The sequence below is a fragment of the Bernardetia aquimarina genome (assembly GCF_042180575.1).
GTDB lineage: Bacteria > Bacteroidota > Bacteroidia > Cytophagales > Bernardetiaceae > Bernardetia.
Genome location: NZ_CP170094.1, coordinates 2,018,499 through 2,076,169, shown reverse-complemented (window position 1 = coordinate 2,076,169; position 57,671 = coordinate 2,018,499). Strand labels below are relative to the sequence as shown.

Annotated in this window: 55 protein-coding genes and 1 pseudogene (2 of these 56 cut by a window edge); 25 read left to right on the top strand and 31 right to left on the bottom strand. The window is 30.6% G+C overall.

Features of this window, described 5'->3' with window-relative positions:
• On the bottom strand, nucleotides 1–814 hold the 5' portion of the coding sequence (locus ACE193_RS08745) for an AI-2E family transporter (RefSeq protein ID WP_375562616.1). Its footprint begins 287 nt before the window's first position; the window shows 814 of its 1,101 coding nt (coding positions 1–814); it begins with the start codon at nucleotides 812–814; its stop codon lies beyond the left edge, outside the window.
• Between the two features lie 165 nt (nucleotides 815–979).
• On the opposite strand from ACE193_RS08745, the gene ACE193_RS08740 reads away from it, so the two are divergent.
• The 4 genes from ACE193_RS08740 to ACE193_RS08725 all read left to right on the top strand — a co-directional run bounded on the left by ACE193_RS08740 (nucleotide 980) and on the right by ACE193_RS08725 (nucleotide 4,579).
• Nucleotides 980–1,138, top strand: coding sequence for a hypothetical protein (locus ACE193_RS08740; RefSeq protein ID WP_375562615.1), 159 nt, complete (start codon nucleotides 980–982; stop codon nucleotides 1,136–1,138).
• A 188-nt stretch (nucleotides 1,139–1,326) separates the two neighbouring features.
• The gene (locus tag ACE193_RS08735; RefSeq protein ID WP_375562614.1) at nucleotides 1,327–2,091 is read left to right on the top strand and encodes a VWA domain-containing protein; all 765 of its coding nucleotides are present in this window, start codon (nucleotides 1,327–1,329) and stop codon (nucleotides 2,089–2,091) included.
• A 123-nt stretch (nucleotides 2,092–2,214) separates the two neighbouring features.
• Nucleotides 2,215–3,120 (top strand): peptidyl-prolyl cis-trans isomerase, encoded by a 906-nt coding sequence (locus tag ACE193_RS08730; protein WP_375562613.1) that lies wholly within the window; start codon nucleotides 2,215–2,217, stop codon nucleotides 3,118–3,120.
• A gap of 106 nt (nucleotides 3,121–3,226) precedes the next feature.
• Nucleotides 3,227–4,579 (top strand): peptidylprolyl isomerase, encoded by a 1,353-nt coding sequence (locus tag ACE193_RS08725; RefSeq protein WP_375562612.1) that lies wholly within the window; start codon nucleotides 3,227–3,229, stop codon nucleotides 4,577–4,579.
• A gap of 78 nt (nucleotides 4,580–4,657) precedes the next feature.
• Here the strand turns inward: ACE193_RS08725 and ACE193_RS08720 are convergent, their stop codons facing one another.
• The 5 genes and pseudogenes from ACE193_RS08720 to ACE193_RS08700 form a co-directional block, all read right to left on the bottom strand.
• On the bottom strand, nucleotides 4,658–7,480 hold the full coding sequence (locus tag ACE193_RS08720) for a COR domain-containing protein (protein ID WP_375562611.1): 2,823 nt from the start codon (nucleotides 7,478–7,480) through the stop codon (nucleotides 4,658–4,660).
• 2 nt (nucleotides 7,481–7,482) lie between these two features.
• A pseudogene (locus ACE193_RS08715) lies at nucleotides 7,483–8,049 on the bottom strand (IS630 family transposase); the annotation flags it as partial.
• Between the two features lie 31 nt (nucleotides 8,050–8,080).
• The gene (locus ACE193_RS08710) at nucleotides 8,081–8,524 is read right to left on the bottom strand and encodes a helix-turn-helix domain-containing protein (protein ID WP_375558679.1); all 444 of its coding nucleotides are present in this window, start codon (nucleotides 8,522–8,524) and stop codon (nucleotides 8,081–8,083) included.
• A gap of 267 nt (nucleotides 8,525–8,791) precedes the next feature.
• A complete protein-coding gene (locus tag ACE193_RS08705; RefSeq protein ID WP_375558606.1) occupies nucleotides 8,792–9,979 on the bottom strand; it encodes an ISL3 family transposase in 1,188 nt (395 codons plus the stop codon).
• A 7-nt stretch (nucleotides 9,980–9,986) separates the two neighbouring features.
• Nucleotides 9,987–10,697, bottom strand: a complete 711-nt coding sequence (locus ACE193_RS08700; RefSeq protein ID WP_375562610.1) for a leucine-rich repeat domain-containing protein — start codon at nucleotides 10,695–10,697, stop codon at nucleotides 9,987–9,989.
• 234 nt (nucleotides 10,698–10,931) lie between these two features.
• On the opposite strand from ACE193_RS08700, the gene ACE193_RS08695 reads away from it, so the two are divergent.
• Nucleotides 10,932–11,642, top strand: a complete 711-nt coding sequence (locus ACE193_RS08695) for a response regulator transcription factor (RefSeq protein ID WP_375562609.1) — start codon at nucleotides 10,932–10,934, stop codon at nucleotides 11,640–11,642.
• Between the two features lie 89 nt (nucleotides 11,643–11,731).
• Here the strand turns inward: ACE193_RS08695 and ACE193_RS08690 are convergent, their stop codons facing one another.
• Genes ACE193_RS08690 through ACE193_RS08680 form a run of 3 tightly spaced genes read right to left on the bottom strand, consistent with a single transcriptional unit; the run spans nucleotide 11,732 to nucleotide 14,751 of the window.
• Complete coding sequence (locus ACE193_RS08690; RefSeq protein WP_375562608.1) at nucleotides 11,732–12,235, bottom strand: hypothetical protein; 504 nt, start codon at nucleotides 12,233–12,235, stop codon at nucleotides 11,732–11,734.
• Nucleotides 12,236–12,255: 20 nt separating this feature from the next.
• Nucleotides 12,256–13,959, bottom strand: coding sequence for a hypothetical protein (locus ACE193_RS08685; RefSeq protein ID WP_375562607.1), 1,704 nt, complete (start codon nucleotides 13,957–13,959; stop codon nucleotides 12,256–12,258).
• Between the two features lie 15 nt (nucleotides 13,960–13,974).
• Nucleotides 13,975–14,751, bottom strand: coding sequence for an SDR family NAD(P)-dependent oxidoreductase (locus tag ACE193_RS08680; RefSeq protein ID WP_375562606.1), 777 nt, complete (start codon nucleotides 14,749–14,751; stop codon nucleotides 13,975–13,977).
• 256 nt (nucleotides 14,752–15,007) lie between these two features.
• Between ACE193_RS08680 and ACE193_RS08675 the strand changes: the two genes are divergently transcribed.
• From ACE193_RS08675 to ACE193_RS08645, 7 genes are all read left to right on the top strand, one after another.
• On the top strand, nucleotides 15,008–16,405 hold the full coding sequence (locus ACE193_RS08675; protein WP_375562605.1) for a DUF819 domain-containing protein: 1,398 nt from the start codon (nucleotides 15,008–15,010) through the stop codon (nucleotides 16,403–16,405).
• 9 nt (nucleotides 16,406–16,414) lie between these two features.
• Nucleotides 16,415–16,753 carry a hypothetical protein gene (locus tag ACE193_RS08670; RefSeq protein WP_375562604.1) on the top strand — a complete coding sequence of 113 codons (339 nt, stop codon included), beginning with the start codon at nucleotides 16,415–16,417 and terminating at the stop codon, nucleotides 16,751–16,753.
• 4 nt (nucleotides 16,754–16,757) lie between these two features.
• Nucleotides 16,758–17,057: a hypothetical protein gene (locus tag ACE193_RS08665; protein WP_375562603.1), complete on the top strand. Its 300-nt coding sequence runs from the start codon at nucleotides 16,758–16,760 to the stop codon at nucleotides 17,055–17,057.
• A 353-nt stretch (nucleotides 17,058–17,410) separates the two neighbouring features.
• Nucleotides 17,411–17,710 carry a hypothetical protein gene (locus ACE193_RS08660; RefSeq protein ID WP_375562602.1) on the top strand — a complete coding sequence of 100 codons (300 nt, stop codon included), beginning with the start codon at nucleotides 17,411–17,413 and terminating at the stop codon, nucleotides 17,708–17,710.
• 157 nt (nucleotides 17,711–17,867) lie between these two features.
• Entirely contained in the window at nucleotides 17,868–18,308 is a 441-nt protein-coding gene (locus ACE193_RS08655) for a hypothetical protein (RefSeq protein WP_375562601.1), read from the top strand.
• A 129-nt stretch (nucleotides 18,309–18,437) separates the two neighbouring features.
• On the top strand, nucleotides 18,438–19,343 hold the full coding sequence (locus tag ACE193_RS08650; RefSeq protein ID WP_375562600.1) for a pirin family protein: 906 nt from the start codon (nucleotides 18,438–18,440) through the stop codon (nucleotides 19,341–19,343).
• 260 nt (nucleotides 19,344–19,603) lie between these two features.
• Complete coding sequence (locus ACE193_RS08645; RefSeq protein ID WP_375562599.1) at nucleotides 19,604–19,801, top strand: hypothetical protein; 198 nt, start codon at nucleotides 19,604–19,606, stop codon at nucleotides 19,799–19,801.
• Between the two features lie 76 nt (nucleotides 19,802–19,877).
• On the opposite strand, the gene ACE193_RS08640 is transcribed toward ACE193_RS08645, so the two are convergent.
• The 3 genes from ACE193_RS08640 to ACE193_RS08630 form a co-directional block, all read right to left on the bottom strand.
• Nucleotides 19,878–20,225: a Rieske (2Fe-2S) protein gene (locus ACE193_RS08640; RefSeq protein ID WP_375562598.1), complete on the bottom strand. Its 348-nt coding sequence runs from the start codon at nucleotides 20,223–20,225 to the stop codon at nucleotides 19,878–19,880.
• Nucleotides 20,226–20,259: 34 nt separating this feature from the next.
• Complete coding sequence (locus ACE193_RS08635) at nucleotides 20,260–20,796, bottom strand: DUF4920 domain-containing protein (protein ID WP_375562597.1); 537 nt, start codon at nucleotides 20,794–20,796, stop codon at nucleotides 20,260–20,262.
• A 125-nt stretch (nucleotides 20,797–20,921) separates the two neighbouring features.
• The gene (locus ACE193_RS08630) at nucleotides 20,922–22,265 is read right to left on the bottom strand and encodes a hypothetical protein (protein WP_375562596.1); all 1,344 of its coding nucleotides are present in this window, start codon (nucleotides 22,263–22,265) and stop codon (nucleotides 20,922–20,924) included.
• A 112-nt stretch (nucleotides 22,266–22,377) separates the two neighbouring features.
• Between ACE193_RS08630 and ACE193_RS08625 the strand changes: the two genes are divergently transcribed.
• Nucleotides 22,378–23,091 carry a carotenoid biosynthesis protein gene (locus tag ACE193_RS08625; protein WP_375562595.1) on the top strand — a complete coding sequence of 238 codons (714 nt, stop codon included), beginning with the start codon at nucleotides 22,378–22,380 and terminating at the stop codon, nucleotides 23,089–23,091.
• 31 nt (nucleotides 23,092–23,122) lie between these two features.
• On the opposite strand, the gene ACE193_RS08620 is transcribed toward ACE193_RS08625, so the two are convergent.
• Nucleotides 23,123–24,208, bottom strand: a complete 1,086-nt coding sequence (locus ACE193_RS08620) for a hypothetical protein (protein WP_375562594.1) — start codon at nucleotides 24,206–24,208, stop codon at nucleotides 23,123–23,125.
• A gap of 100 nt (nucleotides 24,209–24,308) precedes the next feature.
• Here ACE193_RS08620 and ACE193_RS08615 point away from each other — a divergent pair, with 100 nt between their 5' ends.
• Nucleotides 24,309–25,703 carry a mercuric reductase gene (locus tag ACE193_RS08615; RefSeq protein WP_375562593.1) on the top strand — a complete coding sequence of 465 codons (1,395 nt, stop codon included), beginning with the start codon at nucleotides 24,309–24,311 and terminating at the stop codon, nucleotides 25,701–25,703.
• Between the two features lie 5 nt (nucleotides 25,704–25,708).
• On the opposite strand, the gene ACE193_RS08610 is transcribed toward ACE193_RS08615, so the two are convergent.
• Both ACE193_RS08610 and ACE193_RS08605 read right to left on the bottom strand, forming a co-directional pair.
• Entirely contained in the window at nucleotides 25,709–26,044 is a 336-nt protein-coding gene (locus tag ACE193_RS08610; protein ID WP_375562592.1) for a hypothetical protein, read from the bottom strand.
• Between the two features lie 216 nt (nucleotides 26,045–26,260).
• A complete protein-coding gene (locus ACE193_RS08605) occupies nucleotides 26,261–26,674 on the bottom strand; it encodes a hypothetical protein (protein ID WP_375562591.1) in 414 nt (137 codons plus the stop codon).
• A gap of 203 nt (nucleotides 26,675–26,877) precedes the next feature.
• On the opposite strand from ACE193_RS08605, the gene ACE193_RS08600 reads away from it, so the two are divergent.
• Nucleotides 26,878–27,684 (top strand): nicotinamidase, encoded by an 807-nt coding sequence (locus tag ACE193_RS08600; protein ID WP_375562590.1) that lies wholly within the window; start codon nucleotides 26,878–26,880, stop codon nucleotides 27,682–27,684.
• 67 nt (nucleotides 27,685–27,751) lie between these two features.
• Here the strand turns inward: ACE193_RS08600 and ACE193_RS08595 are convergent, their stop codons facing one another.
• Together ACE193_RS08595 and ACE193_RS08590 are read right to left on the bottom strand one after the other, a co-directional pair.
• A complete protein-coding gene (locus tag ACE193_RS08595; protein WP_375562589.1) occupies nucleotides 27,752–28,570 on the bottom strand; it encodes a hypothetical protein in 819 nt (272 codons plus the stop codon).
• A gap of 52 nt (nucleotides 28,571–28,622) precedes the next feature.
• Entirely contained in the window at nucleotides 28,623–29,492 is an 870-nt protein-coding gene (locus ACE193_RS08590) for a hypothetical protein (RefSeq protein WP_375562588.1), read from the bottom strand.
• 180 nt (nucleotides 29,493–29,672) lie between these two features.
• Between ACE193_RS08590 and ACE193_RS08585 the strand changes: the two genes are divergently transcribed.
• The 6 genes from ACE193_RS08585 (at nucleotide 29,673) to ACE193_RS08560 (ending at nucleotide 36,030) form a co-directional block, all read left to right on the top strand.
• Nucleotides 29,673–32,567: a leucine--tRNA ligase gene (locus tag ACE193_RS08585; RefSeq protein WP_375562587.1), complete on the top strand. Its 2,895-nt coding sequence runs from the start codon at nucleotides 29,673–29,675 to the stop codon at nucleotides 32,565–32,567.
• 60 nt (nucleotides 32,568–32,627) lie between these two features.
• Entirely contained in the window at nucleotides 32,628–33,179 is a 552-nt protein-coding gene (locus ACE193_RS08580) for a hypothetical protein (protein ID WP_375562586.1), read from the top strand.
• 3 nt (nucleotides 33,180–33,182) lie between these two features.
• On the top strand, nucleotides 33,183–33,794 hold the full coding sequence (locus ACE193_RS08575; RefSeq protein ID WP_375562585.1) for a hypothetical protein: 612 nt from the start codon (nucleotides 33,183–33,185) through the stop codon (nucleotides 33,792–33,794).
• Between the two features lie 15 nt (nucleotides 33,795–33,809).
• On the top strand, nucleotides 33,810–34,439 hold the full coding sequence (locus ACE193_RS08570; protein ID WP_375562584.1) for a phosphatase PAP2 family protein: 630 nt from the start codon (nucleotides 33,810–33,812) through the stop codon (nucleotides 34,437–34,439).
• A gap of 66 nt (nucleotides 34,440–34,505) precedes the next feature.
• Nucleotides 34,506–34,973 carry a DUF6438 domain-containing protein gene (locus tag ACE193_RS08565; RefSeq protein WP_375562583.1) on the top strand — a complete coding sequence of 156 codons (468 nt, stop codon included), beginning with the start codon at nucleotides 34,506–34,508 and terminating at the stop codon, nucleotides 34,971–34,973.
• 112 nt (nucleotides 34,974–35,085) lie between these two features.
• Nucleotides 35,086–36,030 carry a DUF3078 domain-containing protein gene (locus tag ACE193_RS08560; RefSeq protein ID WP_375562582.1) on the top strand — a complete coding sequence of 315 codons (945 nt, stop codon included), beginning with the start codon at nucleotides 35,086–35,088 and terminating at the stop codon, nucleotides 36,028–36,030.
• A 114-nt stretch (nucleotides 36,031–36,144) separates the two neighbouring features.
• Here the strand turns inward: ACE193_RS08560 and ACE193_RS08555 are convergent, their stop codons facing one another.
• Nucleotides 36,145–36,567: a hypothetical protein gene (locus tag ACE193_RS08555; RefSeq protein ID WP_375562581.1), complete on the bottom strand. Its 423-nt coding sequence runs from the start codon at nucleotides 36,565–36,567 to the stop codon at nucleotides 36,145–36,147.
• Nucleotides 36,568–36,736: 169 nt separating this feature from the next.
• Between ACE193_RS08555 and ACE193_RS08550 the strand changes: the two genes are divergently transcribed.
• Nucleotides 36,737–39,712, top strand: coding sequence for an AsmA-like C-terminal region-containing protein (locus tag ACE193_RS08550; protein WP_375562580.1), 2,976 nt, complete (start codon nucleotides 36,737–36,739; stop codon nucleotides 39,710–39,712).
• Between the two features lie 118 nt (nucleotides 39,713–39,830).
• On the opposite strand, the gene ACE193_RS08545 is transcribed toward ACE193_RS08550, so the two are convergent.
• From ACE193_RS08545 to ACE193_RS08530, 4 genes are all read right to left on the bottom strand, one after another.
• The gene (locus tag ACE193_RS08545) at nucleotides 39,831–41,849 is read right to left on the bottom strand and encodes a TonB-dependent receptor plug domain-containing protein (protein ID WP_375562579.1); all 2,019 of its coding nucleotides are present in this window, start codon (nucleotides 41,847–41,849) and stop codon (nucleotides 39,831–39,833) included.
• Nucleotides 41,850–41,982: 133 nt separating this feature from the next.
• Nucleotides 41,983–43,326 carry a dihydroorotase gene (locus ACE193_RS08540; RefSeq protein WP_375562578.1) on the bottom strand — a complete coding sequence of 448 codons (1,344 nt, stop codon included), beginning with the start codon at nucleotides 43,324–43,326 and terminating at the stop codon, nucleotides 41,983–41,985.
• A 162-nt stretch (nucleotides 43,327–43,488) separates the two neighbouring features.
• Nucleotides 43,489–44,964 (bottom strand): hypothetical protein, encoded by a 1,476-nt coding sequence (locus ACE193_RS08535; protein ID WP_375562577.1) that lies wholly within the window; start codon nucleotides 44,962–44,964, stop codon nucleotides 43,489–43,491.
• A gap of 192 nt (nucleotides 44,965–45,156) precedes the next feature.
• Nucleotides 45,157–45,720, bottom strand: a complete 564-nt coding sequence (locus ACE193_RS08530; protein ID WP_375562576.1) for a hypothetical protein — start codon at nucleotides 45,718–45,720, stop codon at nucleotides 45,157–45,159.
• Between the two features lie 329 nt (nucleotides 45,721–46,049).
• Here ACE193_RS08530 and ACE193_RS08525 point away from each other — a divergent pair, with 329 nt between their 5' ends.
• From ACE193_RS08525 to ACE193_RS08515, 3 genes are all read left to right on the top strand, one after another.
• Nucleotides 46,050–46,478, top strand: coding sequence for a hypothetical protein (locus ACE193_RS08525; protein WP_375562575.1), 429 nt, complete (start codon nucleotides 46,050–46,052; stop codon nucleotides 46,476–46,478).
• A gap of 204 nt (nucleotides 46,479–46,682) precedes the next feature.
• Nucleotides 46,683–47,285, top strand: a complete 603-nt coding sequence (locus ACE193_RS08520; protein ID WP_375562574.1) for a hypothetical protein — start codon at nucleotides 46,683–46,685, stop codon at nucleotides 47,283–47,285.
• Nucleotides 47,286–47,377: 92 nt separating this feature from the next.
• Complete coding sequence (locus tag ACE193_RS08515; protein WP_375562573.1) at nucleotides 47,378–48,358, top strand: quinone oxidoreductase; 981 nt, start codon at nucleotides 47,378–47,380, stop codon at nucleotides 48,356–48,358.
• Between the two features lie 65 nt (nucleotides 48,359–48,423).
• Here the strand turns inward: ACE193_RS08515 and ACE193_RS08510 are convergent, their stop codons facing one another.
• The 9 genes from ACE193_RS08510 to ACE193_RS08470 all read right to left on the bottom strand — a co-directional run.
• The gene (locus ACE193_RS08510; protein WP_375562572.1) at nucleotides 48,424–48,831 is read right to left on the bottom strand and encodes a hypothetical protein; all 408 of its coding nucleotides are present in this window, start codon (nucleotides 48,829–48,831) and stop codon (nucleotides 48,424–48,426) included.
• Between the two features lie 4 nt (nucleotides 48,832–48,835).
• Entirely contained in the window at nucleotides 48,836–49,588 is a 753-nt protein-coding gene (locus ACE193_RS08505) for a class I SAM-dependent methyltransferase (RefSeq protein ID WP_375562571.1), read from the bottom strand.
• Nucleotides 49,589–49,639: 51 nt separating this feature from the next.
• Nucleotides 49,640–50,410: a DUF2071 domain-containing protein gene (locus ACE193_RS08500; RefSeq protein WP_375562570.1), complete on the bottom strand. Its 771-nt coding sequence runs from the start codon at nucleotides 50,408–50,410 to the stop codon at nucleotides 49,640–49,642.
• 69 nt (nucleotides 50,411–50,479) lie between these two features.
• On the bottom strand, nucleotides 50,480–50,848 hold the full coding sequence (locus tag ACE193_RS08495; protein ID WP_375562569.1) for a DoxX-like family protein: 369 nt from the start codon (nucleotides 50,846–50,848) through the stop codon (nucleotides 50,480–50,482).
• Nucleotides 50,849–50,960: 112 nt separating this feature from the next.
• A complete protein-coding gene (gene purD / locus ACE193_RS08490) occupies nucleotides 50,961–52,238 on the bottom strand; it encodes a phosphoribosylamine--glycine ligase (RefSeq protein WP_375562568.1) in 1,278 nt (425 codons plus the stop codon).
• 87 nt (nucleotides 52,239–52,325) lie between these two features.
• Nucleotides 52,326–54,500: a 7TM diverse intracellular signaling domain-containing protein gene (locus ACE193_RS08485; protein WP_375562567.1), complete on the bottom strand. Its 2,175-nt coding sequence runs from the start codon at nucleotides 54,498–54,500 to the stop codon at nucleotides 52,326–52,328.
• Between the two features lie 89 nt (nucleotides 54,501–54,589).
• Nucleotides 54,590–56,758 (bottom strand): 7TM diverse intracellular signaling domain-containing protein, encoded by a 2,169-nt coding sequence (locus ACE193_RS08480; RefSeq protein ID WP_375562566.1) that lies wholly within the window; start codon nucleotides 56,756–56,758, stop codon nucleotides 54,590–54,592.
• Between the two features lie 147 nt (nucleotides 56,759–56,905).
• Complete coding sequence (locus ACE193_RS08475; RefSeq protein WP_375562565.1) at nucleotides 56,906–57,472, bottom strand: DUF420 domain-containing protein; 567 nt, start codon at nucleotides 57,470–57,472, stop codon at nucleotides 56,906–56,908.
• 83 nt (nucleotides 57,473–57,555) lie between these two features.
• A protein-coding gene (locus tag ACE193_RS08470) for a DUF433 domain-containing protein (protein WP_375562564.1) crosses the window boundary here: on the bottom strand, nucleotides 57,556–57,671 show its 3' portion. 91 nt of this gene lie beyond the right edge of the window; the window shows 116 of its 207 coding nt (coding positions 92–207); its start codon lies off the right edge, out of view — the gene reads right to left on this strand; its stop codon occupies nucleotides 57,556–57,558.

Genomic DNA, 57,671 nt, shown 5'->3' with positions numbered 1-57,671 from the left:
TAGAAAGCGAAACAATTAGACCAAAAGAAGCTCCTAAAATAGGTCCTATATAAGGGATAAGGTTTGCAATGGCTGCAAAAATAGCAATCGTAACAGCGTATTTTACTTCTGAAACCATCAGACCAATCGAAACCAATGTAAAAATAGAAAACATCTGAATCAGAAGTCCAAAAAGATAATTAGAAAGTAGTTTTTCAATTTTATAAATAGCACTTATCGAAACTTCAAAATAGGCATTTGGAATAAGCGCAATAATATTCCTTCTAAAAAGTCCTTTTTCGTAAAGCAAAAAGAAGGAGATAAACATGACTGAAAGTGTCCCTATAAAAATATTACTTGTAGTCGAAAGAATCTCATTGATTACATTTCCAATTTTCATTTCTGCAAAAAAAGAGAAAAAATAATCTTGAATTCCGTCCATCAAAAAACCTTCTTTTTCCTTGACCCATTGTCTTTCTATCAAAAATTTTTCTATATAATCGATAGGAGAAATAATATTCTCAAAAAGTGAATTATAATCTAAGGCTGAAATAAACTCTATTTGTTCGGAAACTAAAGGAATAAAAAGCAAAACAAAAAGAGCAATAATACCAGCAAAAATAGAGAAAGAAAGCATCACTGCAACAGCACGAGGCAACTGAATTCCTGCAATCTGAATCTGACTAATATAATTGGTAGGCGTTTGAAGAATAGCACTAAAAACCATTGCAACTACAAAATAACCCACAATCGTAGAAAAAAACCAACTAAAAGTAGCTAAAATAGCTAAAATTGGAAGAATTATTAAGTAAAAAATAACTAAGCGTCTTATCATTTTCTGATTGCGTTTTTTTTGACAAAAATACAGATTAAATCAGCGTTAATTTACTATTGACAAAAATTTCTTGCAAAAAACTAGATAGAAAAGAGTAATTTTTCTTATTTCTTCGTTTTTTAAGTAATTTGTAGAAAATTATATACGTCTAACATGTTATCTCTGATGAAAAGTAATAAACAAAAATCTTTTATTTTATCTCAAAAAACCATCCGTACTTTAGCCTTGCTTTTTGTGGCTTTATTGGCTGCTGGTGCAATTTTGGTTTTGGGGGGATTTAAGGTAGAATGGAGCGAAGTATGGAAAGGTTTGTTGAAAATGTAAACCGACAAGTAGAAATTTAAGAAAAACTAAGTTTCTACATTATTTATTTAGTATGAATTCGGATTGATTTTTGAACTAGAATTGTAGTATTTTAAGTCAATTTTTTATTTGTAAAGTCCTAAATTTGATGTTAGATTGATAATTTATTTTTCTAACCAATTCCTATTTATCTACTAAAAAACTATTCAATGATTTATCCTAATAAATTTCAAAAATCCATCCAACAACTAGCTATTTTTTCATTATTATTTTTTTCATTATTTCTAATAAACAATTCTTATGCTCAAGATGAAAGTGCAGTAGATAGTATTACGACAGAAGAAGTAAAAGAAGAAATCGTTTTAGAAGAACACATGGACGTAATTTTGGCGATTGATGTTTCTTCTTCTATGAAAGTAGAGGACGTAATGCCTACCCGATTAGAAGCTGTAAAGTCGGCTGCACAACAGCTCATGAGCGTACATCCAACGGCACGTTATGGCATTGTTCTTTTTGCAGGTGAATCTATGGTTTATGCTCCTTTGGGGGATGAATCACAAGATTTATATCAACTTTTAGAGCAAATTACGACAGATTTGGTAGATGGAACAGGAACTGTTATTGGAGAAGCTCTTGATACTTCTATAAAAGAATTCGAACGTTTGGGTTCTACCAATAGAAAAATTATTATTTTTAGTGATGGTGCAACTTCGGAGAGTGATAATATTTTCAAACGTGCTTTACTTTTGACCAGTAAACGTAATGTTGAAGTCTATTCAATTGGTGTAGGACATGGTGGGGAAGCATCTATTACCACACCAGACCAAGAACATATTACTATCAAAAGTCCATATAATGACGATTCTTTGAAGCAAATTAGTATTTTTACGAATGGAAAATATTACCATGCACAGAGTTTTGAAGAAATGAGTAAGATAGCAGAAGAAATTTCGTTTCTTCTTAACAGTAAATAAGAATAGCAAACAAATTAGTAAATCATTTTCTAGTTATTTTTTGTAATTTTGCAATCTTATATATTTAAACCCTAAGGGTCTTCAATAGACCCTTAGGGTTTTGAGTTGTAAAAAAAGCAAATTATGAGTTACGATAAATTTAGAATTACTGATTCTATAAAGACAATAAATATTTTAATTATATTTTTATTTTTGACAATCCTTAATTTTTCTTGTCAAGAAGCTGAAAAAGAAGAAGAAATAGAAGGAACGCCTGTTGCTCAAGTGGGTGATAATTATTTATATAAAGAAGAAATAACAGAACTTTTACCTCCCAATTATAGTCAAGAAGACAGTACAAATATTGTAAAAAGATATATTGATAATTGGATAGAAAGAAAACTTTTACTTAAAGAAGCCGAATCAAAAAGTGGTATTGACCAAAAAGAATTACAAGAGCGATTAGAGGATTATAAATATCAACTTTTAGTTCATGCTTACAAGCAAAATTATGTCAATGAATACTTAGATACGCTTGTTACAGAGCCTCAAATAAGCACATATTACGAAGAAAATAAAGCAAATTTTGAACTCAAGCAGCCGATTGTAAAGGCTTATTTTGTAAAGGTAAAATTAAATACACCTCAATCTCAACTTGACGACCTTCGCAAATGGATGCGTTCTAATTTAGAGCCTAGTTCAGATGAAACTGAAAAATTAAAATCGTATAGTTATGGTTTTGCTGCCAGTTATTTTTTACAAGATGATAAATGGTTGCCTATTTCAGAGTTGGTTGCTAATACACCTTTTGATAGAAACTTATTACTTCAAAAAAATAAATTTGTAGAAAGTGAAGATGCAGACTATTATTATTTTTTGAAAATAAATGAGTTCAAAATTCAAGACCAAGTTTCGCCTTTAGAATATGTCAAAAATCAAATTATTAGTGTAATTCTGAATAAGCGAAAAGTCGAATTACAAAAAGAACTTGAAACAAAAGTAATGGAACGAGCTAAAGAAAATAAAGATTATAAAATTTTTACTGAATAATAAAATTTTAAAATAAAACTCTACTTTGCTACAAAATGAGGTAATTTTACGTACTCTTTTTAAAGTTATCTAATAAATACTAAATATCAATTCACTAATTTCATATATGAACAATTTCAAAATCAAATTTTCTACTTTTTTACTTTTACTTGGTTTTTGTTTGATTTCTACGGCTAGTTTTTCGCAGCAAGTAGCAGACAAAATTATTGTTAAAGTAGATAATTATATCATTCTAAAATCAGAATTAGAACTTTCGTATCAAAACTATCTAGGTCAGCAAGATGGAAATGCAGATCCAAATGCAAAATGTGAAATTTTGCGTCAACTTCTTTTTAATAAAGTAATGTATGCAAAAGCTGAAATAGATTCAGTTATTGTTTTGGACGAACAAGTAGAAAGCGAAGCTGACAACCGTCTTTCTATGATGATCGAACGTGCAGGTGGCGATGAGAAAAAACTAGAAGAATATCTAGGTAAATCGTTGGCTGATATAAAGGAAGAACTTTTAGAACCAATCAAAGAACAGCTAACTATTCAGAAAATGCGTGGTGAAATAACAGCAGATGCAAAAGTAACTCCTTCACAAGTTCGTAAGTTTTATAAAGCAATTCCAAAAGATAGTTTGCCTTTTTTGCCATCAGAATATGAAGTAGCTCAAATGCTTGTCTATGCAAAAGTAAGTAAACAGGAAAAAGATAGAGTTAGAAAACAACTTTTAGACATTCGTACACGCATAAAAGCAGGAGAAGATTTTGCTAAATTAGCAAAAGAATTTTCAGCAGATTTGGGTTCGGCTGCTCAAGGTGGAAATTTGGGATATAGAGAACGTGGCGAGCTTGTACCTGAATACGAAGCTGCATCATTTGCCTTGAAGCCAATGGAAATTTCAGAGCCGATTGAATCAGAATATGGTTTTCATTTGATTCAACTTTTAGAAAGACGTGGAAATCTAATCAATACTCGTCATATTTTGATTCGTCCAAAACCAAGTGCAGAAGATATGGTTTATACCAACCAATTTGTGGATAGCCTTCGTAATTTGATTGTAAAAGATAGTTTGAGTTTTGCAAAAGCAGTTTTTGAGCATTCAGCAGATAGAAGTTCGAAAAATAATGGTGGACGTATTTTGAGCCAACAAACAGGAAGTTCAAAACTGGTAGCCGAAGATTTTGATTATAATACGTATTTGATTTTGGATACAATGAAAGTAAAATCGGTTAGTCAGCCATTGCCATTTAGAAGTCCTGATGGAAAAGAAGCCGTTCGTCTTTTGTATTTTATAGACAAGACAAAACCACATCAAGCCAACTTAAATGATGATTATGAAAAAATCTACCAAGCAGCCCTAAATGATGAGCGTGCAAGAATGTTAGATGATTGGTTTTTTACAGCCATAAAAGAACTCTATATTGATATTGATGAAGATTATAATAAATGTGGTCTTTTGGAAGGAATTTAGGAAATAATTGTAAATTATCAATGGTAAATTTTATAAAAACTGGTTTCAAGTGTTTTGCTTGAAACCAGTTTTTTTGTTTTAATCGTAATAACCTAATTTTTCAAGTTGGCTTTTCAAATGATTTTTCAAACCTTCAATATTCTTATAGGAAGTATAAAAATGTCCTTTATCAGCCAAGTTCTTTTTCATTTTTAGCAAACTCAAAACTTCCTCTGTAATATCATTTGTATTAATAGCATCATTTTTAAAGTAAGTCAGTATTTTAGGTTTTCCCATTTCTTTAAAATGTTGATAGGCTTTTTCTAATTCCTCTTCTGTATATTTTCCTGCTTTTGTAAAGAACAAACCAACTACTAAATCACAATCCTGCAACGCTTTATTGTATTCATCTTGCAAACGAGTATCTGAAATAGTATCTAAAAAATGTTCCCATTGAATAAGTTTAAAATACGTTCCTTTTTCGTGCATTCTGTCATTTTCAATACTAAAAAATTCTCTTAATTCTCGTCTATCTTCTTTTAATTCAGACGAAGAAGCTAGAAATATTTTGATTGTTTGCATAGACATATTTTTTGATTTTGAATTATTAGTGTTTTTTAACTGTTCAACCTCTACACGAAGTTTGTTTAATTCTTCTTTATATTCTAGTAGCATTTTTTGAATAGTATCATGAAGTGATTCTACCTTTTCTTCATTGGGATATTTATCTTGTAATTTCTGTATTTTTTGATAATAAATGCTTAATTCTTCTTCAATCTCTTCAAGTTGCTTTTTTAGAGCAAACTTTTCTTTTGCACTTTCTGCTATTAGTTTTGCTTCCAAAAAAAAGGTCTTCTTCTCTAGAATCAAATCAATCACTTTTTTGATTCCTTCAATTTCTTTGTCTGCTCCGTACATAGTAGTAGTGGTTTTTTGTGATAGTTTGGTTTCATTTTGCCTTATTAGGTCTTCAATTTTTGGAATAGCAGCTATTACTTTATCATCATTGAGAAACATTTTAAATGCTTGTAACTGCATTGGGCGAGGAGGAAACCCTGCCTTCATTTGATATAAAATTTCTTGTTTTAGATTAGAATATTGATGGTATGGCTCTTTCTTAAAGTGAATATCTAAGTAGTCGAATATTTCTTGAAAACTACCTTCTTCAACTTTATTTTTTAATTCTTGGATTTTTTCGGACATAATTGGATGGATAAGTGGTTGTGAATCTTTTTTATGTTTTTGCAGCTTTTCAAAACCTCTTTGCAAAGATTTTTCGCCTAAATGCAATTTGTTTCTATCTAAATTTCTTGATGAATTTTCATCATCTAATTTGTCTAATTCTTCCAAAATGACTTCTACTAAATCATTTTTTGCTGCCGAATTGTGATAAATCAAAATATGATGCTGTTTTTTTTCATAAACAGCTTCTACAATTACTTTTGATTCTTTATATTCCACAAATAAACCTGTTTGCCACATCAATTCTACACTAGAAAAATCTTTTGCTTTTATCATAAAACGCTGAATAACCGAAGTCGGAAGAAAAGAATATTCTTTTGGTTCACTTGGTTTTAATTCGAATAATTCTATATATCCTAAAACTTCCTCTTTACTTTTTGAAGGTAAAAGCTGAGGAATCAAAAAACTGCGTTCTATAAAAGTTGTATCCCATTTTTTATTATCAGTATTCTTAAAACAGAGTTCTGTACTCAACATATAATCTATGAATAACTCTCTTTCTTCGTCAGAATTTTCACTCCACACTTTTTTAATGATTTTGTAATCTAAAATACCTTTTTTCTGTTTGAGTAATCCATAATAACTACTTTGTTTGTCCAAAACTTTATATACAGCTTCTATCGCCCAAGATTGATTGATAATAATTTCGCCTGAAAAGTATTTCGCTTGATAATAAAATACGCCTGTATCGTGAAAAAAGTTAGCTAAAGTATCAGCTTCATTTTCTGCATCTTCTTCTTTACACCATTCTACAAAGTTCTGAAAAGATATTCGTTTCTTTCCATTTGGATTTTGCTGTTCTTGTCTTACTCTATCACGCACAGCAATCCAATGAGCAGGTAAAGGCAAAAGTAATTCTCTTTTTAGCTCTTCATTGTCTTCAAAAACTTCTGCAATACTATTCTCTAAAATCTCAAAGCCATTGCCATTTTTTGCACTTAATTGAAGAAAATCAATAATAGGAAACTGTTTTTTGAGTTCGTTTTGAGCAAGTTCATCGTAAGGAGGTGCAATTTCCCCTCTTTTCTCAAACTCATCTATCTTATTCTGAACTACAAGTATAGGACTGTTTTTAGCAAAATAGGAAATATAGGAAAGCCAATAGTTCAGTTCTTCATTTTTAAATTTTATGTCATTTCCCTTCGAATCTTTTAATATTTTTCCCTCTGAATCTTTTACTACATGAAATTTATTTACTTCATTTTCAATATCCCAAACAAGAAGAAAAACAGCACGAGTTTTCATAAAGAGACGATGAGTAGAATGATAAATATCTTGTCCACCAAAATCCCAAATAGTAAGATTAAGTCCTTCCTCCAAAAACTCACATTCTATATTTTTTTTGAGTAAACTAATAGCATGAGTAGAATCATGTTTCTTATTAAATTCAAACTTCTCTCCTTGTTCTAATCTTGTGGCTACTTGTGTTTTTCCAACACTTCCATTTCCTATGAGTATTATTTTTACTTCGTTATTTATTTGCTTTGCTTTTTCTATTCCTTCTAAATAATCTTTTACTGGTTTAAAGACATCTTCATACTTCTTGTTGAAAATCTCTTTTGGTATATTTTGAATAGGGTTATCATATAGCCATAGCCGATGTAAATTAGGAAATCTATTAATGAGCTTCACTGAAATAGAGAGGATTTGATTGCTTCCTAAAGCTAAGTAGTTAGACATAATTATCGTAACAATTTTCCTTTATATATAGTAAAATCAATTTTATACTTTTTACTATTGTATTTTTTTAGAATATTTTTTACAGCTTGATGTAAGTCTTCTTTACTCGTGAAATCTTGAGGTCTTAACCACTCTATTTTGATTTTTCTCCATAGTGTTTCTATGGGATTCAAATGTGGACTGTAAGAAGGTAAGTAGAAAATAAGTACTCCTTTCTCTTCCCATTCCTCTATTTTCTCTTCTATTTCTTTAGAAATATGCCAAGGTCCATTATCTAACACTAGAACAGTCGTTTTTTCAATTGTTTCTACAAACTGATCTATACAATCAATGATAACTTTAGAATTAATGTTTTGGGTGCTTACAAAACTGCTTAGTTCTCCACGCAAGTTAAGCAATCCAAATACATTTAAATTACCTCCCTTACTACTTTTAATGCCTACTTGTTCTCCTATTCTACACCAACCATAAGGAACATTGGGTTCTAAATTGAAGGAAGACTCATCACAAAAACGCAAATCTATACAGCCTGCTAAAAATAAAAGAATGAGAAATTCTAAACTACGTTTTTTTTCTTCATATACAACAGGGTCAGGTTTCTTAACAGTTACTTTTCTGAAGCGTTTCCAACACCATTTTTTTTTTAAGCAACCTTTTTAAAGTCTTGACTGACATAGATTTACCCAATTCCTCTTCCAATTGAGAAACAACTACTTTCAAACTTTGAGGACTGGCTTCAACTAGAGATTCTACTTTATTCATTTCTTCTTCATTATCTATACGAAGAATAGGGCGACGACCTTGTCCTTTACTCGTCTCTAATCCTGCTATGCCCTCTTTTTCATACCGATTAAACCAACGAATAACTAATTGGCGAGTAACTTGATAAAAATCCATTATCTCACTAACCTTTTTTCCTTGATGGCTTAAAAGAATGTAATGACAACGAGTACGGAAAGTTGATGATTTACCTTCTTTCCAACCTTGCTCTAAGGAAGATACTTCCTCTATACTCAAACTAATAAAACGTTTTTTTCCTCTCATAAAACAAAGATAAAAAAATATTTAATAATTTTGTCTAACTACTTAATCTCTGTAAATTAAACAACCTATTTAAAGAAAAAGTATTTCTAATTTGATTATCACGTAGGTCTAATATAATTAAATTCACTAAACCACTCAAAGGCAAAATATCTGAAACTTTATTGTTAATTAGGTATAATTCACTCAAGTTCAGCAATTTTTTTAAACCAAAAATATTTATAATTTGATTATTACTTAAATTTAAAGGCTCTTCCGACTTTTTAGCGATTATATGAATTTGACTATCATTCTCAATCTAAAATTTTGAAAGTTTCTAAACCCATACCCACTCCTTTTGAGGGTCTTAATTTTATTATTAATTCCCTCTACTATTCCGTTAGAATATCTATCTTTGAAGAAATTAATAATATCATTTTTCCAAGAATTAAACGTATTTATAAATCTATTTAGAGCCTTATGATTTATTTTTTGAGCTTCTTCTATCCATTGGTCTAGTAGTTTTTTAGCTTCTTGTTTACTCAAATCAGTATTAAATATATTTTGTAATTCCACTTTCATAAAATACACCTGTCTAAGCGTTGAGCTAAACCTAAACGCTTTAAGTAAAACTCGTCTTTCTTTATAAGTAAGGTCTTTCCATGCCTTGTATAAAAGCCATTTTATTTGCTTGAAATGAACGTTTTTATCATCTTTTCGTCGTAATTCTTTACGAATGCTATCTAGCACTTTATTACAATGCTGAAAAAAATGAAAGCGATCTATTACTACATCAGCGTTAGGAAATACTTCTTTTGCTGTATTTGAAAATCCCTCCCACATATCACAAGAAAATACTTCTATACTAGTACAAAAAACTTCGCCTTTGGATAAAAAATAGGCTTTTAAATACTCTTTATTACGGTATTCTAAAATATCCCAAACTTGACCTGTATCTAAATCTACTAAAACAACAGCATATTCCTTTTTTCCTTTTTTGTAAGCAAATTCATCAATACCTAAACGTCGAGGAAAATAATCTAGGTGTTTTTTTATCTCACGTTTACTATAGGTTTTAAAAATACCATCTAAAACATCCCAAAGTATGTTTTCTCGGATAGCTACTTCTTTGAAACTGCTATCTTTCAAACATAAATAAAGATATTTTTCCAAACGATGAGTTTGATTTTTTTGCTTAGAAACAAAACTAAAAACTTCTTGAAAGTAACGAGTACAATCTTGACAATGAAATTGACGAGAAGTTAAGTGTAAATAAACCTCTTTGTCTAAAATATTTCGGTCACGAACAATACGTTCTGAAGTAGAAGTCACTTTATTGCACTTTTTCAAGCAATTAGGACAAATAGAATCGGCTAAATTACTTTCTCCATAAATAGTTAAGCGAAGTGGAGAAGATTCTATTTTCGTTACTGAAAAATCTGAAAAACCTAATAAAATTGCTATTGTGTTAGTATCCATAGAAAGGCTAAATTAAGAAATTATCGCTAAATTGTCGGAAGAACCTATTTAAATAAATTAGATGGACTAAATTACTTAAAGGCGAAATATCTGAAATTCGATTATCATTGAAGTTCAAACAGGTTAGTTTTACTAATTTCTTCAAAGAAGAAATATCTGAAACTTGATTATAAAATAAATTTAATTCAGTCAGATTGATTAATTTCTTCAAAGGCGAAATATCTGAAACTTGATTACTACTTAAATTTAATTCAGTTAGATTGACTAATTCTTTCAAAGGTGAAATATCTGAAACTTGATTACTACTTAAATTTAATTCAGTTAGATTGACTAATTTCTTCAAAGGTGAAATATCTAAAACTTGATTTCCTCCTAAATTTAATTCAGTTAGATTGACTAATTGCTTCAAAGGCGAAATATCTGAAACTTGATTATAATATAAACTTAATTTAGTCAGATTAACTAATTGCTTCAAAGGCGAAATATCTGAAATTTGATTGTGAATTAAATTTAATTCAGTCAGATTGACTAATTCTTTCAAAGGCGAAATATCTGAAAGTTTACAACCTAAAAAGTTTAAGCCTACTACTTCTCTTTTTTCAGATAAGAAATAGGTTTTGCTTTTCATCCAACGAAAAATATCTTCTTTGTTCTTAGTTTCTGTAATCTCAAAACCAAGTTCTTTCTCTAAATCCAGTATTTCTTTAGGTTTCTCCATTTTTATCTAAATCAGTAGTTTGTTATTTTCCTTTCCCTAAAAATACTATTTCTTTTTTATTTTTCTAGTTGTTGCTTTGTTTTTTCATAAAAAGTCAAAAATTGGTTATCTTACTTCTATTTATTTACAATTTCTCCTCACTTCTAAGAATTTTTAACAATTAAAATGCAGCGATTTTAACATTTCGCTCGTTTAAATGTTAAATCAATATCATTAAAACCCTGAAATTACATTATGCATAATATTTTGTTAGCCGAAGACGACCACAATTTAGGTCAAATTTTAAGTGAGTATTTAGAAATCAAAGGATTTGGCGTTACGCTTGCCAGAGATGGAAAAGAAGCATTAGACGCATTTTTTAAAGAAGACAATGTTTTTGACATTTGTATCTTAGACGTAATGATGCCAAATATAGATGGATTTACGGCAGCCAAAGAAATCAGAAAAATAGACAAACATACGCCTATTGTATTCTTGACTGCAAAAGGAATGAAAGAAGACCGTATCGAAGGACTTCAAATTGGAGCAGATGATTATATGACAAAACCATTTTCGATGGAAGAATTACTTCTTCGTGTACAGGCGATTTTGCGTCGTACTATCGTAACAGATAGCTCTCCTGCACTTCGTAAATTCAATATTGGTGAACTTCTTTTTGATTATGATGCTCAACTTCTCAAAACAAACAATGGAGAAGAAACAAAACTCACATCAAAAGAAACAGAGCTTTTACGTATGCTTTGTGAAAACAAAAACCAAACTTTGGAACGCTCAAAAGCCTTGAACGAAATTTGGGGTGATGATAATTACTTCAATGCTCGTAGTATGGACGTTTATGTAACAAAATTGCGTAAGTATCTTCGTGCAGACGAACACCTCAAAATTTTGAATGTTCACGGAACAGGTTTCAAATTGGTAGAACTTGATGAGAGTTCTATTTCATAAGTAGAAATTATGTTATTGGTGGAGACACCAACAACAGCAAGAATATTTTCAACCCTAAGGGTCTTCAGAGATCCTTAGGGTTTTTTGTTTTATTGTGCTTTTTTCATTTTTCTCATTTTTTTAAGAGCTTTTCTGTATCTTTTGTAAGTTCTCCAGCGTTCTCTGCCTCTTGAAATCATATAAATTCCTACTCCAAAAGTGATTAATCCCCCTAGCATTACACCAGCGATTGCATAAATATCTCTAAAATAAAATCCTGAACCAATAGAAAAACCGAGTAGAAAAATAAGTAATAAACCTACTCCAAATATAATCCCTAAAAGTGTCAGCAGACTTCCCCAAATCATCATTCCGAGTCCATTTTTTTTTGGTTTTTCAGGTAGAGGTTCTACTTTTGTTTGAATAGAATCTCTTAAATGAATAGTCTTTTTTTTGATTTCATTTTTTGTCTTATCTTCTTCTTCTACCGAAGATGCTTTTGCTTTTTTTGAATGATAAGTAGTTTTTGTAGCAGGACGAGAAGCCACCAAAACAGCCGAAAATCCAGTAAAAAATAAAGAAATAGAAAAAAACAAAGAGAAAAATAATTTCATAATGAAGAGGAAACGTTTGTCTATAATTTTTTTAAAGCCAGTTTAGCTTTTTGTGTAATACTTTCTTCGTACTGATGTCCTTCAAAACTAATGGCTTTTTCAAAATAGATTTTGGCTAATTTTTTATCTATATTTTGATAAATAAATCCGATTTGAAGAGCCGAATTTGCAGCAAAGTAATGAATTTCATTTTGCTTTTTCAAGGTAGAATATTCTATTACTTCTTTATAAAGTTGAATAGCTTGATTTGTTTGAATTGATTTACCTTTTTTATCCAAAAGTTTGTCAAGTTTATCTACAATTCTCGCTTTTCTGTATTTATATTCTAAAATAGTTTCAAAATATTCTTTCTCCTCCCACATTTGAAGTTCTGAATTACTGATTTGATTTATCGTTTCTAAGGCTTTTTGATAATTTCCTCCATCAGTTAAAATTCTAGCTTTATATAATTCTTTGTTTGGTAAATGATTTGATTTTTTTACGGATTCTATAAATTTCTTTGCATTTTTATCTACTGCCGTTTTCGAAACTTCTTTTGTTAAGACAGAATTGAAATAGGTATTTTTTTGTATATTTTGATTTGTAATTTCATTTGAATTATCAATTAAGTTAAGCCATTCTATCAAAAATAATTTGTAATAACTGTCTTTTATAAAATTTCTATTTTGATTTGATTGATTTGAGTTCGTATTTCTTAGAAAATTAAGATAATGAAATTTTGCTTTTTTTGCTTTTTCGGAATAGAAATAGAGTTCTGCCAAAAGATATTCTTGACTAAAATATTCCGTTTTATTAAAAGTTAGGTTATTATTTTGATAATTTCTAGCATAATTCTGCCAAGCTAAAAGGGCTGTTTTATGAGATTCATTTTTCATCAAAACCAAACTAGAAACAACTAAAACTAATCTTTCAGAAGGATAATTTTTTATTAAGTTTTCAGCAATTTGTTTCGATGTTTTTCCATTCTCTATTAAATCTTCTACCAAGTAAGTTTGAAGTAAAGCCTGCCAAAGAAATGTTTCTTTTTGAAAAAAATGAGTTTGAGAAGTGCTTTTTTGAAGGTTTTTGACTCCACTTTTCAAATCTGCATCCATTCCAATCAAATCTAAAGCCCATTGATACTTTTGAGGAACACTTGCTAAAATAATTTGAAGAAGTGCCAATGTTTTTTTTTGTTCTATAAAATTAGGAAATTCTTTATCATTTTCTAAAAGCAGTTTGTACGCCTGCCTAACTCGCCATGCAGAAGCCCATTTTTCATCGAAACTAAGTTTTATGATTGCATGATGCAGTTTTATTTCAGCTTTTGCCCATTTGTATTCTTTGTAATAGTTATTTTTTTTATCACTAAATTTTTCTAATTCTTCAAGTCTTATTTCTTCATTTTTTTCTAACTTCTTATAGTTTTTTTCGTCTTCTGTCAATAGAATAAAAAGCATATCTCTAAAATCTTCTACTACCAAATGCAAAGGTGTTTTTATTTTAGTATTTTGTGTTTTAGAATTATCATAATCAAATTCTAAATCAAAGATTTTATCGTAGAGTTTTTGAGTTTCTGCTAAAGAAATAAATTCATTTAAACTTGTTGACGGTTCAGACCTCAACGACGGTTGGAAACCAAAACTTTCCACACAAAAAAAAAGAGTGATTAGAAAAATCAAAATTACCCCTATTTTATGTATTGTATTCAAATTAATTTTATTACTTCTTAATTCGTACTTCATGTTTCACACTTTATTTTACTCTTGCATTTTTTTAGCTATTGTAGTTATTAAGTTTCTAGGCAAAAATCGTGTAGATTGTGTCATAAGTGAATTAACTACTCCATGAACAGCCACTGTTTTACCTTTCATCATGGCTTCATAACCATATTCAGCAACTTCTTCTGGTGTTGCCATATTTGATTTTGATTTATCTAAAAATTTTGTATTTTCCATATTTGCAGCATCTATAAAACCTGTTCCTGTAAGCCCTGGACAAAGAGCCGTTACAGTTATTCCATGGTCTTTGAGTTCGCTTGCAATTGCTTCAGAAAATGTAAGTACAAATGCTTTGGTAGCACCATAAACAGCCATATAAGGCACAGGTTGAAAAGAAGCTACCGAAGCAACATTCATAATTTTACCAAATTTTGAACTAACCATATTTTTTGCATACAGATTTGTTAGATGTACAAGAGAAACCATATTGAGTTGCATCATCGAATTGAGTTTTTCCCAATCATTTTCTATGAAACTTCCATATTCTCCAAAACCTGCATTGTTTATAAGATAACTTACCTCAATATCATCTTTTTGAGTTTGCTGATAGAGATTTTCAATTTCCTTAGCATTACTCAAATCTGCTTTGTAAGTCTGGACTTTTATTCCATGTGTTTGTATAAGCTCATCGGCAAGCTGATTGAGTTTATTAATGCTACGAGCCACCAAGACCAAATTGTGTTTTTCTTTTGCCATCACATGAGCGAGTTCAAGACCAATTCCACTAGATGCGCCAGTAATAAGTGCTACTTTCATAAATGTTTTTTGATAAAATAAGATTCTAAATTGAGATAACCTTTAATTATAAGACTTGTTTTGAGTATTTTTTACATAAAATTTTGAGAAAGAGTTGTAAACACAAAAAACAGATTCTATATTGTAGATTGTTTTGAAATCCCCTTAGTATTTTTATTAATTTTAATCCTAATCCATTCAGTTTTGAAATTCCTTTTTTAGTAATTACATATTTGTAATTCAACTGGTAACTGATAACTGTTTACTGATAACTGACATGAATTCTCCTCTTTTTACAAACGATGCTGTTGTTTTAGGTATCTTGATGATTGTTTTGGCTTTTATTTTTGCTACTTCTAACAGTGAAAATAAGTTTTGGCAAAAGTTTTATACCTACTGTCCTGCTCTACTTTTATGTTATTTTATTCCTGCATTATTAAATTATCCATTTCATCTTATTTCTTCAGAGTGGTTTGATGAAAAAGTTTTGGATTTTGCGAGTTCAATGAATATTTCTATTCCAGAAGGTTCTAGTTTTCATGATATAAAAGAAATTTTTTCGAATAATGGAATTGAAAAAAGTGAATATAAAGGATTTATAAAAGAATCTCAGCTTTATTTTGTTGCTTCAAGGTATTTATTGCCTGCGTCGTTGGTTTTGCTTTGTTTGAGTATTGACTTAAAAGGTGTTCTAAATTTAGGATGGCGAGCAATTGTTATGTTTTTGGCTGCTACTTTAGGAATTGTTTTGGGAGGAGGAATTGCCCTTTTTATTGTTTCTACAATTAGTCCAGAAACGGTTGCAGGAACGGGACAAAATGCTATTTGGAGAGGATTATCAACTATTGCAGGAAGTTGGATAGGTGGAGGTGCAAATCAAGCAGCAATGAAAGAAATTTATCAACCAAGTGGAAGTTTGTTTGGTGCAATGATAGTTATTGATGTTGTGGTAGCTAATATTTGGATGGGATTTTTGCTTTATGGGGCAAATATGAGCGATAAGATAGATAAAATACTAAAGGCTGATGCTTCTGCTATTACAGCTTTAAAGAAAAAAATGGAGGATTTTCAAGCCAAACATGCACGTATTCCATCTACAACAGATTTATTTTTGATTTTGGCAATCGGATTTGGTGCAACAGCAGCAGCTCACTTCTTCTCTGATATTGTTACTCCAATTATGGAAAGTCATAAAGAATTACTCACAAGTTTAAAACTGACTTCTTTAATGAGTGGTTTCTTTTGGTTGGTTGTTTTTGCTACTACATTTGGTGTTTTACTTTCCTTTACAAAATTTAGAGAGTTAGAAGGTGCAGGTGCATCAAAAGTAGGAAGTGTTTGTATTTATATTTTGGTAGCAACGATTGGAATGCACATGAATTTGGCTGAAATAGGACAGTATTTAGGCTTATTTTTCTTAGGTATAATTTGGATGATTATTCACGTTAGTATTTTGCTTTTTGTGGCATATCTTATCAAAGCACCTTTCTTTTTTGTGGCTGTGGGAAGTCAAGCGAATATTGGTGGTGCTGCTTCTGCTCCTGTGGTGGCTTCTGCTTTTAGTCCTGCACTTGCTCCTGTGGGTGTTTTACTTGCCGTTCTTGGATATGCGCTTGGTACGTATGGAGCAATTGCTTGTGCTTTATTTATGCAAACTGTGTATTCTGGAGGGTAAATAAATAAAATGAAACATTCTAAACAAGAACTAGAAGAGCTTATAAGCAAAACTAAAACGCTAGGAGTTTATATTTTTGATGAAGAAAATCAACGTTTTACTTCTGATGTTGAAATTGGTTTAGTAATAAGAAAAGTTGAAGAAAACCTTTATAAAGCATCAAGTTATTTTTTTGATGGATATGAGGTTTGGGTAGAAGATGAAATAAATCTTTTTTTCGATGGAAATGAAGAAGAGGCAATGCAAAAATCAATAAAAAGTTGGAACGAATACGAACCAGAGTTTTTTATGAATTATCCTATCATTTACACCAATGTAGTGTGTGAAATTTACTATGAACCAAATTAATACAATGAAACACTTCATTTTTATTCTAAAAACAGTAGGGATTTCTCTACTAATCTCATCTTTATTGGGTTATTTGGTTGGACTAATTTGGAGCATGAATTTAGCATCTCATCCTCATCAAGCATTTATACTTCCAAATTGGCTAATCACTCTTGTTGTAGCTGCCTGTACTTCTTTATTATCTGGGGTAGTTATTGGAAGTGTCCTTTCTGCTTTGAATAAAACTAATCTTATTCATGCTACTTTATATACCGTTGGATTTGTTATTGTGGTTTTAGGTTTTTTTATAGTTCCTTTAATGTAGTATTTGCATAAATACAATGTTACTTAACTCAAAAGTCTAGTACCGTGTAACGTAAATTACTTTATATTTTGTTTTTTCCTCAATGACGGTTCAAACGCACTAAAATATGGTCAAAGGCAAGCCTTTAACCTACAAGCACCGTTATTTTTAATATAAAAAAACATTGCAAAACTTATGTTACGCAGTACTAGGAATAAAAACTTGGAATGAATTAACAAAATACATTCAGAAGTTACCTTACGGAAGAAATGCAAATCACAAAAAAATTGAGTTTGATTTTGACAGAACAAAATGAAATTTGGGTCAAATTATCTAAGAGAAGACTTAACTGAGGAAAAAATAAGTTTATAATCATGAATCATTTATTATTTGTACTAAAAACAGCAGGAACTTCTCTTTTTACTTGTTCTATTTGTGGAATTTTGGGAGGAATTGTCTGGGATATAATAAAACCTCCCCACCCTCATGTTCCAATACCAAATTGGCTCATAACTCTGGTTCTTACTGCTTTTACTTCCTTAGTAATCAGTATCTGTGTAGGTGGCGTATTTTCATTTTTAGGAAAAGCAAGTCTGCCTAAAGCAATTATATATACAAATGTAATTGTAGTTATTATTTTAGTTGCTTTTTTGACTTATGTCATAACTGTATAAAGTTCTTTACTTTTCCCATCTTATTTTGTTTAAATCAAAAGATAACCTAACTTTATTTGTAATTTCTTTAGGAATAACCAACTGAAATCAGCTTACAAGATACATTCAAAATCTACCTTACGGAAGAAATACAAATCGCCATGACTTGAGTTTGGTTTTGAGAGAGCAAAAAGGAACATGTAGCTCAAAACATGCTTTTCTCAAAAAAATAGCTGATTTGAACAAGATAGCAAACATAAAACTCTACATTGGTATTTATAAAATGAACAAATCCAATACGCCCAAGATTGGAAATATTTTATCAGAAAATGAATTTGATTATAAACTAGATTATATTCCAGAAGCACATTGCTATCTCAAAATAAATGGAATAGAGCAGGATTTTACCAATAGTTCATCTGATTTTGAGAAACTACGAAATGATATTTTAGAGGAAATAGAAATTGAATCCCACCAAGTCAATGAGTTTAAAGTCAAGTATCATCAAAATTTTCTAATAAAATGGATAGCAAGAGAAAATAAAATACTTGAAAATGTAGTTAATTTTGATGCTGTTTGGAAAGTAAGAGAAAAATGTATTACCAATCTGACCGAATAAAAGACACTTTTTTAGTGATTTTAATTTCAAAACACAACTTTTTTGTAATTTTTACGTAAAAACATTTGTAGATACAATAATTGTATATACAATTAAAAATCAGGGTTAATTTTAATAATTCATACGATAATGAATAGAAAGGATTTTTTAAAGCGAGCTTTAAAGACAACTCTCGGAACAGGTTTTTTGATTTCAACACCTGTTTTAGGAAATGTTCTTGGCAAAGAAAATCAGAACGAAACAGTAAACTCTGATTCTGATACTATTATAGGATTTAATCATTTACCCAATTCTTCAACACAATCTATTATGGCAAATACAGTTTTTCACAAAGCAAACACACGAGGGATGGCTGACCATGGTTGGCTCAAAAGTGCACACAGTTTTAGTTTTGCATCATATTACAACCCAGACCGTATGAATTTTGGTGTTTTGCGTGTCTTGAATGATGATATTATTGCAGGTGGTAGTGGTTTTGGAACACATCCTCACGACAATATGGAAATTATCAGTATTCCATTACAAGGAGGTCTGCAGCACAAAGACAGTATGGGAAATACGACTATTATAAAAGAAGGAGAAGTACAGGTAATGAGTGCAGGAACAGGTGTAAGACATAGCGAAATGAATAATAGCCGAGATACGACAAAATTTCTTCAAATTTGGGTAATCCCCAACAAACGAAATGTAGAACCTCGTTACGACCAAATTACACTCAGTCCAGCAGATAGAAAAAATAAATTACAACAAATTTTGTCGCCTAATGCAGATGATGCAGGGGTTTGGATTCATCAAAATGCATGGTTTCATTTAGGAAGTCTTGAAACAGGAACAAAAGTAGATTATGACTTAAAAGATGCTTCAAAAAATGGTGTTTATGCTTTTGTTTTGAAAGGTAAAGTTACTGTGAAAAATGGTAACGAAACGCAAGAGCTAGACACAAAAGATGGTTTCGGAGTTTGGAACACCAAAAAAATTGAACTTGAAGCCTCACAAGATGCAGAAGTATTGTTGATGGAAGTTCCTATGGGATAGTCCTTATAATTATCGAACAGTTTGCTTTGAGTGAACTGTTCGGTTTTTATTTAACTGTTTTTTTATTAAAAGTATATTTAAAATAATCTTTTCTTGAAAAAATGTAACTTTTTTTATTTGATTGCGTTATTATGTATGGATAGTCATTTTTTCAAGCTATCTAATTTTTTCAACTTATTAGTAGTCTAATATCATTTTATTGTTTTTATCAATAAAATTATATCTAATCTACCATTTTTTAATCTAATTCTCTTATTATTATGGAACGTACAAAACGTATGCTCATTGTGATGCTGACTTCATTTGGTATCTTTGCTCTTCTTACCTTTCTAACTTTTTCTAGCTACGGACAAACTACTAGTACAGATTATACTGTACAAATACAAAATACAAATTTATCCTCTGAAAAAATTACAGATGATTCTGTTTTGACTCTTTATAAAGTAGAAGATGAATAATCAAATCAGAAAAATACAGGTTTGCTTACTTGAAGAAAAACCTGCTTATATTATTATATAGCAGGTTTTTTATTATTTATAAATCAATAAATAGAGCTTTTTGATTTGTATTTTTATCTAGCCTCCATTCTAGGTTATATACTTTTAAAGGAGCAGCATTTCCACGAGTTGTTTGTCCTGTTTTGAGGTCAAAGCAATAACTATGAAGAGGACAAACTATTTCATTCTGTTCATTTATAAAACCTTTATACAAATCTGCCCCTACATGAGAACATTGATTCTGAACAGCAAAGAAACCTGTTTTTGTATGGGAAAGACAGATTTTTTCATCTTCACCATTGTCATCTGAAACTGTTAAGAGTGTGGATGTTCCTAAGGCTATCTTGTTTGTAGCTTCTTCTAAAGAATTAAATAGTTTTGTCATTATTTGAATAAAATTTTTATGAAAATAGAATTTTTTATCCTTTAATAATAACACCTGTTGCCATAAAAGTAATTTTTATTTCATCTTCTGTAATTTGTTCAATTTCCTCTTTCGTCTTTCCTGCATCTTCTGCATAATGACGTAGTTGAGAAACTGGAATGACTTCCTTTTTTACTTGTCCTTCCATCACAATTTCTTTTCCTTCTGAATCCATAGGAACAAAAAATCCATAATCTTTAAAACGTACCAACATATCTTGAGTGTCAGAAATAGGTACTTTCATCCAACATCCTTTTTTCTGACAACACTCTCCTATTTTTCCAATTACCTTTATTTCTGCAGAATCTTGTTTGGCAAGTATGGTAGGTATTTCATTTACAGCAATCGCATTTTCTAATGTGATTTCTGCACCATATTTTTCTTCTTGTGTAGCATTGTCTTCTGAGTTGGAAGAGGTTGTTTCTATTTGGTCTGTTTCGTTACTTTTTTCTTTTTCAGAAGAGTTAGAATTACAAGCTGATAGATATACAAAAGAGAATACAACTAAAGTGAGTTTGAATATTTTTTTCATAGGATACTTAAAATTTAATTGCCAATAAGAGTATGATTTAATAAAAGAAATTAATCTCAATGAAGTTATTTGAGAATGAATAATAGAATCTTTTTTGTTTCAACAAATTTTTCAAAAGTACAAAATTAGACTTTAATATTTCTTAATTTTCTAGGTTTAGGTCGTTTATAACCCAAAATTATCAGAGCAATAGTATAAAAAGGAAGTATAGGAATACGATAACGCACAAGAGCTCCAAAATTACTACTTACAATACCAATAATTCCACTAAAAAACAAAGTAAATATAAGACAAACTATTATCATTTGCTCAGTTTTTAAGCGTTTGATAATAACTCCCCATTTCTGATTTCTAAATACTTGGATAGTAAGATACAACAAAATTAAGTTTTCTAAGCCAGCTAAAGCCATATTAAAATTTTTTATTTCCCAAATAAAAGGACGAAATAAAGTGATAAAAATACCTTTGGGATATAGTTGGAGCATACTTCCAATAGAGCCATCCATTTGATCAAGACCTATATCATAAGCACTACCTTGCTCACTCATTTGATGAATCCAATCTGCTGTAATAAATGCTCTTTCTGCAACTCTATCCAAATCATATTCTGTTCCTTTAATAAGGGTTGAAAAAGAATAAAATACAATTCCACCACCAATAACCAATAAAAAAGGAGCAAATACTAATTTTAAAAAGCGAGATTGTACTTGTTTTGTGTATTGTGCATAAAACCACCACCCACAAGCAGGCATAAAGCAAAGCAATATATAAAGTTTGATGACATACATGGTATAACAACAAAGTAAAAAAACAAAGATATTTATATATACCTTTCTTCTGCGTATAACTCCAAAGTGAAAAGCTGCAAAGGCAAAAGTTAGGGCAGTAAAAGTAACAGAATCCTTTACTACACCTGATGCCCAGAAAAATATGGAGGGAATAAAAAAAATAGCCCAACCTATTTGTTTCTTCAAAACAGGATACATATCAGCCCAAGCACGATACATTTGCCAACTGCCCCAAAAACTAAAAAGAGCAAAAAATAAACAATTAATAGTATAAGTATGAAAAGAAAGGATAGAAAATATAGAGCCAATCTGACAAACAGCAAAGGAGGCTCTATCTCCATAATAAGGCATTCGATAAGCATAAAGGTATGTGTCAGGATTAGAATATTCATCCATGTTTTGAAAAAGTATCTGAAAATATACACCTATATCATTTAGAAAAGCCTTTCGTGCTATTCCTGAACCATCAAAATAATAGAAAGTATCTCCATAACCATATACAAATTGAAATACTAAACCAAAAAAAATAGCTCCTACTATTTTTACTGTATAACCTGTAATAAAAAATTTTCGCATTTCTTTATCTGTAATGCTAGTACGCAGAAAATATAGAATACTATAAATTACTAGAAGATAAACAGGAGTTAGGAAAAGGTCTTGTAGTGTGATATAAATCTTCATAGCTATTTTTTATTCTATTCAGTTTCATTTTTAACAAAATTCTAACAAATTTACACAAAACTGGGTTAGTCTGTTTTTACATTTATCAAAATCAACTCATTTTAACTATTTAATGAAAGCTAAAATTACTTTCTTATTAGAGTCTATTCGCTTTTTTGTGCAAGATAATGTTAATTTTTTTGGAGGGCTGATATTGGTCATGTATTTTGCAGGGCTTTTAGGACTTTGGTTTGAGCCTACTCGTGTGCTTTTTGAACTTGCAACCCCCTTCAATCTCGTTACAAGTATTATACTTCTTTTTTTGGCACAACGCAAATATTCACTTTCTTTTTGGATTTTTGTGAGTGTTACTTTTTTGGTAGGTTTTTTTATTGAAGTAATAGGTGTAAAAACAGAAGCTATTTTTGGAACATATAATTATGGAAAAACACTCGGTTTTAAGGTCTTGAAAGTTCCTCTTTTGATTGGTGTAAATTGGGTAATGATTACTTTTATAGTCAATTATTTTATTTCTACCTATTTCAATTTTTTTGTTTTTACGACTAAAATAACACTATTTTTTAAGGCTGTTTTGAGTGCTGTTTTGATGGTAATGTTAGATTATTTGATAGAACCTGTTGCCATAAAACATGATTTTTGGAGTTGGCAAGAAAATACAATTCCTCTTCAAAATTATATCGGTTGGTTTTGGGTGGCATTGCCTTTGTGTATGCTTTTTCAGTATTCTAGGTTTGAGAAAATAAATAAATTCGCTTATTTCTTATTACTAGCTCAACTGCTTTTTTTTGGTGGATATAATGTATTAATGTATCTCTTCGAACACTAAATTGTATCACAGACTTCCTAGTCTGTGTAATTCAAATAGTTATTTGATAAACAAAGTGAGAGAGAGTTTTTGCTCCAAATTCTTCTTTCCATTTAAAAAGTCCTTCGTTGATTGAAGTTTCATTTCCTTTATTATTTTCTGTATTGTTTCTCAATTCACTTACTCCCAAACTCAAATATTCAAAATTTCCAGTAGGAGATGTTTGATTGATTTTATCAAAATGAATGACATGATTTTCTATAAGATGATTGATTAAAAAATCTAAAGCATTTATTTCTTTTCCCTTTTTTGTAGTTGCCATATATTGCAAATGAATAGTATTTTGATAGGCAAAAGAAACACTACAAGCAACAGCTTCATTTTTTGAATTTTTTACTAGAGAAAAGAGAATGTTAGTAGGAAATTTATCGTGCAATAATTGAATTTCAGCAGCAGAATGAACAGGCGAAAGATTATGACGAAGTTTTAAATTCTCTTCTATTATTTGCCAAAAATCTGTCGAAAGTTCTGTTTTTTCTATTCTCAAATTATATTGATAGGCTTTTTTGAGGTTTCGCTTTTTTCTTGTGGAATAATTTGGGTGTGTTTTTTTTTGATAATCTACTTCACTTTGTGGCAAAATAATAACTGAATTTGCTTCTACTCTCAAAATTTTACTTTCAATCAAATCATCATTCAAAATCCGATGAATACTCTCATCTTTAATAGAATCTTCTTGAAAATAAGAAGGCAATGGTTTTATAATCAGTGAATCAAAATTATTATTTTTTAGAAAGTCAAGACAAGCAAAAACACATTTTCTCTTATCTAAAAAGCTCAAATTATTTTTAAAAATAAATCCTCCAAAGGTTAAGCCTTTATGAGAATGAAGAGTTTTTTTATATAATCTTGCCGTTGTCGGTGTATCCACCGACGACTTACTTTCCAAACAAGCAGGCAAAACACAAATCAATTCATTCTTTTTATCATAAATCAGTAAAGAAAAACCTTCAAAACGCTCTTTATGGTAGAATAAATAATCGGTTTCGAAAAAAAAATGTCCTTCTGAATTAGTTTTTATAAATGAATCCCACTCAGTCGTATTTTTTGTAAAGTCAAATTTTTTGATAGAATACATTTTATAGTTTTTAAATTTAATTTCAACAATAACCATTCTGAAAAGTTAAGTTAAGAAGAAAATCAAAATGAAACCCACTTTTTAAACTCCATTTTTAGATATGAAAAAATACGACGCAATTATTATCGGTACAGGTCAAGCAGGTGTTCCACTCGCTGCAAAATTTGATGCAGAAGGAAAAAAAGTAGCCATTATAGAAAAAAATAAAATTGGTGGAACGTGCGTAAATGACGGTTGTACGCCTACAAAATCATACATAGCTGCTGCAAGAAGAGCTTTTGTAGCCAAAAATAGTGAAGAGTTTGGAGTCAAAACAAGTGAAGTGAAAATAAGCCTAAAGAAAATTAAAGAACGAAAAGATAAGATTGTTTTAGATTCTCACAGCAATATTCAAGGACTTTTTGATAAACTAGAAAATCTTGATTTTTATGAAGGAGAAGGTTCTTTTTTAGATGAAAATACGATTGAAATAAAATCTAAAGATGGAAAAACCCAGCAACTAGAAGGAAAACAGATTTTCATTAATGTAGGTGCAAAGCCAATCATTCCAAAAGAATATCAAAAATTAGATTACTTGACCAATACTAGCATTTTAGAATTAGAAGAAACTCCAAAACATTTAATTGTAATTGGTGCTGGTTATATTGGATTAGAATTTGGTCAAATGTTCGCTCGTTTTGGAAGTAAAGTAACTATTTTAGAGCATAATGAACGTTTTTTGAAAAAAGAAGATAAAGATGTAGCTGATGAGATAAAAAAAGTATTGGAAAAAGAATCGATAACAATTCATACAAATACTCAAAATATACAAATAACTCAAGAAAAAGGAAAAACTAAAATTACGTTTGAAAAAGACGGAAAAAAACAGCGTGTAGAAGGTTCTCATATTTTGGTTTCGGTAGGAAGAAAGCCAAATACCAAAAATCTGAATTTAGAAAAAGCAGAAGTAAAAATAGATAAAAAAGGCTATATCAAAGTCAATCAACATTTTCAAACCAACAAAAAACATATTTTTGCTTTAGGAGATTGTAATGGCGAAGGTGCATTTACACATACAGCTTATAATGATTTTGAAATTGTAAGTGATTTTCTTTTTCGAGAGAAAAAACGAAAATTATCAGACAGAATTCAATGTTATTCTATGTTTATTGACCCACCACTTTCAAGAGTTGGAATAAATGAAGAACAAGCAAAAGAAAAAATGAGAGAAGACAAATCATTGAAAATTGTACAGGCTTTTCGTAAAATGAAAAAAGTAGCTCGTGCCACTGAAAAAGGCGAAACCGATGGAATGATGAAGATTTTGATAGACAAAAAAACTGAAAAAATTCTAGGTGCAACGTTCTTTGGAATTTCGGCAGACGAAACAATTCATGCAATTATTGACATGATGTATGCTCAAAAATCCTACAAAATGATTCGTGATGCCGTTCATATTCATCCAACGGTTAGTGAGCTTATTCCTACAATGCTAGGAGATTTGAGAGAATTTTAGGAGATTTATTTTTTCCCTTTTTTCCAACCATGATTTCTGTGTCTTCCTTGTCCATACTTGGATTCTTTAGGTGTGAAAAGACGTATAAAAAAATTACCTCTTTTTCCCTTATACGGAGAACCTTCATGATAATGCGACATTCTTACTTTACAGCCTTCATCTTTACATTTTTTTGGTTTTTTCTTCTTTTTCCCTGCTTCTTGTTCGCTGGCTTGGTCGGAAGGTTTATTGCCTCTACAGGAGGTTAGCGTTCCACTAAAAAGAAATACGGAAAATATAATTAATAAAAAAGAAATATGTTTTTTAAGAAAATAAGAAAGAGATTTAGATTGGATTTTCATAGAGTTTTATTGTATTTTCTAAACCTATAAGGTTTTCAAAAACCTTATAGGTTTAAGTAATTTTTTTTATAAATTATAACTCAAAAATCATACAAGCAAACTAAAAAATACAATTTATTGACAATTTTTGACAAAAAACAAACCTTAGCTTATGCTTTAGGTCATCCTAAATAAAACTAAGGTTTGTTTTGTGAATATGAATAAAATATTATTTTTTTATTCTGCAAGCCATGCTTCTGCTTTTTCTTTGTTACTAAATAAACGCATTTGAAAGTCTCCTTCCAATTTTTTGCTATTATCTTCCATAAATTCAGCAGATAATTGATCAAATAGATCGTCTGAAATAATATGAGCAAATTTTCTCACTCCTATTTCTATTGCTTTGGGCATCCATTCATTTGCAATCCACTCGTTTGCATCATCCCAAGCCCCTGTAATTTTCCTGTTATCATTCAAGATCAAAGATGTGTTATTCTTTTTTAGTTGTTCTAACATTATCATAGCTCCATCTTGTATTTGATTTACTGTTATTCCATCAGCTATCCAAGTTGTTTGAATAATATTTTTATCACTCAAATGTTCAATTTGAAAAAAAACATTCTGAAATTCATCTTTTAATTCTTGTTTCATTTTATAGTAAAAGGTATAAGAGGTTATAGAGAATTATTTATCTTCTTTGTTCTTGACAAAAATCATACAAGCAAACTAAAAAAGATAATTTATTGACAATTTTTGACAAAAAACAAACCTTAGTGTGTTTTGTACGTTATCCTAAATAAAAATCTTTACTCGCCGTTGTTTGTGTCCTACAAACAACATCAACTTTCCAAAAAATGAAAAACGAAAATACCCTTTTAATAATCGATGCTCAATATGATTTCTGTAATCCTGCTGGTGCTTTGTATGTACAAAATGCAGAAAATGACATCAAACGACTTTCTGATTTTATCACAAAAAATGCAAAGCAATTAGACCATATTTGTGTAACACTTGATAATCATCCAGTAAATGATATTTCGCATCCTTCTTTTTGGAAAGATAAAAACGGAAAAGAACCTAATCCTTTTACTCAAATTACGCTAAAAGAACTAGAAGACGGAAAATGGATTCCTAATTTTTACCTAAAAGAAACCAAAGAATATTTAAAGAACTTGGAAGCACAAGGCGAGTTTCCTCACTTTATTTGGACACACCATTGTTTGATTGGCTCAAAAGGAGCTGCTCTTGATGAAACACTTTCAAAAGCCTTAGAAAATTGGATAAAAATCAATAAAGAAAATAATCAGTACAAACAATATCAAGCCGTAACGAAAGGAACATATCCACTTACCGAACATTTTGGTATTTTTCAAGCTCAAATTCCTGTCAAAGACCGACCAGAAACGCAGCTCAATCAATCACTTTTGGATTCTTTAAATGAGTATAAAAATCTATATTTAGCAGGACAAGCAAAGTCGCATTGTGTCGCTACAAGTTTGAAACAGATTATGGATTATGCACCAGAATTAGCCAAAAAAGTAATCGTTTTAGAAGATTGTATGTCTGATATTCCAAATATGGGGCATTTGGGAGAGCCTATTTATCGAAGAGCAAAAGAAATAGGAATTCGTTTTGTAAAAAGTAGTGAAATTGAATTATAAATTACAAATGCTAAATTATTAAAATTCTAAACCTTCTTTATTTTAGCTAATAAAGAAGGTTTTTTTGTTATTTCATTTTCCATTCTTGTCTTGTAGTATCATTTATCAAAATAAAAGGGATACTTCCAACAAAAAGAAATACAGCAGTGAAACCTAGAAATACAGAAGCAGAATAATCTGAAGATTTTAGAAGGAAAATAAGGTAAAAACTACAAGCCATTAGAATAAGTCCACAGAAAAACGATACTAAAATACTGCCCAGTCGTGCATGAAACCAAAGTAAAAGACAAGATAAAGAAGAGATAAGAGTACCAACATAAAAAGGTAAAGTCTTAGCAAAGAGAGCAAGTACAAAAAGAACAATAGAAATAAACATAAGAATAATGGCAAATGTGCGATGAATACGCCAAAAATAAGAACAGCTAGAAACTTCTTGGCTTTTGATGAAAAGAGTATCTAAACTTGATTGTTCTTTAATTATATTCTCTTTTTGATATAAATGAGGAGAAAACGATAAAAAAAACAATAACAGAGATGGAAGAGATACTAAAATTACTGGTAAAATTGCACCTTGCCAACTCCAAGGATAAATAGGAGGCTCTTTCAAGTAGAATATACATTGAACGATAAATCTTATTGCAAAAATAAGAGGCATTAAAAAAGCAATAACATAGCTTAAATATTTTGCTTTATGTTTATTTATGAAAAACTGTATTAGATATACTAAACTAATTCCTACTACTAAAATCAAAAGTATTATAAAAAAACTATTTTCAAAATTAATTGAATTCGTATTTATGTTTGTCATCAAAATTAGACCTAAAAAAGCTAGACCAAAAGCAATATGTAAACCCATTACACCAAATGATAAAGTCTTATTTTTCATAGCATTTTTTCAAAAATTGAGTTGTAAAGTATCTTGAATTCAGAAAAGTAGTTTATTTCATCTTCCATTCTTTTCTCACTTCTTTATTTAGCAAAATAAATGGAATACTTCCCATAAAGCTTATAAAAAATAGACCCAAAACTATAATTGTGAAGGTATTATATAGTTGTTTGACTTCTTCTAAATCTTTTGTTAAGATTATAACAGAAAATCCTAATATCATCATTAATATACTAAAAATACTTGTTACAAAACTTCCCAATTTAGCTTGATACCATAACAAAATACTTAATCCAAAAAAGAGTATAAAAGTGATATATGTTGGAGTAGTTGGTTGATAAAATGCCATTATACCAGAAAGTAAACAAACAAAGCCTAAAGAAATAGAAAAAATTCGATGCATTCGCCAAAAATATGAGCTATTCTGATTCTCTTCTGAAGTATCGTTTTCTAAAAAATCGCTATCCAAAGAGTTATTCACAACAGTATCTTCTTGTTTATTGGAATATAAAATAGGCGAAAAAGTTATTAAAATGATTAATAAAGCAAAATATAAGTGACCCAAAGATGCTTGTATTAATGATTCAATTTTATTGTAATACAGACTTTCTCCTTCAATAAAAAAGTACACATTGGAAGCTAAAAGCAAAATTATTAAACCACTAAATACGTAGTTAGCATATTGGGTAGGCTTAACATTAATTAAAGACTGCACAAAAACAGATATAGATGATAATGAAATAAGAATTACAAGCACAAAGCGTTGTATGCCTTGATTTCCAAAATTAAAAAAATCGGAAACAGAATTAAAGAAAGATTCAAAACCTGCTGAAAAATCTAGTAGGCTAAGAAAATTCAAAAAAATAAGTCCAATACCTAGGTGTAGAAACCCTACGCTCCATTGAGCTATTCTATTATTCATAAATCTTCTTATTAAATTTCTAATTATAAAACCAACTACGAACCTAAACAAAAATTCGTATGTTTGAAAATCTTAGTACCTTTGAGTTATATAAGCTAAAATTTATTTTACGCTTTCTCTGCCGTTGTTGGTGTCTCCACCAACGACTTTACTCTTAACAAACAGAAAAATACGACAAAAATGGAATACAATCCACGCCTTATCGAACCCAAATGGCAACTAGCTTGGGACGAAAAAGAGGTTTATAAAGTTGAAAATGATACAACCAAACCGAAATATTATGTTTTAGATATGTTTCCTTATCCTTCGGGTTCTGGGCTTCATGTTGGGCATCCACTCGGTTATATTGCTTCGGATATTTTGAGTAGATTTAAGCGTTTGAAGGGTTTTAATGTACTTCATCCGATGGGTTTTGATTCTTTTGGTCTTCCTGCCGAGCAGTATGCCATCGAAACAGGACAACATCCAGCCATCACAACAGCTCAAAATATTCAAACTTTCAAATCACAGTTTAATAAAATAGGTTTTTCGTTTGATTGGGACAGAGAAGTTCGAACTTCAAACCCAGATTATTACCGTTGGACACAATGGATTTTCAAACAGCTTTTCGAATCATTTTATAATAACGATACAGAAAGAGCAGAAGAAATTCAAAAGCTGATTACCACTTTCGAAAAAGAAGGAAATCAGAAAGTAAATGCAGCTTGTGATGATGATACACCTTCTTTTTCAGCTCAAGAATGGAATGGTTTTACAGAAAAAGAAAAATCAGATATTTTATTAAAATATCGTTTGGCGTATAAATCTGAAGCTATTGTAAACTGGTGTGCTGAATTAGGTTCTGTTTTGGCTCACGACGAAATCAAAGACGGACTTTCAGAACGTGGTGGTTATCCTGTCGAAAGAAAAAAAATGCCTCAATGGATGATGCGTACAACTGCGTACTCAGACCGTCTTTTGAGTGGTTTGGAAGAGGTGGAGTGGTCGGATGCACTGAAAGAAATGCAAAAAAACTGGATTGGAAAATCCTATGGAGCAGAACTTTCTTTCCAAATTGAAGAAAATACAGAAAACCGAAAGAGTGAAGAATTAAAAGAACTCATTGCCTTCACTACTCGCCCAGATACAATTTACGGAGTTACGTATATTGCCCTTGCGCCAGAACTTGAAATCATTGATGAGCTTACTACAAAAGAGCAGAGAGCAGCCGTAGAAAATTATGTGAAAATAGCCAAAAACCGTTCGGAACGTGAACGCCAAACAGAAGTAAAAACTGTTTCTGGTGTCTTTACAGGAAGTTATGTAATCAATCCAATTTCAGGAAAAAGAACACCTATTTGGGTGGCTGATTATGTTCTTTCGGGTTATGGAACTGGTGTTGTGATGGGTGTCCCTTCGTCTGATGAACGTGATTTTCGTTTTGCTACTCATTTTGGATTGAATATTATTCAAGTAATCAAAGAAACCAAAATTGATGAAAACGGAAACGTTTTGGAAGCCTACACAGAAAAAACAGGAGAAATAATAAACTCTGATTTTCTTGATGGAATGTCTGTAAAAGATGCCATTCAAGCAGCTATCCAAAAATTAGAAGAGAAAAAAGCTGGAACAGGAAAAGTAAACTTTAGGTTGCGTGATGCAGCTTTTGGTCGTCAAAGATATTGGGGAGAACCAATTCCAATTTATTACAAAGATGGAATTCCTCATTCTTTACCTGATTCTGAATTGCCTTTGATGCTTCCAGAAGTGGATAGTTACAAGCCAACGGCAGAAGGCGAACCACCTCTAGGACGTGCAGAAGCATTTACTTATCAAGGAAAATATCCTTACGAACTTACCACCATGCCAGGATGGGCAGGGTCTTCTTGGTATTTCTTGCGTTATGCTGACCCTCAAAATATGCGTGTTTTTGCCTCAAAAGAAGCTGTTGATTATTGGAATCAAGTAGATGTCTATATTGGAGGTGCAGAACATGCAGTCGGTCATTTGCTGTATTCTCGTTTTTGGACAAAATTTTTACACGATAAAGGATTTTTAAAATTCGATGAGCCGTTTAAGAAATTGGTTAATCAAGGAATGATTCAAGGAAAATCTAGTTTGATTTATCGTATTAGTGGTTTCCAAGTTTATTTGAGTGAAGGAATTTATGAGCAAGTAGAAAAATTAACTTCTGATGCTGAAAAAATAGAAGGTATCAATCAAGTTGCAGGACACGAAGCCATTCCAGCAAATACAACAATAAATATTAGTCCTCTACACGTTCCTGTAAGTATGGTAAAAGATGATATTTTGGATATAAAGAAGTATCAAAAATTCAGACCAGAAACAGAAAACGCAGAATTTATAAAGGAAGAAAACGGTAATTTTGTTTGTGGTTCGCAAGTAGAAAAAATGTCTAAAAGACTACATAATGTTGTCAATCCTGATGATGTGGTTTCAGAATATAGTGCTGATGCGCTTCGTTTGTACGAAATGTTTTTAGGGCCTTTGGAATATTCGAAGCCTTGGGATACAAGTGGAATTGATGGTGTTCAGAAATTTCTGCGTAAAGTTTGGCGTTTGTTCTACAATAACGATGGCGATTTGATTTTGAATGATGATAAACCAACAAAAGAAGAATTTAAAACACTTCACAAAACCATCAAAAAAATAGAAGAAGACATCGAACGTTTGTCTTTGAATACTTCTGTAAGTGCCTTTATGATTTGTGTAAACGAACTTACAGCGATGAAATGCTACAAAAGAGAGGTTTTAGAGCCATTTTTGGTTATTCTGTCTTCTTTTGCGCCCCATATTACAGAAGAACTTTGGCACATTGCTTTAGGAAAAACTACTTCTATTATAAAAGCAGAGTTCCCAATTTATGATGAGAGTTATTTGAAAGAAAATGAATTTGAATATCCAATTTCGATAAATGGAAAAGTTCGTACTAAAATGTCTTTTGCTTTAGAAACTCCAAAAGAAGACATCGAAAAGCAAGTTTTGGAAGCCGAGATAGTTCAAAAATGGCTAGAAGGAAAATCTCCGAAGCGTTTTATTTTAGTTCCTAAGAAAATTGTCAATATTGTGATTTAGTGGAATTATACTTTAGTAGGTCAGAGGCATGCCTTTGACCTACATTATTATGTCTTACCTATGAAAACCAAGCTCATCAAATTTCACTTTCTTATTCTACTCATTTTGGTAGTTAATTTTATCATTACGATAGGTTTTGATTTGGGTTTGAATAGTTATGTCAGAATCGGTTTGAAAATTCTTTTTTATGGAAGTGCAGTAATAGGTTTTATTGTATTTCTCAAGCCTTTTCAATTTATAACAGCTTATTTTTCTTTGTATGTAGTTTCTCCTATATTATTTTTTCTAGGGATTATGAAAGGTTTTTTGGGGCTAATTTTTATGCTATTCTTTCTTAATTCTACGCCTCTGTACAAAGATGAAAATTATGAAATACATCCTTACTATGCCATTATGGGAGCGTGTTGTCAATACGAGGTCTATGAAGTTTACTCTCCCTTTTTATACTCTAAAGGACAGTTTAATTATGCAGAACCTATAAACTCAAAAGAAGAAGAAAGTGGTGATACTGATACTTTAGATGAAAAAAATATCAGCCATATTCAAGTAGAGTATAATACTCTATTAATTAAACTGAAAGATAGCACAGAAAAAACTTATAGACTCTATTAGATTATGAAAACCAAACTCGTCAAATTTCACTTCATTATCCTTCTTATTTTAGTAGTAAATATTTTTGTTACTAATATTTTTAACTTTGGATTAAATAGTTATGCAAAAATGTTGTTAGCCTTTCTTTTAGTTGGAAGTGGTTTTTCACTATTTGCTTTAAATTTCAAGCGATTGTTCAAACCATTTACATTTTTAAAAGTGTATTCTACATTTTATATTACTATTCCTTTGCTAATTCTATTTTTCTGGAACAGTAATGAATATTGGAACAACTCAATTTCATATCGTTTTGAGAGAACACTATCAACAGGCAAACTTGTATATGAACAATCTAATTACAAGATTTATGAATATATGAAACCAAGTATTTTTAATACTCCAAATGGAGGATGTTCTAACTCATTTTCGACAGAATATTTTTTAGACAAAAATTATTTCATTTTTAAGACTAGACTGGGTTACTTCCATTCTGTTTATAAAGACAGAGAAAACACCAATTTCGAAATACCAATGTCTTTGATAGAAGAAGATATGAAAAATATCAATGTAGCAAATGATAGTATTTTTATAAACTTCTATGAAAGTGATAATATGGTTTTTGAAATTGAAGAATAATTTATCTTATACAAAATGACCTTGCTAGAAAAATTAGACCAACTAGACAAACAGCTTTTATTATTTTTGAATGGATTGCATCATCCTTTTATGGATGATTTGATGTGGTACATTTCTCTGAAATATACATGGATTCCTATTTACTTAGGTTTGATTTTTTTGCTTTACAAACTTTTTGGAGTAAAGCATTTTTGGAAAATCGTTGTCGGAATTCTTGTTTCAGTAGCTTTAGCCGACCAATTTGCATCTGGCTTTTGTAAACCTTTTTTTGAGCGTTTTCGTCCTTCTCATAGTCCAGAAATAGAAAATTTAGTTTATATTTTGAGAGATTATAGAGGTGGTAAATATGGTTTTATTTCTTCGCATGCTTCTACTACCTTTAGTATTTCTTTCTTTATTTTTTTGGCTCTAAAAAGATTTAATGAAAAATATAATTGGATAAAAATCTTGCGTTATGGTTCTCTTTTTTGGGCTGCATTGGTTTCTTATTCTCGTGTCTATTTGGGTGTACATTATGTAGGCGATATTTTGGCAGGGGCAACAGCAGGAATTTTGATTGCGTGGTTTATTTTTTGGATTTATACGCTTTTAGAAAAACGATTTTCTGTATCTTTGGAGAAAACTTCGGATAGCTTTTTGGAATAACTTTTAATAATAATCTATCCTCAACGACGGCTTTAGCCTCGTTGACGGTTAAAAAAACATAAATCAATGAAAAACCATTTTTTAATATTCACTTTATTATCTTCATTACTTCTTTGTAGCAGTTTATTTTTTTCATGTAAACCTACTAAAACAGAAAGTTTTTTTGAATTAAAATATGCCAAAACAGCCTGCAAAGGGCGTTGTCCTGTTTTTGATTTGACAATCAAACAAGACCAAATGGTCGTTTTTAATGGAAGGCAGTACACTACGATTGTCGGAATTGTACAAATAAAATTATCTGATGAAAAGTATAAAACACTTCAAAATCTAATTACAGAAAGTAATTTTTTAGAAACTGATGCGATTGGTTATGACCGAGCTTTTGATTATCCAATGACGACATTAGAAATTGCTAAAGGAGAAAAGAGCAAAAAACAGGTTATGTATGTCGACAAACCTAAAAATTTAGAACCTATTTTGCAGTTTTTGGATATGTTAGTTATTGAAATACAAGCTGATAGCAAAACAAATTAACTTATTTCATAACAAAAGTGAAAATTGTACTGTTTTTGAGGAATAACAATGTTCTATAATTTCTTATGAAGTTGTAGAACATTATTTTTTATTTATCTTATTTATTTTTAATATGAAACAATTCAACTTTCTAATCCTTGCATTTTTATTTTCCTTGTCATTTTCTGCTTCTGCACAAGACTCCACCAATGTAACAGTTGATGGAATTGCTACTGTCAAAGTTCCTGATACAGTCAAAATTTGGAAAAAAGGAGGCTCATTTTCTGGAACTTTTGCCAATGTCGGTTTGAGCAACTGGGCTGGTGGTGGACAAAGTTCAATTGCTTTGGGTGCAATTTTGAACTTAAATGCTACACGAAAAACTGAAAAATCTACTTGGGAAAATATCTTAACTGTTCAATACGGAATGGCACGAGTAGGAAAAAGTGATTTTAATTTATTCAAAAAAACAGATGATAATTTTCAATTTGATTCTAAATACAGCTATAATTTAGCTAAACATTGGAGTAGTGGAACTTCGATGAGTTTTCGTACCCAAATGGCAAAAGGTTTTTTCTTTGAAAGAGATTCGTTAGGAGAAGAAAAACAGGGGCAACTTATTTCAAATTTTCTTTCTCCTGGATATTTGATTTTTGCAACAGGTATTCGTTACGAAACCAAGATTTTTAATATGCGTTACTCACCTTTGGCTGCCAAATTTACCTTTGTGATGAATGATTCATTGGCTAATATTGGCGCATTTGGAGTGGAAAAAGGAGAAAATATCCGTTCTGAATTTGGTTCTAACTTTGATGCTGGTCTTACTTATGATATTATGGAAAATGTAAAATTAGGCTCTACACTAAATCTTTTTGCAAACTATGAAAACCTCACTCAAATAGACGTAAACTGGGAAAATCTAATTGTTTTTAAAGTAAATAAATATCTTACGACAAGTTTTTCTACTCAACTTATTTATGACCACGATATTTTGATTCCACAAGAAGATGACGGAGTAGCAAAACGAGCTATTCAGTTCAAACATGTCTTGAATATTAATGTGGGTTATACTTTTTAAGGAATAATTACGAATGTAATACGTTGATTATCAGCAGTTTGTTGTTTTTGAATTTCAATTCCTAAGTAAAAAATAAATTTTATTTGTAAGGACAAAGTACGCTTTGTCCTATTTTTATTTTAGAATCTTAGATTCTATCGAAATCAAGGTTTCTAAATTCGTCTTTACAACTAAGTCATTATATTTTTCTATCAAAAAATTCTCTTCAAACCTATTTCCCTCAAAACGTATGGTAGAAAGACCTTGATAAGGCAATCTATGTATATTAAGTGTTTTTATGTCAATAAGGACACTATTAGTTTCGATAGGCAAATAATAATATCTGTTTTTAGGGTCTTGCAGAACCCAATTATCTAATTCAAAATTAAATACATTCCAATTTTTATTAAAAATCCAGTCATTTGTATTTTTATTCTGATAAAATACCTCTACTCTCCACAACATTCTACCATTATTTGGTTCTTCTATTCCTAGCAATTTTATTTCTAATTTTTTATCTAAAGAAACTTTAGGGAAATAATTTGGTTCTAAAGGCATAACTCTTTAATTGATATTTTTATATTCTAAAAATTGACTATCTTTTTTCTTAACTTTAGATTATCTTTCGACTAAAATTCCATATTTTTTCTATAAAAAAGAAATTCCTCATTCTAAATATAATAGCTGTTGTTGGTATCCTTACTAATAACAACATAATCAAATAAATATGAAAATAATTAAAAAAATATCCATTGCCATAATTATCCTTTTGGTTTTACTGGTGGGCGCAGTTTTTCTTGTTCCAGTTCTTTTTAAAGACCAATTAAAGGCAAAAGTAGAAAAAGTAGCCAGCGAACAAGTCTTGGCAGATGTAAAATTTGGAGATTTTGATATTTCTATTTTGCGTCATTTTCCAAAACTGACTGTTCAATTAGAAGATATTAGCGTTATTAATCGTGCGCCTTTTGAAGGGGATACACTTTTGGCTGCTGATAATTTTGAGCTTGCACTCAATTTTATGTCTGTTTTTGGAGATAAAGTTGAGATTCATAGTATTTATGCCGACAAACCTCTTGTAAATGTCCATGTTTTGAAAGATGGAAGAGCAAGTTATGATATTTATCAAGGTACAACTGACACAACAGAAGTTGTAGCAGAAGATACAGCAGCTTTCGAAATTGGACTTGAAAAGTGGAATATTACTGATGGAAAAATTCGCTATCAAGACGACACCCTCAAAATGATTGCTATTATTGATGGCTTGAATCACGAAGGAAGTGGAAATATTAAAGCTGATAAATATGATTTGAGTACAAATACAACTATCAAAGATTTATATGTCAATTTTGAAAAAGTAGCTTATATTGCTCATCGTCCTGTTTCTGCTGATGCAACTTTGGAAATGGATATGAAAAATATGAAATTTACTTTTAAAGAAAATGAATTTAAACTCAATGATTTGCCTTTGCAACTGGATGGATGGCTCAGTATGCCAGAGAATACAAGTTCGATTATGATGGATTTGAATTTTTCTACTCCTGAAACGAATTTTAAAAGTCTTTTATCATTGATTCCTCCCGTATTTTTGAAAGATTATGAAGGATTGGAAGCAAAAGGAGAGTTTGTCTTTAAAGGAATGACAAAAGGAGAATTTAATTCAGAAAAAGAATTATATCCACAATTTGATATTTCACTTTTGATAAAAGATGGTTATTTCAAATATCCAGAACTTCCAACAGCAGTTGAAAATGTAAATGTAGATATGCAGGTTGTCAATACTACAGCAAATCTCAATAATACAGTTATTGATATAAAAACATTTGGAATGAACCTTGGCAAAAATCCAATTAATGGAAAAGTTAGAGTTCAAGGGTTAGAGAAATATGATATTGATGCAAATATCAATGCAACTGTAAATCTTGCCGAACTTGGAGAAGTCTATCCAATGGACAGTCTAGAACTAAAAGGGATTTATAATCTAAAACTTTTGGCAAAAGGAGTTTATGATGAAACTCAAAATCGTATTCCTACCATTGATGCAGATATGACATTGAAAAATGGCTATGTAAAATCGCTTGCTTATCCAATTCCTATTGAAAACTTGGAAGTAGAAGCACATGCCAAAAACACAACTGGAACTATGGAGAATACTCGTGTCGATTTGGAAAAAATCACGATGCAAGTAGAAGGGAAGCCTTTTTCTGTAAGTGGACATACAGAAGGCATTGAAAACCTAGTTTATGATTTGATAATAAAAGGAGAGTTAGATTTGGCTACCATTACCAAAATTGTTCCTTTAGAAGATATGACTGTAACAGGTTTGATAAAAGCAGACATCGAAACAAAAGGCTCAACGGCTGCTTTAGATGCCGAAAAATACGACCAACTTCCTACAAGTGGAGAGTTATCTATTAAGGATTTAGTTTTTACAAGTGTAGATTTGCCACAAGGAATGAAAATCACAAATGCCAAGGTCAGTTTTACGCCTCAACAAATGATTTTGGATTCTTTTCAAGGGTTTTTAGGAAAAAGTGATATTGCACTTACAGGTGGACTTTCAAATTATATTGCTTATGCGCTTGCTATGGCTGGTTTTCAAGATGGAACACCTATTATTCGTGGAAATATGAACCTTACTTCGAATCAATTTAATGTAGATGAATGGATGACTGAAACTGATGACCCAACGACAGTTGAAGATGAAACAGGCGTAGTAGAAGTACCAAAAGATATTGATTTTACTTTTAATGCAACTATTCAAAAAGTACTTTATGATAATATGGAACTTAATAATATGCGTGGTTTGGTGCGTGTAAAAGATGGAGAAGTCAGAATGGATAATCTTACTTTTGATGCTGTTGGTGGAAAATTTCGCACAAGTGGTTTGTATAGTAGTAAAGATGTATCTCGTCCTATTTTCTCGTTTGATTTGGATATTATTGAGGCAAATTTGGGAGAAGCGTTCAAAACATTTTCTACTGCAAAAGCCTTTGCTCCTCTTGCTGAACATTTAGATGGAACATTTTCTCTTAATAATTTTAATATTACAGGATTATTAAAATCAGATATGATGCCTGATATGGCAACACTTTCAGGTGGTGGAATGATGAAAATTATTGATGCAGTGATGAAAGAAAACCCGTCTATCAATAAATTATCTGCCGTAGCCAATATGCCAAAACTCAAAAATACTCGTTTTAAAGATGTAATCATGCAAACCAAAATTGAAGATGGAAAAATGAAGATTCAACCTTTTGATTTGAATTTTGCAGGGTATAAATCGAAAGTTGGAGGAACAACAGCATTTGATGGAGGAATTGATTTTCATTTGGAAGTTGATGTTCCGAAAGAAGAAGCTATTTCTTTAGTGAGTAGTTTTGTAAAAATAAAACCAGAAGATATTGAAAATGATAATATTCCATTACTTTTTAATATTGGAGGAACGTATAATAGCCCAAATGTAGCAATGGATAATTCGGCTATCAAAGCACAAATAAAATCTAAAGCAACTCAAGCACTTAAAGACGAGGCTACCAAAACAGGAAAAGAAGTATTGAAAGACTTTTTTGGAAGTGGCGATAAAAATGATTCTACCAAAACTACAAAAGCAGACTCTACCAAGACAACAAATCCAGTAGAAAAAGCAGCAGAAAACCTCAAAAACAAACTAAAAGGTTTGGGTGGTTTTGGGAAAAAGAAGTAAGTTTGAAATTATAACTGATTAAATTATAAACGTAAAAAACCATTATTGATACAAATAATGGTTTTTTGCTTTTTATAAGGTTTTGGGTTACTGTGTATTTAAACTAGTAACTACCAAGCTACCAATTCAAATTATAATTAATCCTAAAAAGAAATTCTCTTGAAATATTTGATAAAGGTGCATGTGCTCCATCGTAAGGCTGCATAAAAGGAGGAGATTGATTAAATAAATCTTTAACTCCTATAGAAACATTGATTCCATTTCGTAAAAAATCTTTATACATCAACGAAATATTGAAAAGTGTATTTGTATCAAATTTTTTCAAGATAAGTTCTCCGTTTTGAGTTTCTTGATTATAAGCATATCTACTACTGAGCCAAACTACTGACGTATTTAGTTTTAGATTTTTATAAATGGTACGATTTGCCCAAAGAGTTAATTTTTGTGGAGCAAGTCCTAAAAGCTGATTTCTACCTTCACTTACTGCTGAAGTATTGACAATCGTTTTTCCTGCTGCTGTATAATAGGAGTAAGTTACTTCTACAAAACCCTTTTTTCCTTTATAACGCAGTTCTAATTCTGCACCTCGTGTTCCTGTTTCATTTTCATTGGTATAACCTTCTATCGTATTACTTTCTACAAAATAAACAATTGGGTCTTTTGTAGTAATATCATAAAAATTGATAGTAGATGAAAAGTTAGGTGAAAAAATATACCCAATCTCAGATTCTATAACCGTAGTGCGTTCAGGTTTTATACTTTGATTAATACTCAAATTGATATTTTGGATACTTGGCGCACGAAAAGCATTGCTATATAAGAGTTTTAAATGTAATTTTTCCCAAGACTTAGTAAGTCCAAAACGAGGAACAAAAGTAGAAGGGTAAAAGCTATGGTTGTCATATCTGGCTCCTGCTGTAATATTTACTATTTTTGTTTTCCATAAAATCTGACTAAAAAGAGCAATATTATTAAACTCAATATAATTTTTATCATTAAAAAAAGTAACATCATCATACCCTATATCATACAAAAATTCACTTCCTAAAGTAAAAGTTAGGTTTGAGTTAGGGCGATAATTTCCTATGAGATTAGAGCGAAGACGTTGAGCAGACTCTCTTGAAAATACACTTGTAAAAAGAGTATCACTACTTAAAAAAGCCCAAGGGCGAGAAAAAGTATAAGAAATACGAGGTGTAATAGTGAGTTTTTTGTTTACTTTAATAGTGTATTTTGCATCTATAATTCCTGTTTGAAATACACGTTGAAATTTATGAGGAGCGATATAAGCAAATCCTATTTTAGTATCATTTCTATAATCATCCCAAATGACTCTTACTTCTAATTGTTTATATTTAATTCCTACTTGAGCTGTAAATGTTTCCATGAGTGAATTTTGGCTCATATCTACTTTACTACCCAGCCCATCTGTAAAAATTTGATTGCTTCGAAGTGTACTTCCTTTAAAAACATTTCCCCATACTTTCCAATCAATAGAAGAGCGTCCTAAAGAAGCTGTAAAATTCTGACGAAGTGGACTATTTTTATCATTGTTATTTTTTACTTTTCCTAATGTATTACTTACCTGCAAACCATTCAAATTTTCATTTCCTCGGGTTACAATATTGATAACTCCGTATTCTGCGAAACCTCCATAAATGGCTGAACCAGCACCACGAATAATTTCAATACGCTCAATCAAAGAAGGAGGAAAATGATTTCCTAATTGCGTAGTTCCATACATAAGTTCATTCATTTCTAAACCATCTACCATCAAAAGAATTTTTCCCTCATGCGCCCAGTTTCCACGTAAACCTATTCCTACTACTCCATTCACATCTACTCCAAAATCAAAACCTTGAATATGACGCAAAATATCCAATAAGTCTCTAGCATTCATTGCCTCAATATCAGCACGAGTAATGACACTTACCACACTAGGTGCATCACGCAAACGTAGTGTTGTCTGAGTAGCAAGTGTAATCAAATTATCTGTGGAATCTTCTTCTAACTCTTCCAAAGCAAACTTATAACGCTCGTAATTAAGCGAGTCTGATGTTTGTTGAGCAAAAACTGAATTTTGAACAATACAAAATAAGAGTATAAAGAAAAGTTTATTTGTAAGTTTGATATTCATAGACGTCTTCTATAAGATGTGATATTTCCTTAATTTAACTCTTTTTTTAACTTAAACAATAAAAAAGGAATTTGATTTACTAAATTCCTTTTTTAATTGAAAGTCAATATAACTGAAATTAATTGATGACTTTCTAGTTTCTCTCAAAACTAACTCTCATTCCTTTTTCACTCTCATCAAACTCTCCATTTTGATATGCCAAATGACCTGAAACAATCGTGTGTGTAATCTGAGAATCAAATGTATTTCCCTCAAAAGGCGACCATTTACATTTATACTCTAAATCTTCTTTTTTTACAACGGTTGGTTTTTCCAAGTCAAAAAGAACTAAATCAGCAAAATAACCTTCTCTGACAAAACCTCTTTCTTTTATCTGAAAGCAAATTGCAGGTGCATGAGCCATTTTTTCAGCTATTTTTTCTAAAGAAATTTTGTTTTGCTTGTACGCTTCTAAAAGCATCAAAAGAGAATGCTGAATCAAAGGAACACCAGAAGGAGCAGACCAATAATTATTTTGTTTTTCTTCCCATGTGTGAGGGGCATGGTCGGTGGCTATAATATCCAAACGGTCGTCTAAAAGTCCTTTCCAAAGTGCATCTTTATTTGAGGCTTCTTTTACAGCAGGATTACACTTTACTTGTGAGCCTAATTTTTCATAGTCGACAGCATCAAACCAAAGGTGATGAACACAAACCTCTGCCGTAATTCGTTTTTCTTTTAATGGAATTTTATTTGTAAATAAATCTAATTCTTTTGCCGTTGAAATATGCAAAATATGCAAACGAGTATTGTATTTTTTGGCGAGTTCTACTGCCAAACTAGATGATTTATAACAGGCTTCTACATTGCGTATTTCTGGGTGCAAACGCATCGGAACATCATCGCCATATTCTGCTTTTGCCAGTCTTTCATTTTCTTTTACGGTTGCCTCGTCTTCACAATGTGTAGCAATAAGCATATCGGTTTGGCTAAAAATAGTTTCCAAAACCTGTCTATCATCAACGAGCATATCGCCAGTAGAAGAACCCATAAATATTTTCAGACCACAAACATTATTTTTGTCTGTTTTCAAAACTTCCTCCAAATTTTCATTTGAAACGCCCATAAAAAAGGAATAATTAGCAAGCGAATCTTTTGCACCAATTTCATATTTATCAGCCAATAGTTTTTGTGTCAAGGCTTGAGGTTTTGTGTTGGGCATTTCCATAAAAGTAGTTGTTCCACCTTTTACGGCTGCTTTTGCTTCAGTATATATTTGCGCTTTATGTGTAAGACCTGGTTCTCTGAAATGCACTTGGTCATCGATTACGCCTGCCATTGCATATTGCCCTTTTGCATCAATAATTGTATCAGCTTTCAAACTTGATAAATCATTTTCAATTCGGCTAAACTTTCCGTTTTCTATAAAAATATCTTTTTCTTCGATTTTTCCTTCATTGATGAGCTTTGCATTTAGGATTAAAATGGATTTTTTCATGTGTTTGTTTTTTTATATGTTGTTTGTGAGGACACAAACAACGGCAAGATTATGATTATTAATTGCCTAAAATTAAAGAATAAAAAATATTCTTACAAAAATCTATAATCAAAGTTTGGTTTTGTCTAGCAGTAGAATTTCAGAAGTAGATTATTTACTATTTTACTCCAATTCCAAATAAACCTTTCTCTCTCTGTCCTTAATATAGGCTCTCAAGTCTTTGTAAGGAATATAAATTGGAAAAAATCGCTTTTGAGAACGACTGTATAATGTCAGTCTCAAATTATCAGGCAGAAAATTATAATGTTCTAAAACGGTAAGCGAATCATACGGTTCAAATTCCATTTGATGGCGTTCTGACTCTACTTCTACATGACGCTTTGCTCGTAAATGAATACGTGCCTCAAAACTATTTTGAGGATTTTTCTTATCTATTTCAGTATTGAATAAATGATTTAATCTAAAAACTTCATTCTTTTTAAGGTCATAATTGAAGGCTACATATTCGGTTCGTTTGCTTCCTTGACGAATAAAAAATAATCCACTAATTAGATTTTTATTAGCAAAAAGAATATTATAATTAATCTCTATATCACAATTTCGATTTTGAGAATCAGTTGTGTCTAATTTTGCCAAAAATTCTTTTTGCCATGCATTTACGTGTGATTTGATATAGGTCTCATTAAAATCCTTCAAAATATCTTCATTTTCTATTCCTGTGATTTGAGGATAATAAACACAAAGCGAACTTCCGTCAGAAGTTTTGAAACGCTTGATATGATTTTCTAATGAATAAGGAAGAATTTGTTCTTTATAAAGAAAGTCTAATTTTTGATTGGTTTTGGCTGATTCCCAAACGCCTTTAAAATTATAATCATAATCCACTGAACCCTTGAAATAGCCCGAAACAGTTTCGGCATCTAAAGCAGCACGCTCTTCAATTATCCATTCAAATTTTTTGTTTTTATCGCTTTTTGGGTTTTTATTATTTTTATAATCTGTTGCATTTTCTAAATAAATATCTCTCCAAAAGGTATCATAAAAATAAACGCCACGCTGAAATTGAGGCGAACTGACATCGGCTGTTACACAGACATACGCCCAAAGCGAATAATCTTTTCCTTCGATAGTTCCTTTCATACGCAACCATTCCCCACGTTCCCATTGTGTCGAAATAGCTGTATTTTGTTGTTCTTGTTTCTCAAAAGGACGTTTATCCCAAACAAAATAGGCATTTTTGTAAGGTAAAAAAACTGCTGAGGGTTCTTGCCAACTTCCTACGGCTGGATGAGAAGTTTGAGAATAAGTGAGGCGAGTAGTTGTGTTTCCTCCATTTTCTAAAAGAAAAAAAGTATAGGTATTCTCTTTTTTGACAAGTTTTTGAACAAGCCAAACACGTTGAGTCAGATTGGCTTGATAACGAATTTGCATGCGCTCGTTTGCCAAATCATATTCAAACTTAAAAGTTGGGTTCATTCCTTCATACGGTTCTATCAAAATTCTTCTTCCTTCTTTTTCGGTAAGAAGAAACCATTCTTTGGGAAGTTTTTCGACGGCTTTAGCAATTTCTTTTGGCTTTTCGAATTCATTAGAAGACGAACAAGAAGCCAAGAAAAATGAAGCACTAATAAAACTCAAAAGATAGAAATTTAATCTTTGAGAGTTTGAATGAAGATAAGAAAAAGAAAATAGGAGTTTGGATAAATACTTCAAGAGAAACAATTATTTGATAGGAAGACTTAATTTGTGTCTAAATTACAAAATACAATTCACAAAAAAAGTCTATTTTGATATAAATGTCTCTTTTGAGGTTCAATTTATTAGTAGTATTTATTTTTTGCAAAAAACAGGATTTTCACATATTTTTTTCAAACGTTCTAAACTCTTATTCGTTTCTGTCTCAATTTTGGATTTGTAATAGAGATACCCCAAGTACCGCATAAAAGGATTTTCTCCCAAATCAATCTGTAATGTAAAGTTTAATGTTGAATGCTCATCATTTTCAAACTTTGATTGTACTTCAAATTCTCCTTCTACATGTGTTTGAAGTGTCTTGAAATTGGCAATGTATTTTAATTTCTGAAAATCTGTATTCGTATTTGAAATAGACTGAATATACAATTCTGCTTTTTCAGTATTGTTTTCTTCAAATTTCATAAATGCACCTACACCTTGTGGAAATTGTGAGTAAATAGCTTTTGTATCTGAAGTTGGTTTCCATTCTTGCCAATTAATCCATTTTTCCCACTGTGGTAAATCATATAAATATTCAGAAATATGAGAAGAAGAAGAATTAATTTCTATTTTTTGTTCGATAAGTAAGGTTTGAGGAAGCAAAAGACCACCATAAACAATGATAATTGAAATAATAAAAAGTAAAATAGTAGTTCGCATAATTATATAAAAATAGCTCTGAATAGAATAGATAATTTGTTTTTTTATGATAGAACAAAGGTAGTATCAGACATCGTAAAGGATGTGAGGTGTAAATTTTTATACTGTGTTTTTATGAAAAATGATAAATGAATTAACTCTAAAAAAAGTGTTTTAATTCCTTTTTAAGGATTTTATCTAAAAAAAATCTTCTTTTAGTGCAAAATAAGTGAGTAGATATTTTGAAAACTCATTGATTTTGAGTAACTTATAGAACTAAGAATCTGTATTCACAAAAAACACAAACTAATTTTATAAAATATACCTACACACAAAAAAATAGACTAATTATGATTGCAACTGCAAATCCAACAACCGACAAGCACGTACAAAATTACCTACGTGGACTGGCTGAAGAAGTCAATGGAAAATATACCGATTATTCAGATGATACTGTCATCGTAACGATTCCTCTTAGTGATGGACGTTATCAAAATGTAAAAGGATATATTATTCCTAGAGGAGATGGTGTAATGTTAGAATTTATGTCTAAAGTCTGTAAACTAGAAGATTATTCAGATATTAGTCTGACCGAACTATTAGAACTCAATAGTGGACTTTGTTATTCTAAAATATTACTTAAAGATGGTTATGTAGAAGTTGGTTCTTCTACTAAATATGAGCTTTGTACCTACGACCAAGTTCGTTATATGATTTTTGAAGTGGCACGAGTAGCCGATGAACTAGAAAACCGTTTTACAGGTAAAGATGTCTATTAAAAACTGATTTTATCACATGTCTCTTCTTATTTTACTACCTTAAAATTCCTTATTTATTTTTTCAGTTTTGAAAATTTGAGTAAGGATTTTTATTTGTACAATGATTTCTCAAACAAAATAGAAATTTGTAAATTGAGAGTTGAAAGGTATTTAAAAGTACCTGTTTAACTTTAATCAACTTAATTTACTACTAATTTTATAGGTATGAATATCAGAAATTTGAAATTTTGTGTTTTAATTGCTCTTTCTACAAGTCTTTTTTCATGTGGTTCTAATCAAACAAAGGAAGCAGAATCTACTGAAGTAGAAGCTGTGGATACAACCACAGTCGTTGTCGAAGAAGTGAAAGAGGAAGTAGTAGAAGAAATAAAACAAGAAAATGAACTTATTATTTACGAAAAATCTTTTTTAGGGCTTTCTTCAGGTATGAAGATAACGGACTATAAAGGAACATTAGAAAAAGGATTACTACAAACAGGAGAAGGCGATTTTGATATTTTTAATGTTAAAGATAAAGATGGAAATATAGTTGCTTATTTTGATCCATTTGAGGGAAAAGTAGGAACTATTACTGTTACTTCCGAACTTGCCAAAACAGAAGATGGAATCAAAATAGGAGATACCTTTGGAACATTATTAGAAAAATATCCAAATCTTAAAGTATTTGGTTCAGAAATAGAAGGCTATACACAGGCGATTGTAAATGATGAGTTAGGTTATAGACTTGATGAGCAACATTACAATTACGAACTCAAAACAAGCGACATCAAAAAAGATACGAAAATAATTGAAATTACGATTAAGTAACTTAACTATAATCTAAAAATTCTTATCATTGTAAAACCTAAGTCATTTAATTATTACTTGGGTTTTTTTATAAAAAATAACCAATAATCAATATGGAAAAAATGAAAGCTCTTACTTTTTCTGAATTTGGAAATTCAGATGTTCTCAAATATATAGATGTTGTAATTCCAGTTTTGAAGGAAAATAAAGTTTTGGTAGAAATGAAAGCTATCGGACTTAATTATGCTGATATTTATCGTAGAAAAGGAAATTATCATTTGAAGGGAAATCCTCCTTTTATTGCTGGTTATGAAGGTGCAGGAATTATTCAACAATCAAATTCAGAAAAGTATAAAATAGGTCAACGTGTGGCTTTTACAGATGTCCCTTTTGCCAATGCTGAATTTGTATCTGTTCCTGAATCTCATATTATTCCTCTTGATGAAAATATAGATTTTCAGCTTGCTTCTTCTGTGCTTTTGCAAGGATTAACAGCTCATTATCTAGCTACTGATAGCCATAAAGTCAAAGAAAATGAAATTGTACTTGTTCATGCAGCTTCGGGAGGAGTAGGACAAATTCTTACTCAGATTTGTAAAAATAAAGGTGCAATAGTAATTGGATTGACTAGAAGTAAAGATAAATTAGAAATTATTTTAGAACAAAAAGCAGATTATGCGTTACTTCTTGATGATAACTGGAAAAATAATGTTTTAGAAATTTGTCATAAAGTCAAAAATCAAAATGGAGTTGATGTAGTCTATGATAGTATCGGAAGTACATTAAACGATAGCTTTGAGGTTACAAAAGAATGTGGACATGTTGTTTTTTATGGAATGAGTGGAGGCGACCCAAAACCAATTGACCCTAGAATGTTGATGGATACTAGCAAAACCCTTACAGGTGGCGACCTTTGGAGTTATCTTAATTCAGAAGAACAAAGACAAAAACGAGCAAAAGAATTGTTTGATTGGATTAAAGAAGGTAAAATTAATATAAAACCTCCTGTAACCTTCAAACTCTCAGAAGGAAAACAAGCTCATGAGTTTTTAGAAAACGGAAAAAGTTCAAGTAAAATTTTATTGATTCCGTAGTGAGTTTTTAGAAATGCTATCAGAGTTCTATTTGTTTATAATTTTAGTCTGATAGTATTTTGATTTTAAGTGGAGAATAAACTCCAAGAAATAAACAAAAATACAGCACTTACATACGTCCATAAAAGAGCAAAAATAATATGAATAGAAGTTTCGAAACGCTTCTTTCTCCATAATTTTGAAGAATAACCAAAGAATTGAACATACAATCGCAAAAACCAAAAAATACCTAAACCTAGACAAATCTTATTTCCAAGTGGTGTTTCTACAAGTTCTTGACTGGAGGACAAACACAAAATTCCTATCAAAAAAATAACAACGGCAATAAAAAAAGTGTGAATATACATTATCTGACGACTCAAAAGACTAATATCTTTAAACTCTTCTTTCCAGTTGAAATAACGAGGAAAAATACCATGGAACAAAGCAAGTCCAATCAAAATGCAACCAATAATTTTTAGATGAAGCTCCATAATTTTAAATTTTCAAAATAAAAACAGTAATAAAAGGAGTAATTTTGAACCTGTTGACAAGAGACAAATTTGCATCTTGAAAGTTTTTGAGCCAAGAATCAGACGAAAGAAAATGAAGAAAACCAATCGTATAAGCCAAAAAATTAGGAATATCTCTCAAATGTTCGATAAGAATGATTTGTCCATCTTCTTTACAAATTCGTTTTAAATCTTTAAAAAATTGAGTTCGTTCTTCCGAATTACGAATTTCATGAGCTGCCAAAAATAGAAAAATTGTATCTATACTTTTATCAGTAATAGGCAAGTTTGTTGTCTGAATAACTTTTGTATTTGGATAAGGAGGATATACTTTTCTAGCTCTTTTGATGGAAATTTCAGTGTGTTTTTCGGCATCATAAAAATCAAAAACAGAAAGTTCAGAATTAGGAAATTTTTGAGCCAAAAGAGGACTTGTTTCATCAAAACCTGCATGAATATTTATTATTTTTTGCTTTAAAATGGTTTCTAATCCTATTTTAGTGAGCCAATTTAATTTGTATAAATCCGAAATATCATAAATATAAAATGAAACCAAAAGAGAAGTAAGAGTCGTAATCAAGACGGAAACAAAAACCAAAATAGCAAAAATAAAATAATCAGAAGGCAAGAAAACAGCAAAACATCCAATAGCAACTAAAGCAACGATTGCTACCAAATAAAAATGATAATTGAAACGAATAATATTCCAAACTCCTTGATATGGTTTTCTGTGTGTCATTTTATAGCCTTAAAACAGGTTAGGAAGCCTGTTATACATAATTTTGTTTTTTTATTTTGTTGGATTCCATTTTTCAATTCGTCCTTTTTCCCATGCGTAAGGTATATTTTCTATCTGAAAAGCATTTGCTAAAACAGGATTTTTGAGATTTAATTCTTCTAAAAAAGGAATTTTGTACTCCAAAACTTGCACAGGACTTGGTCGCCAATTTTGTCTCAACCCTTTTATAATCAAAACTTCATTGACCTTTGGATTAAATGTAAATGTATTGGGCAAAGGACCTGCAAAACGGCGAGCTTCTTTCCAATCTTTGAAAGGCGAATTTTTTGGTAAATTGACCTCTTCTTCAAATTTTACTTTTGCTGCAAAATCAGTTTTATTAGAAAAAATAGAAAGTTCATTATCCGTTTTTTGAGTGTTAATGTCAATAATTGAATATTTGTATTGGGTAAAAACTCCTCCCAAAATCTGCATTTTTGCCTTATCTGTTTCAGATTTCAAAATATATAATCCTCTCAATTTTTTACCTTTCGAATCTGTATAATTTACAAAAATTCTATATCCAATCAAGAAAAAATCATTTCCCAGAAACTTTGGAAATCCTTTTGGGCGTAATTCTTTTGTTTTTACCATTGCCACAGCTACAAATGCGTATTCAATTTCTTTACCAGTTTGATTATCGATACTTTTAAAAGTATCTAATTCTAAGCAAACAGGAATTTTGTTTTCTAACTCTTCTTTAGGAACAGCAAATGAAAAGACAAGAGAATATTCAAAAAATGCTTGAACAGGAAAAGGATGTGTTTTTAGAAAATCAAACATAATTTAAAATTTTGATAATTTTTTCCTACAATAAAGTGGAGAATACATATTTACATGCTAAAGCGTATTTTACAAGTATTTATCTTTCCATACAAATTCATTCCAATAAATAAAAAACGAAAAAAATAGAGCAATGACCAGATTCCATTTGCCAAAAAGAAGTAAATCATCTACTAATGCAAATTCGATAATATTCATTGTAATTACCAAAATGATTTGTAAAATAGCCACCAAACGACTTTTATACCTACTCAAAATCCAAAATGCTAAAACTATTTCAGAAATTCCGATGAGTTTTGTCAAATAAAAAGAAGTTTCTACATCAATAAAATCTTGAAAAATAGTTTGGACAATAAGCCCATGACGAGGAACTAGATTCAAAATTTTAGCAAATAATCCATTCCCTAACCAAACAATCGCAATAAAATAGGTAGACAATTTTTGATTTATACGCATAAAAAAATAGGTGTATTTCAATTCTTTCAAATATAATTGAAACTTATAATAAAAACAAAAACCGTTATTTATTCAATAACGGTTTCGACTATTTCTAAAACAAATCTTTTCCTATATCTTTACGGTAATATTTTCCTTCAAAGGTAACTTGTTCGGCTGCATGATTTGAAGCTGCTAGAGCTTCTTCGGCAGTGTCGGCAAGGGCTGTAAGGGCAATTACTCTTCCTCCATGGGTAAGTGTTCGACTATCGTCTTCGATTGTTCCTGCGTGGAAAGCAATTACATTTTTTGGAAGACTTCCATGTCCTTTTATTAGTTGCCCTGTTTGGTATTTTTCTGGATAACCACCCGAAACGAGCATAATAGTAGTGGCTGCTTTTTTAGAAATTTTGAGTGTATGATTTCCTAATTGTTTTTTTGCTGTGGCATCCAATAACGCTAAAAAATCAGATTCTATGCGAGGCAAAACTACTTCTGTTTCTGGGTCGCCCATTCTGACATTGTATTCCAAAACATACGATTTGTTTTTTACAACCATAAGTCCAATAAAAATAAAACCACAGTAATCTATATTTTCGTTTTGAAGACCTTGTAAAGTTGGTTTTATGATAGTTTCTTCTGCATTTTTGATAAACTCTTCTGTTACAAAAGGAACTGGCGAAACGGCTCCCATTCCCCCTGTATTTAGTCCTGTATTTCCTTCTCCAATTTGTTTGTAATCTTTAGCTTCAGGCAATAAAACATAATCTTTTCCATCTGTAAGGACAAACAAAGAAACTTCTATTCCATCCAAAAACTCTTCAATGACAACTTTACTACTTGCTTCTCCAAATTTTTCATCTAAGAGCATTTCATCAAGCGTTTTGATAGCCTCTTCTTTTGAGTGAGCAATCACAACACCTTTTCCTGCTGCAAGTCCGTCAGCTTTCAAGACGACAGGAATAGACAAGGTATTAATATATTCTTTTGCTTTTTGAATAGATTCTTTGGTAAAAGTTTCTGATTTTGCAGTCGGAATATTATTTTTATTCATAAAATTCTTTGCAAAATCTTTACTTCCTTCTAGCTGTGCGCCTTGCTGATTTGCACCAATAATTCGAATATTTTTGAGCGAATTATTATTTTTAAAATAATCCACAATTCCTTTTACTAAAGGTTCTTCATTTCCAACTAATAAAAGATCAATATCACTATCCATACAAAAACGTCCTAAACGTTCGAAATCAGTAGGTTTGATAGCTACATTCGTTCCTACTCGTGCAGTTCCTGCATTTCCAGTAGCGATGTAAAGGTTATCACAAAGTGAGCTTTGAGCAATTTTCCAAGCAAAGGCGTGTTCTCTTCCTCCCGAACCAATAATTAAGACGTTCATAGTTTTGATGATATTTGTTGTTAGTAAGGACACCAACAACGGCTGTGAATAGTTGAAAATAGATAATTACAAAACTACATATTTTGCTTATAATTTCACACCCATAATCGTAATATCATCACGCTGTTTTTCTTTTCCTTGATGAAAATCTAAGAACTCTTCAAGTTTAGTTTTTTGTTCTGTGAAAGATAGAATATGATACTCCATCAGTTTTTGTCTAAGTTGTATAGAGCCTATTTTTTCTTTGTTTTTACCATTTTGGTCTGCAAATCCGTCTGTTGTAAGATAAATTTTATCTCCTTTTGTAAGGATAACTTTATCTTCTTCAAATATGCTATTTTTCTTTTCTTTCTTTTTTGTGATACCTCCAACAGACATTCTATTTCCTTTTAGTTCTTCGAAGTTATTGTCTTTTAGATAGTATAAAGGACGTTTTGCACCAGAAAAAATAACTTCAAATTGTTTTTTACCAGTAGAATGATGAATAGAATCTACTTTTTTGATGGAACACAGAGCTACATCCATTCCGTCCATATTATGTGTCTGCTTTTGACGAAGAGATTCTTGCAAACGCTCATCTAATCGCTGTAAAATTTGAGCTGGTTTGGTAGTAAGTTCTTTTGAGACAATTTCATTCAAGATAGCAAAACCAATTAAGGAAATAAATGCTCCTGGAACACCATGCCCTGTACAATCCAAAACGGCAACCAAAACAATTTCCTCATTTGTGATTGGGTCATTGGTTTCATAAACCCAATAAAAATCCCCACTTACAATATCACGAGGACGAAAAAGTACAAAAGAATCTTCAAAATGATTTTGTACACGTTGTTTCATTGGCAAAATTGCCTTCTGAATAGTTTTGGCATAACGTACACTATCTGTAAACTGTGTATTAGTTGTTTTGAGTTGCTTATTTTGCTTTTCTATATAATCTCGTTGAGAAATAATTTCTTCTTGTTGCTGATGTAACTCTTCATTTTGAACCAAAATTTCTTCTTGTTTCATCGAAATTTCCTTTGTTCTTTCATCTACTTTTTGTTCTAATAACTTATTTTGGTCTTCTAAGATACGTGCATTTTCTTTTTCTAGGTTTTTCATCCTTAATCCCAACCCTAAAGAAAAAATCAGAATTTCAGAAATTACGCCCACTTGTGCTACCAAATAAACATCACCTAGAGAATCTCCAAAAACAGCTTTAAGGACATTAGATAAAAAAGCACCTCCCATAGCACAAGCAGAACCCAGTAAAAAATAACGAACCAGTACATCTGACCAATAATTTTTGGCTAAATAGCCTATAAAAACTAAATTAGAAAGTAGTATAATTCCGTGAGCTATTTTCGAAGTTTTATCATAAATATAGCTATTTTCTAATCCATAATTAATAATAATATAAGGGATGAGCATTCCGATAGAAAAGACTATTCCGATGTAAAAAAAACGTGTCCAAAATTTATTAAAAACTTTTTTAGGAAGGAAAGTCAGAATAAAAGAGAAAAAACCAACTGCCGTAATAGCCAGCCCAAACATTCTGAAAAGAAGTGAGAATTGTGGGCTTTCAGAAGAAAAATAATCTACTAAAAGACCTGCATTTTGGGAAGTAAAAAGAGAAAAGCCAAAAATATAAATTGCATAAGCTAGATAAACTTTTTCTTTACTAGATAAAAATAAAAAGAAATTATAGAGCAAGATTATCCATAACATTCCTTGAAAAAGAAGCTGAAAATCAACAGTTTCTCGTCTTTCTTTTACATAAATACGGTTAAAGTTCTTTTCATTCAATACTTCAAACCCAGTAGAAATTGGATATTCTCGGCTGCTAATAATTTCTACATAAAAAGGCTGATTATAAACTGGAATCTGAATGGCATTGATGGCAATACTTAGAGGAAGTTGTTTTTCCGAACGAGCTATCAAACTACCAGATAAAAATGTTTTGTTATTGTGATAGACTTTTATTGAATCTATATTTTTATTGAAATCAATAAATTTTTTATCAGTATTAGTAACTATAACTTTTAGCCAAATTCTATTTGGATAGCTATTTTTATTTAATGAAAATAAAGAAATTTTTTCAAAACAAGATTCTTCTAATTTATCCAATGAAAAATAATCTTTCTTACAAAGCTGTAATTCAAATCCTTCATTTTTTGCTCCTGTTGTATTTTGTGCAAGTACAGGGAACGAAAAAAAGCTATTTGCTAGTACATAAATAAACAAAATGCTCAAAAGGCATTTATTAAAAAAAGTTTTTGGCAAAATATATAAGAGTTATTTGCTATCAGTGTGTATTAGGAAATTGAATATACAAATAATTTGAGAAAAATCAATTCCTAATTTGTTGAAAATTAAAGTTTTAAGCCTAGAATGGTAATGTCATCACGCTGCTTTTTTGTGCCTGCATGTAGATCCAAAATCTCTTCTAGTTTTTGTCTTTGTTTTGCAAAAGGTAAGTTGTGAAATTGATTGAAATATTCTTTGAGTTTTGCAGAACCTATTTTACGGTTATTTTGTCCATTTTGGTCAATAAACCCATCAGAAGAAAGGTAAATTTTATCGTTCTTGGATAAGATGATAGTTTGCTCTTCGAAGCTATATTCATTATTCAATTTCTTTTTTGTAAGTCCTCCCACAGAAAATTTACTTCCTCTTATTTCACATAATTCATTATTTTTGATAAAATGAATAGGACGTTTTGCGCCAGAAAATTTAACTTCAAAATCAGCTAATTTATAAGAAGAAGTTTTTTTGATAGCACATAAAGCGACATCCATTCCATCTAAATTTTCATTTTGTTTTTGTCGTAATGATTCTTGAATACGCTCATCAAGACGTTTGAGTATTTTGGATGGAGAAGTGATATTTTCTTTGGCTACAATTTCGTTAAGAAGTGCAAAACCAATCAAAGAAATAAATGCCCCTGGAACACCGTGTCCTGTACAATCCAAAACAGCTAATAGCGTAGTGTCTTCTCCAGTAACTACATCTTTAGTTTCATAAATCCAATAAAAATCACCACTTACAATATCACGAGGACGAAAAAGCACAAATGAATCTGCAAAATGTGTCTGAAAACGTTCTTTCATTGGCAAGATGGCTTTCTGAATGGTTTTGGCATATCGAATACTATCTGTAAACTGTGTATTGGTAGTTTTGAGTTGTTTGTTTTGTTTATCTATATAATCTCGTTGTGAAATAATTTCTTCTTGCTGCTGATGTAACTCTTCATTTTGTACTAACATTTCTTCTTTTTGTTTGCTTATTTCTTTTGTTCTTTCTGTGACTTTTCGCTCTAACAAACGATTTTGGTCTTCCAATATTCTAGCATTTTCTTTTTCTAAGTTTTTCATTCGGTGTCCTAATCCCAAAGAAAAAATCAAAATCTCCAAAACTCCACCAACTTCTACAATTATTCCTGCATTATTTACTCCTAAAGCCTGTAAAATATTAAAAACAAACGCACTTACCACAAGAGCTAAAGAAGCCAACAAATAGTACTTAGTCATTGTATCTGACCAACGCTTGATAGATAAATAAATAAAGAAAATAATAAGACTAAGCATCATCAAAGCATGCGCAATCTTTGAAAGCAATGTATAGATTTTGAGGTTCTCTGTGCCATACATTACACCAATATAAACAACTGTCATGACAGAAACGAAAATGATAAATCCCTTAAAAAACTGTCTCCAAAAACGCCCAAATACTTCTTTAGGTAAAAACTCTAAGGTAAAATAAGCATGTCCTAAAAAAGAAGCAGCCAAACCAAAAATACGTGCTAAACTAGAAAAATAAGGATAATTAGGAATAATAAAATCAGAGAAAAAACCTGTATTTTGAGCATTAAAGACTGAAAAACCAAAAATATAAATAGAATAGGCTATATAAACCTGTTCGAAAGTAGAAGCAAAAAGAAATAAATTATAGAGTAGAATTATCCACAACATGCCTTGAAAAACGGATTGAATAACAATATCTTTTTGTCTTGGGTAAAATTGTGTTTGTTCGTATTCTTTTTCTGTCAGAATACTCATTTGAGTAGCTAGAGGAAGTTGTTGGCTACTTATAAGTTCAATATAGAGAGGCTGATTGTAAGAATACTCATCAAGAATTTGAATCGTATTGAGTTCGATGCTTGTAAAAACTTGTTTTTTAGTTTGAGGAACTAGCTTTCCAGAAAGCAAAACATTACTTGGATTTTGATTTGGAAATACAACTTTTACAGAATCTATTTTTTTATCAAAGACTAAAAACTCTTTTGCTTTACTGGTAATTGTAACTTTTAATAGGAGACGTTTTTGATATTCTTCTTTGTTGAGAGTAGAGAGAGAAATAGGCTTGAAACAAGAATTATCTAAGTTTTGTGAGTAAAATTGATTTTGACAAATTTCTAAAGAAAAACCATCACTCAAATCTTGCATGTTTTGTGCAAGGGAAAAGTTAGGAAGTAGAATATTCAATAAAAATAAGCTACAAAAAACACCAAAAAAGTATTTTATAGATTTAGAAATTGGCAAAATGAGAAAGTATTTTTTTTTGTATTTGTGTTTTGGTAACAGAAATATACAAAAAAAGACAAACAAAAAAAGATTTATCTACCCAAAAAAGTAAATAAATCTTTTGTTTTAGCTTGAGAAATCAGAATTTTATATGCAAATATTTAACTATAATGGTTGATAATATGGACTTATCATAAAATAAACAATTACACCTGTAATGGCTACATACGTCCAAACAGGAAATGTCCATTTTACCATTTTTTTATGCTTTTCAATTTGTCCTGTCCAAGCAAAATAAATTGCCCACAAAACCAAAGGAACAACTACAATGGAAAGTAAAATGTGTGAGCCTAATAAAAAGTAGTAAAAACCTTTAACAATACCCTCTCCACCAAAAATAGTATGAGGAACAGAAGCGTGATAAATTACATAAGAAACTAAAAATAAAGACGACAAAGTAAAAGCTGTCATCATAAGACCTCTATGTAATTTAATGTTTTTACTTTTAACAGCAAAAAAACCAGCAATTAAACAAAGTGAAGTAAGCGAATTAAAAACAGCATTTATATGAGGCAAAATGCGAGTATTAAAGCCAAAGTCAATTTTAGTTTCTATACTAGGAGAAAGTAAAATAGCTACTACTAAAGGAATAGCAATGGATAAAACACGAATTGTCCATTTAATAGTTGGGTTTGTAGTAGGTTGATTATTTGAAGGAATGGTGGTGTTCATTTTTTATGAGTTGGTTTTATTTTTCCATAACACAGGGTTTGCAAACCCTGTGCTATGGAAAAAATGATTTTTTTAGAGCTATATTATTTATTCAAAACGGAATTATTATACCAAATACAGGCTTGTATATCTTCTTTTTCTATGAAAGAATAGTCTTCTAAAATTTCTTCAAAAGACATTCCTCCTGCAAGTAATTCTA

What these genes read in the sequence shown, in the direction of transcription:
- ACE193_RS08740 (WP_375562615.1), top strand. Translation starts at nt 980, where the DNA reads ATGAAAAGTAATAAACAAAAATCTTTTATTTTATCTCAAAAAACCATC.
- ACE193_RS08735 (WP_375562614.1), top strand. Translation starts at nt 1,327, where the DNA reads ATGATTTATCCTAATAAATTTCAAAAATCCATCCAACAACTAGCTATT.
- ACE193_RS08730 (WP_375562613.1), top strand. Translation starts at nt 2,215, where the DNA reads ATGAGTTACGATAAATTTAGAATTACTGATTCTATAAAGACAATAAAT.
- ACE193_RS08725 (WP_375562612.1), top strand. Translation starts at nt 3,227, where the DNA reads ATGAACAATTTCAAAATCAAATTTTCTACTTTTTTACTTTTACTTGGT.
- ACE193_RS08720 (WP_375562611.1), bottom strand. Translation starts at nt 7,480, where the DNA reads ATGTCTAACTACTTAGCTTTAGGAAGCAATCAAATCCTCTCTATTTCA.
- ACE193_RS08710 (WP_375558679.1), bottom strand. Translation starts at nt 8,524, where the DNA reads ATGAGAGGAAAAAAACGTTTTATTAGTTTGAGTATAGAGGAAGTATCT.
- ACE193_RS08705 (WP_375558606.1), bottom strand. Translation starts at nt 9,979, where the DNA reads ATGGATACTAACACAATAGCAATTTTATTAGGTTTTTCAGATTTTTCA.
- ACE193_RS08700 (WP_375562610.1), bottom strand. Translation starts at nt 10,697, where the DNA reads ATGGAGAAACCTAAAGAAATACTGGATTTAGAGAAAGAACTTGGTTTT.
- ACE193_RS08695 (WP_375562609.1), top strand. Translation starts at nt 10,932, where the DNA reads ATGCATAATATTTTGTTAGCCGAAGACGACCACAATTTAGGTCAAATT.
- ACE193_RS08690 (WP_375562608.1), bottom strand. Translation starts at nt 12,235, where the DNA reads ATGAAATTATTTTTCTCTTTGTTTTTTTCTATTTCTTTATTTTTTACT.
- ACE193_RS08685 (WP_375562607.1), bottom strand. Translation starts at nt 13,959, where the DNA reads ATGAAGTACGAATTAAGAAGTAATAAAATTAATTTGAATACAATACAT.
- ACE193_RS08680 (WP_375562606.1), bottom strand. Translation starts at nt 14,751, where the DNA reads ATGAAAGTAGCACTTATTACTGGCGCATCTAGTGGAATTGGTCTTGAA.
- ACE193_RS08675 (WP_375562605.1), top strand. Translation starts at nt 15,008, where the DNA reads ATGAATTCTCCTCTTTTTACAAACGATGCTGTTGTTTTAGGTATCTTG.
- ACE193_RS08670 (WP_375562604.1), top strand. Translation starts at nt 16,415, where the DNA reads ATGAAACATTCTAAACAAGAACTAGAAGAGCTTATAAGCAAAACTAAA.
- ACE193_RS08665 (WP_375562603.1), top strand. Translation starts at nt 16,758, where the DNA reads ATGAAACACTTCATTTTTATTCTAAAAACAGTAGGGATTTCTCTACTA.
- ACE193_RS08660 (WP_375562602.1), top strand. Translation starts at nt 17,411, where the DNA reads ATGAATCATTTATTATTTGTACTAAAAACAGCAGGAACTTCTCTTTTT.
- ACE193_RS08650 (WP_375562600.1), top strand. Translation starts at nt 18,438, where the DNA reads ATGAATAGAAAGGATTTTTTAAAGCGAGCTTTAAAGACAACTCTCGGA.
- ACE193_RS08645 (WP_375562599.1), top strand. Translation starts at nt 19,604, where the DNA reads ATGGAACGTACAAAACGTATGCTCATTGTGATGCTGACTTCATTTGGT.
- ACE193_RS08640 (WP_375562598.1), bottom strand. Translation starts at nt 20,225, where the DNA reads ATGACAAAACTATTTAATTCTTTAGAAGAAGCTACAAACAAGATAGCC.
- ACE193_RS08635 (WP_375562597.1), bottom strand. Translation starts at nt 20,796, where the DNA reads ATGAAAAAAATATTCAAACTCACTTTAGTTGTATTCTCTTTTGTATAT.
- ACE193_RS08630 (WP_375562596.1), bottom strand. Translation starts at nt 22,265, where the DNA reads ATGAAGATTTATATCACACTACAAGACCTTTTCCTAACTCCTGTTTAT.
- ACE193_RS08625 (WP_375562595.1), top strand. Translation starts at nt 22,378, where the DNA reads ATGAAAGCTAAAATTACTTTCTTATTAGAGTCTATTCGCTTTTTTGTG.
- ACE193_RS08620 (WP_375562594.1), bottom strand. Translation starts at nt 24,208, where the DNA reads ATGTATTCTATCAAAAAATTTGACTTTACAAAAAATACGACTGAGTGG.
- ACE193_RS08615 (WP_375562593.1), top strand. Translation starts at nt 24,309, where the DNA reads ATGAAAAAATACGACGCAATTATTATCGGTACAGGTCAAGCAGGTGTT.
- ACE193_RS08610 (WP_375562592.1), bottom strand. Translation starts at nt 26,044, where the DNA reads ATGAAAATCCAATCTAAATCTCTTTCTTATTTTCTTAAAAAACATATT.
- ACE193_RS08605 (WP_375562591.1), bottom strand. Translation starts at nt 26,674, where the DNA reads ATGAAACAAGAATTAAAAGATGAATTTCAGAATGTTTTTTTTCAAATT.
- ACE193_RS08600 (WP_375562590.1), top strand. Translation starts at nt 26,878, where the DNA reads ATGAAAAACGAAAATACCCTTTTAATAATCGATGCTCAATATGATTTC.
- ACE193_RS08595 (WP_375562589.1), bottom strand. Translation starts at nt 28,570, where the DNA reads ATGAAAAATAAGACTTTATCATTTGGTGTAATGGGTTTACATATTGCT.
- ACE193_RS08590 (WP_375562588.1), bottom strand. Translation starts at nt 29,492, where the DNA reads ATGAATAATAGAATAGCTCAATGGAGCGTAGGGTTTCTACACCTAGGT.
- ACE193_RS08585 (WP_375562587.1), top strand. Translation starts at nt 29,673, where the DNA reads ATGGAATACAATCCACGCCTTATCGAACCCAAATGGCAACTAGCTTGG.
- ACE193_RS08580 (WP_375562586.1), top strand. Translation starts at nt 32,628, where the DNA reads ATGAAAACCAAGCTCATCAAATTTCACTTTCTTATTCTACTCATTTTG.
- ACE193_RS08575 (WP_375562585.1), top strand. Translation starts at nt 33,183, where the DNA reads ATGAAAACCAAACTCGTCAAATTTCACTTCATTATCCTTCTTATTTTA.
- ACE193_RS08570 (WP_375562584.1), top strand. Translation starts at nt 33,810, where the DNA reads ATGACCTTGCTAGAAAAATTAGACCAACTAGACAAACAGCTTTTATTA.
- ACE193_RS08565 (WP_375562583.1), top strand. Translation starts at nt 34,506, where the DNA reads ATGAAAAACCATTTTTTAATATTCACTTTATTATCTTCATTACTTCTT.
- ACE193_RS08560 (WP_375562582.1), top strand. Translation starts at nt 35,086, where the DNA reads ATGAAACAATTCAACTTTCTAATCCTTGCATTTTTATTTTCCTTGTCA.
- ACE193_RS08555 (WP_375562581.1), bottom strand. Translation starts at nt 36,567, where the DNA reads ATGCCTTTAGAACCAAATTATTTCCCTAAAGTTTCTTTAGATAAAAAA.
- ACE193_RS08550 (WP_375562580.1), top strand. Translation starts at nt 36,737, where the DNA reads ATGAAAATAATTAAAAAAATATCCATTGCCATAATTATCCTTTTGGTT.
- ACE193_RS08545 (WP_375562579.1), bottom strand. Translation starts at nt 41,849, where the DNA reads ATGAATATCAAACTTACAAATAAACTTTTCTTTATACTCTTATTTTGT.
- ACE193_RS08540 (WP_375562578.1), bottom strand. Translation starts at nt 43,326, where the DNA reads ATGAAAAAATCCATTTTAATCCTAAATGCAAAGCTCATCAATGAAGGA.
- ACE193_RS08530 (WP_375562576.1), bottom strand. Translation starts at nt 45,720, where the DNA reads ATGCGAACTACTATTTTACTTTTTATTATTTCAATTATCATTGTTTAT.
- ACE193_RS08525 (WP_375562575.1), top strand. Translation starts at nt 46,050, where the DNA reads ATGATTGCAACTGCAAATCCAACAACCGACAAGCACGTACAAAATTAC.
- ACE193_RS08520 (WP_375562574.1), top strand. Translation starts at nt 46,683, where the DNA reads ATGAATATCAGAAATTTGAAATTTTGTGTTTTAATTGCTCTTTCTACA.
- ACE193_RS08515 (WP_375562573.1), top strand. Translation starts at nt 47,378, where the DNA reads ATGGAAAAAATGAAAGCTCTTACTTTTTCTGAATTTGGAAATTCAGAT.
- ACE193_RS08510 (WP_375562572.1), bottom strand. Translation starts at nt 48,831, where the DNA reads ATGGAGCTTCATCTAAAAATTATTGGTTGCATTTTGATTGGACTTGCT.
- ACE193_RS08505 (WP_375562571.1), bottom strand. Translation starts at nt 49,588, where the DNA reads ATGACACACAGAAAACCATATCAAGGAGTTTGGAATATTATTCGTTTC.
- ACE193_RS08500 (WP_375562570.1), bottom strand. Translation starts at nt 50,410, where the DNA reads ATGTTTGATTTTCTAAAAACACATCCTTTTCCTGTTCAAGCATTTTTT.
- purD (WP_375562568.1), bottom strand. Translation starts at nt 52,238, where the DNA reads ATGAACGTCTTAATTATTGGTTCGGGAGGAAGAGAACACGCCTTTGCT.
- ACE193_RS08475 (WP_375562565.1), bottom strand. Translation starts at nt 57,472, where the DNA reads ATGAACACCACCATTCCTTCAAATAATCAACCTACTACAAACCCAACT.